Origin of the sequence: Methanoculleus receptaculi, from assembly GCF_033472595.1 — an archaeon.
GTDB classification, from domain to species: Archaea; Halobacteriota; Methanomicrobia; order Methanomicrobiales; family Methanoculleaceae; genus Methanoculleus; species Methanoculleus receptaculi.
Genome location: NZ_CP137642.1, coordinates 334,013 through 390,871, shown reverse-complemented (window position 1 = coordinate 390,871; position 56,859 = coordinate 334,013). Strand labels below are relative to the sequence as shown.

55 protein-coding genes, 2 tRNA genes and 1 pseudogene (1 of these 58 running past the window's edge) are annotated in these 56,859 nt (G+C 58.8%); 28 read left to right on the top strand and 30 right to left on the bottom strand.

The genetic code is table 11. The annotated features are described in order from the left end of the window. Positions 1-74, top strand: the end of a protein-coding gene (locus R6Y96_RS02075) for a phosphoglycerate kinase (protein ID WP_404810322.1). Its footprint begins 1,141 nt before the window's first position; only the last 74 of its 1,215 coding nucleotides appear in the window; its start codon lies off the left edge, out of view; it ends in the stop codon at positions 72-74. A gap of 152 nt (positions 75-226) precedes the next feature. On the opposite strand, the gene R6Y96_RS02070 is transcribed toward R6Y96_RS02075, so the two are convergent. From R6Y96_RS02070 to minD, 4 genes are all read right to left on the bottom strand, one after another. Then, positions 227-1,084, bottom strand: coding sequence for a damage-control phosphatase ARMT1 family protein (locus tag R6Y96_RS02070; protein WP_318621841.1), 858 nt, complete (start codon positions 1,082-1,084; stop codon positions 227-229). A gap of 43 nt (positions 1,085-1,127) precedes the next feature. Beyond that, positions 1,128-1,201 (bottom strand) — tRNA-Pro (locus tag R6Y96_RS02065). A 101-nt stretch (positions 1,202-1,302) separates the two neighbouring features. Beyond that, on the bottom strand, positions 1,303-1,506 hold the full coding sequence (locus R6Y96_RS02060; RefSeq protein WP_318621840.1) for a hypothetical protein: 204 nt from the start codon (positions 1,504-1,506) through the stop codon (positions 1,303-1,305). After that, positions 1,507-2,292, bottom strand: coding sequence for a cell division ATPase MinD (gene minD, locus R6Y96_RS02055; RefSeq protein ID WP_318621838.1), 786 nt, complete (start codon positions 2,290-2,292; stop codon positions 1,507-1,509). 129 nt (positions 2,293-2,421) lie between these two features. Here minD and R6Y96_RS02050 point away from each other — a divergent pair, with 129 nt between their 5' ends. The 3 genes from R6Y96_RS02050 (at position 2,422) to R6Y96_RS02040 (ending at position 4,137) form a co-directional block, all read left to right on the top strand. Beyond that, positions 2,422-2,790, top strand: a complete 369-nt coding sequence (locus R6Y96_RS02050) for a hypothetical protein (RefSeq protein ID WP_318621837.1) — start codon at positions 2,422-2,424, stop codon at positions 2,788-2,790. A gap of 325 nt (positions 2,791-3,115) precedes the next feature. Continuing rightward, positions 3,116-3,496: a roadblock/LC7 domain-containing protein gene (locus R6Y96_RS02045; protein WP_318621836.1), complete on the top strand. Its 381-nt coding sequence runs from the start codon at positions 3,116-3,118 to the stop codon at positions 3,494-3,496. Continuing rightward, positions 3,496-4,137 (top strand): response regulator, encoded by a 642-nt coding sequence (locus R6Y96_RS02040; RefSeq protein WP_318622457.1) that lies wholly within the window; start codon positions 3,496-3,498, stop codon positions 4,135-4,137. The genes R6Y96_RS02045 and R6Y96_RS02040 overlap by 1 nt, the downstream gene beginning before the upstream one ends. 45 nt (positions 4,138-4,182) lie before the next feature. Here R6Y96_RS02040 and R6Y96_RS02035 read toward each other — a convergent pair whose 3' ends face one another. After that, positions 4,183-4,626: a phosphate-starvation-inducible PsiE family protein gene (locus tag R6Y96_RS02035; protein ID WP_318621835.1), complete on the bottom strand. Its 444-nt coding sequence runs from the start codon at positions 4,624-4,626 to the stop codon at positions 4,183-4,185. Positions 4,627-4,819: 193 nt separating this feature from the next. Between R6Y96_RS02035 and R6Y96_RS02030 the strand changes: the two genes are divergently transcribed. The 8 genes from R6Y96_RS02030 to R6Y96_RS01995 all read left to right on the top strand — a co-directional run bounded on the left by R6Y96_RS02030 (position 4,820) and on the right by R6Y96_RS01995 (position 13,211). Then, a tRNA-Lys gene (locus tag R6Y96_RS02030) sits at positions 4,820-4,893 on the top strand. A gap of 79 nt (positions 4,894-4,972) precedes the next feature. Further along, a complete protein-coding gene (locus R6Y96_RS02025) occupies positions 4,973-5,224 on the top strand; it encodes a DNA-directed RNA polymerase subunit H (RefSeq protein WP_318621834.1) in 252 nt (83 codons plus the stop codon). Between the two features lie 43 nt (positions 5,225-5,267). After that, entirely contained in the window at positions 5,268-6,809 is a 1,542-nt protein-coding gene (locus tag R6Y96_RS02020; protein ID WP_318621832.1) for a DNA-directed RNA polymerase subunit B'', read from the top strand. Beyond that, a complete protein-coding gene (gene rpoB / locus R6Y96_RS02015) occupies positions 6,806-8,620 on the top strand; it encodes a DNA-directed RNA polymerase subunit B (protein WP_318621831.1) in 1,815 nt (604 codons plus the stop codon). The genes R6Y96_RS02020 and rpoB overlap by 4 nt, the downstream gene beginning before the upstream one ends. 21 nt (positions 8,621-8,641) lie before the next feature. Then, a complete protein-coding gene (locus R6Y96_RS02010) occupies positions 8,642-11,290 on the top strand; it encodes a DNA-directed RNA polymerase subunit A' (protein ID WP_318621830.1) in 2,649 nt (882 codons plus the stop codon). Then, positions 11,287-12,459 carry a DNA-directed RNA polymerase subunit A'' gene (gene rpoA2 / locus R6Y96_RS02005; protein WP_318621829.1) on the top strand — a complete coding sequence of 391 codons (1,173 nt, stop codon included), beginning with the start codon at positions 11,287-11,289 and terminating at the stop codon, positions 12,457-12,459. The genes R6Y96_RS02010 and rpoA2 overlap by 4 nt, the downstream gene beginning before the upstream one ends. 11 nt (positions 12,460-12,470) lie before the next feature. Beyond that, positions 12,471-12,758: a 50S ribosomal protein L30e gene (locus R6Y96_RS02000; RefSeq protein ID WP_318621828.1), complete on the top strand. Its 288-nt coding sequence runs from the start codon at positions 12,471-12,473 to the stop codon at positions 12,756-12,758. 3 nt (positions 12,759-12,761) lie between these two features. Then, positions 12,762-13,211, top strand: a complete 450-nt coding sequence (locus R6Y96_RS01995; protein ID WP_214021926.1) for a NusA-like transcription termination signal-binding factor — start codon at positions 12,762-12,764, stop codon at positions 13,209-13,211. Positions 13,212-13,228: 17 nt separating this feature from the next. Here R6Y96_RS01995 and R6Y96_RS01990 read toward each other — a convergent pair whose 3' ends face one another. From R6Y96_RS01990 to R6Y96_RS01980, 3 genes are read right to left on the bottom strand one after another with little or no spacing between them, the layout of a single operon-like run. Next, positions 13,229-14,290: a DUF1786 domain-containing protein gene (locus R6Y96_RS01990; protein ID WP_318621827.1), complete on the bottom strand. Its 1,062-nt coding sequence runs from the start codon at positions 14,288-14,290 to the stop codon at positions 13,229-13,231. 58 nt (positions 14,291-14,348) lie between these two features. After that, the gene (nrdD, locus tag R6Y96_RS01985; RefSeq protein WP_318621826.1) at positions 14,349-19,385 is read right to left on the bottom strand and encodes an anaerobic ribonucleoside-triphosphate reductase; all 5,037 of its coding nucleotides are present in this window, start codon (positions 19,383-19,385) and stop codon (positions 14,349-14,351) included. After that, a complete protein-coding gene (locus tag R6Y96_RS01980; RefSeq protein ID WP_404810329.1) occupies positions 19,382-19,618 on the bottom strand; it encodes a thioredoxin domain-containing protein in 237 nt (78 codons plus the stop codon). The genes nrdD and R6Y96_RS01980 overlap by 4 nt, the downstream gene beginning before the upstream one ends. Positions 19,619-19,858: 240 nt before the next feature. Here R6Y96_RS01980 and thpR point away from each other — a divergent pair, with 240 nt between their 5' ends. Both thpR and cca read left to right on the top strand, forming a co-directional pair. Then, complete coding sequence (gene thpR, locus R6Y96_RS01975; protein WP_318621823.1) at positions 19,859-20,401, top strand: RNA 2',3'-cyclic phosphodiesterase; 543 nt, start codon at positions 19,859-19,861, stop codon at positions 20,399-20,401. Next, positions 20,398-21,774: a CCA tRNA nucleotidyltransferase gene (cca, locus tag R6Y96_RS01970; protein WP_318621821.1), complete on the top strand. Its 1,377-nt coding sequence runs from the start codon at positions 20,398-20,400 to the stop codon at positions 21,772-21,774. Before thpR ends, cca begins: the two co-directional genes overlap by 4 nt. Positions 21,775-21,880: 106 nt before the next feature. On the opposite strand, the gene R6Y96_RS01965 is transcribed toward cca, so the two are convergent. Further along, positions 21,881-22,156, bottom strand: coding sequence for a hypothetical protein (locus R6Y96_RS01965; RefSeq protein WP_318621820.1), 276 nt, complete (start codon positions 22,154-22,156; stop codon positions 21,881-21,883). A gap of 508 nt (positions 22,157-22,664) precedes the next feature. On the opposite strand from R6Y96_RS01965, the gene glnA reads away from it, so the two are divergent. Further along, a complete protein-coding gene (gene glnA / locus R6Y96_RS01960; protein WP_318621819.1) occupies positions 22,665-23,993 on the top strand; it encodes a type I glutamate--ammonia ligase in 1,329 nt (442 codons plus the stop codon). Between the two features lie 597 nt (positions 23,994-24,590). Here the strand turns inward: glnA and R6Y96_RS01955 are convergent. From R6Y96_RS01955 to R6Y96_RS01945, 3 genes are all read right to left on the bottom strand, one after another. Further along, a complete protein-coding gene (locus tag R6Y96_RS01955) occupies positions 24,591-24,902 on the bottom strand; it encodes a hypothetical protein (protein ID WP_318621818.1) in 312 nt (103 codons plus the stop codon). Position 24,903: 1 nt separating this feature from the next. After that, complete coding sequence (locus tag R6Y96_RS01950; RefSeq protein WP_318621817.1) at positions 24,904-25,806, bottom strand: Mrp/NBP35 family ATP-binding protein; 903 nt, start codon at positions 25,804-25,806, stop codon at positions 24,904-24,906. A 128-nt stretch (positions 25,807-25,934) separates the two neighbouring features. Then, a complete protein-coding gene (locus tag R6Y96_RS01945) occupies positions 25,935-26,240 on the bottom strand; it encodes a ubiquitin-like small modifier protein 1 (RefSeq protein WP_318621816.1) in 306 nt (101 codons plus the stop codon). A gap of 173 nt (positions 26,241-26,413) precedes the next feature. Between R6Y96_RS01945 and R6Y96_RS01940 the strand changes: the two genes are divergently transcribed. Beyond that, positions 26,414-28,213: an aldehyde ferredoxin oxidoreductase family protein gene (locus R6Y96_RS01940; RefSeq protein WP_318621815.1), complete on the top strand. Its 1,800-nt coding sequence runs from the start codon at positions 26,414-26,416 to the stop codon at positions 28,211-28,213. A 6-nt stretch (positions 28,214-28,219) separates the two neighbouring features. Here the strand turns inward: R6Y96_RS01940 and tsaA are convergent, their stop codons facing one another. Both tsaA and R6Y96_RS01930 read right to left on the bottom strand, forming a co-directional pair. Further along, positions 28,220-28,657: a tRNA (N6-threonylcarbamoyladenosine(37)-N6)-methyltransferase TrmO gene (tsaA, locus tag R6Y96_RS01935; protein ID WP_318621813.1), complete on the bottom strand. Its 438-nt coding sequence runs from the start codon at positions 28,655-28,657 to the stop codon at positions 28,220-28,222. A 7-nt stretch (positions 28,658-28,664) separates the two neighbouring features. Further along, positions 28,665-29,147: a ribonuclease HI family protein gene (locus R6Y96_RS01930; RefSeq protein ID WP_318621811.1), complete on the bottom strand. Its 483-nt coding sequence runs from the start codon at positions 29,145-29,147 to the stop codon at positions 28,665-28,667. A gap of 318 nt (positions 29,148-29,465) precedes the next feature. On the opposite strand from R6Y96_RS01930, the gene R6Y96_RS01925 reads away from it, so the two are divergent. The 3 genes and pseudogenes from R6Y96_RS01925 to R6Y96_RS01915 all read left to right on the top strand — a co-directional run bounded on the left by R6Y96_RS01925 (position 29,466) and on the right by R6Y96_RS01915 (position 31,546). Further along, positions 29,466-29,921 carry a YbhB/YbcL family Raf kinase inhibitor-like protein gene (locus R6Y96_RS01925; protein ID WP_318621810.1) on the top strand — a complete coding sequence of 152 codons (456 nt, stop codon included), beginning with the start codon at positions 29,466-29,468 and terminating at the stop codon, positions 29,919-29,921. Positions 29,922-30,062: 141 nt separating this feature from the next. Continuing rightward, positions 30,063-30,891, top strand: a pseudogene (locus R6Y96_RS01920) (DUF475 domain-containing protein). Between the two features lie 79 nt (positions 30,892-30,970). Further along, complete coding sequence (locus tag R6Y96_RS01915; protein ID WP_318621808.1) at positions 30,971-31,546, top strand: flavin reductase family protein; 576 nt, start codon at positions 30,971-30,973, stop codon at positions 31,544-31,546. 534 nt (positions 31,547-32,080) lie between these two features. On the opposite strand, the gene R6Y96_RS01910 is transcribed toward R6Y96_RS01915, so the two are convergent. The 3 genes from R6Y96_RS01910 to R6Y96_RS01900 are packed head-to-tail and all read right to left on the bottom strand — an operon-like array spanning position 32,081 to position 35,032. Beyond that, complete coding sequence (locus R6Y96_RS01910) at positions 32,081-33,241, bottom strand: aminotransferase class I/II-fold pyridoxal phosphate-dependent enzyme (RefSeq protein ID WP_318621806.1); 1,161 nt, start codon at positions 33,239-33,241, stop codon at positions 32,081-32,083. A 10-nt stretch (positions 33,242-33,251) separates the two neighbouring features. After that, positions 33,252-33,743, bottom strand: coding sequence for an Lrp/AsnC family transcriptional regulator (locus R6Y96_RS01905; RefSeq protein ID WP_318621804.1), 492 nt, complete (start codon positions 33,741-33,743; stop codon positions 33,252-33,254). Positions 33,744-33,748: 5 nt separating this feature from the next. Then, positions 33,749-35,032 (bottom strand): ORC1-type DNA replication protein, encoded by a 1,284-nt coding sequence (locus R6Y96_RS01900; RefSeq protein WP_318622456.1) that lies wholly within the window; start codon positions 35,030-35,032, stop codon positions 33,749-33,751. Positions 35,033-35,616: 584 nt separating this feature from the next. On the opposite strand from R6Y96_RS01900, the gene R6Y96_RS01895 reads away from it, so the two are divergent. Next, entirely contained in the window at positions 35,617-36,117 is a 501-nt protein-coding gene (locus R6Y96_RS01895; RefSeq protein ID WP_318621803.1) for a MogA/MoaB family molybdenum cofactor biosynthesis protein, read from the top strand. On the opposite strand, the gene cgi121 is transcribed toward R6Y96_RS01895, so the two are convergent. The 8 genes from cgi121 to R6Y96_RS01855 all read right to left on the bottom strand — a co-directional run bounded on the left by cgi121 (position 36,108) and on the right by R6Y96_RS01855 (position 43,358). Further along, positions 36,108-36,626, bottom strand: coding sequence for a KEOPS complex subunit Cgi121 (gene cgi121, locus R6Y96_RS01890; protein ID WP_318621801.1), 519 nt, complete (start codon positions 36,624-36,626; stop codon positions 36,108-36,110). The genes R6Y96_RS01895 and cgi121 overlap by 10 nt on opposite strands. Before the next feature lie 6 nt (positions 36,627-36,632). Continuing rightward, positions 36,633-38,771, bottom strand: coding sequence for an ATP-dependent DNA helicase (locus tag R6Y96_RS01885; RefSeq protein WP_318621799.1), 2,139 nt, complete (start codon positions 38,769-38,771; stop codon positions 36,633-36,635). Positions 38,772-38,855: 84 nt separating this feature from the next. After that, positions 38,856-39,398, bottom strand: a complete 543-nt coding sequence (locus R6Y96_RS01880; protein WP_318621798.1) for a KH domain-containing protein — start codon at positions 39,396-39,398, stop codon at positions 38,856-38,858. A 23-nt stretch (positions 39,399-39,421) separates the two neighbouring features. Continuing rightward, entirely contained in the window at positions 39,422-40,192 is a 771-nt protein-coding gene (locus R6Y96_RS01875) for a serine protein kinase RIO (protein WP_318621796.1), read from the bottom strand. 7 nt (positions 40,193-40,199) lie between these two features. Further along, complete coding sequence (locus tag R6Y96_RS01870; RefSeq protein WP_318621795.1) at positions 40,200-41,147, bottom strand: tyrosine--tRNA ligase; 948 nt, start codon at positions 41,145-41,147, stop codon at positions 40,200-40,202. A gap of 137 nt (positions 41,148-41,284) precedes the next feature. Next, positions 41,285-42,310: a type II glyceraldehyde-3-phosphate dehydrogenase gene (locus R6Y96_RS01865; protein WP_318621794.1), complete on the bottom strand. Its 1,026-nt coding sequence runs from the start codon at positions 42,308-42,310 to the stop codon at positions 41,285-41,287. A gap of 486 nt (positions 42,311-42,796) precedes the next feature. Next, on the bottom strand, positions 42,797-43,015 hold the full coding sequence (locus R6Y96_RS01860) for a hypothetical protein (RefSeq protein WP_318621793.1): 219 nt from the start codon (positions 43,013-43,015) through the stop codon (positions 42,797-42,799). 61 nt (positions 43,016-43,076) lie between these two features. Then, positions 43,077-43,358 carry a DUF5661 family protein gene (locus R6Y96_RS01855; protein ID WP_318621792.1) on the bottom strand — a complete coding sequence of 94 codons (282 nt, stop codon included), beginning with the start codon at positions 43,356-43,358 and terminating at the stop codon, positions 43,077-43,079. Positions 43,359-43,554: 196 nt separating this feature from the next. Between R6Y96_RS01855 and R6Y96_RS01850 the strand changes: the two genes are divergently transcribed. Continuing rightward, on the top strand, positions 43,555-44,481 hold the full coding sequence (locus tag R6Y96_RS01850; protein ID WP_318621791.1) for an ROK family protein: 927 nt from the start codon (positions 43,555-43,557) through the stop codon (positions 44,479-44,481). Next, positions 44,482-44,655, top strand: a complete 174-nt coding sequence (locus tag R6Y96_RS01845; protein WP_318621790.1) for a hypothetical protein — start codon at positions 44,482-44,484, stop codon at positions 44,653-44,655. It begins immediately after the preceding gene. A gap of 32 nt (positions 44,656-44,687) precedes the next feature. Here the strand turns inward: R6Y96_RS01845 and R6Y96_RS01840 are convergent, their stop codons facing one another. Then, positions 44,688-46,085, bottom strand: a complete 1,398-nt coding sequence (locus R6Y96_RS01840) for a hypothetical protein (protein WP_318621789.1) — start codon at positions 46,083-46,085, stop codon at positions 44,688-44,690. Continuing rightward, positions 46,078-46,806, bottom strand: coding sequence for an ABC transporter ATP-binding protein (locus R6Y96_RS01835; protein WP_318621788.1), 729 nt, complete (start codon positions 46,804-46,806; stop codon positions 46,078-46,080). The genes R6Y96_RS01840 and R6Y96_RS01835 overlap by 8 nt, the downstream gene beginning before the upstream one ends. Before the next feature lie 203 nt (positions 46,807-47,009). On the opposite strand from R6Y96_RS01835, the gene glgP reads away from it, so the two are divergent. The 3 genes from glgP (at position 47,010) to R6Y96_RS01820 (ending at position 50,945) form a co-directional block, all read left to right on the top strand. Next, positions 47,010-49,211 (top strand): alpha-glucan family phosphorylase, encoded by a 2,202-nt coding sequence (glgP, locus tag R6Y96_RS01830; RefSeq protein WP_318621787.1) that lies wholly within the window; start codon positions 47,010-47,012, stop codon positions 49,209-49,211. A 171-nt stretch (positions 49,212-49,382) separates the two neighbouring features. Further along, positions 49,383-50,345: a hypothetical protein gene (locus R6Y96_RS01825; RefSeq protein WP_318621786.1), complete on the top strand. Its 963-nt coding sequence runs from the start codon at positions 49,383-49,385 to the stop codon at positions 50,343-50,345. 36 nt (positions 50,346-50,381) lie between these two features. Continuing rightward, complete coding sequence (locus tag R6Y96_RS01820; protein WP_318621785.1) at positions 50,382-50,945, top strand: hypothetical protein; 564 nt, start codon at positions 50,382-50,384, stop codon at positions 50,943-50,945. Here the strand turns inward: R6Y96_RS01820 and R6Y96_RS01815 are convergent. After that, complete coding sequence (locus R6Y96_RS01815) at positions 50,942-51,616, bottom strand: hypothetical protein (protein ID WP_318621784.1); 675 nt, start codon at positions 51,614-51,616, stop codon at positions 50,942-50,944. The two genes, R6Y96_RS01820 and R6Y96_RS01815, sit on opposite strands and share 4 nt — an antisense overlap. Positions 51,617-51,969: 353 nt before the next feature. Between R6Y96_RS01815 and kamA the strand changes: the two genes are divergently transcribed. Both kamA and ablB read left to right on the top strand, forming a co-directional pair. Further along, complete coding sequence (gene kamA, locus R6Y96_RS01810) at positions 51,970-53,283, top strand: lysine 2,3-aminomutase (protein ID WP_318621783.1); 1,314 nt, start codon at positions 51,970-51,972, stop codon at positions 53,281-53,283. Further along, positions 53,273-54,112, top strand: a complete 840-nt coding sequence (ablB, locus tag R6Y96_RS01805) for a putative beta-lysine N-acetyltransferase (RefSeq protein WP_318621782.1) — start codon at positions 53,273-53,275, stop codon at positions 54,110-54,112. Before kamA ends, ablB begins: the two co-directional genes overlap by 11 nt. A 337-nt stretch (positions 54,113-54,449) precedes the next feature. On the opposite strand, the gene R6Y96_RS01800 is transcribed toward ablB, so the two are convergent. Next, on the bottom strand, positions 54,450-54,773 hold the full coding sequence (locus tag R6Y96_RS01800) for a hypothetical protein (protein WP_318621781.1): 324 nt from the start codon (positions 54,771-54,773) through the stop codon (positions 54,450-54,452). A gap of 31 nt (positions 54,774-54,804) precedes the next feature. Then, the gene (locus R6Y96_RS01795; RefSeq protein ID WP_318622455.1) at positions 54,805-55,473 is read right to left on the bottom strand and encodes a phosphomethylpyrimidine synthase ThiC; all 669 of its coding nucleotides are present in this window, start codon (positions 55,471-55,473) and stop codon (positions 54,805-54,807) included. 46 nt (positions 55,474-55,519) lie between these two features. On the opposite strand from R6Y96_RS01795, the gene R6Y96_RS01790 reads away from it, so the two are divergent. Next, a complete protein-coding gene (locus R6Y96_RS01790) occupies positions 55,520-56,545 on the top strand; it encodes an AI-2E family transporter (RefSeq protein ID WP_318621780.1) in 1,026 nt (341 codons plus the stop codon). Positions 56,546-56,859 lie beyond the last annotated feature (314 nt).

Below are 56,859 nucleotides of genomic sequence, written 5' to 3'. Positions count from 1 at the left end.
CGATCGAGTTCCTGACAGGGAAGAAACTGCCCGCCATTGAGGCGTTGGAGATGTCCCGGAACCTCTTCTGGTGATGGAGCTGATCGGTCCGCCGTCCCGGATCTATTTTCCAGGGCACGTTGGATGTATGGCTCACAGGTAATATGTCAGCCACCCTGGCAGGGGGACTCATCCCTCCTCATTCGTGGTTGCAGTCCCCACCGTTCCATCGGCCAGTCAGTTTGGTTCAATCACGGAGGAGAGCAACCCGGGAACCGACCGGGATGCCTATATCTGCCCCGATTGGACCGCACTTGACCGACATCAGGTAAGCCACCGGAGGGAGGTCGCGATCGTCGGAGAGAGACTCGTAGTTGGCCATACCCTTGGCGATAACGAGCGTTGCACGATCGAGAGCATCGGCAAGCGCCGGCGGGACAAGGTCGCGATTGAGACCGAGTTCGGCGATCCCGTCTGTTGTCGGGGTGAGCAGGTCGACCCGGCGATCGAGCCCGAGGGCAAGGGCATCCTCAAGGGTCGCGTCGTTTAAGATCGGTGCACCGCGGACGGCAAATGTGACATGCGACCCCGTCTTCTTGAGGCGATCGGCAAAGAGCGCATCGAAGACGATCTCGCCGCAGTTGTCGGCAAGGTAAACCACACGAGATCTGAGCGCCTCCATCGCCTCGGTATTATCGACGGTCAAGCCGGCTGCAAACTCATCACAAAAGAACTTGACAAAGTTCTCGGTGACGGTGTGCTCCACCGAACCGTAGTCCAGGGTGTTGGCGATGACCGACGCAAGCGCCAGATCGCGGAAGGTCACAAGGTCGTCGCGCACCCCTCTGCAGACCGCCATCGCCTCCATATTGTTCTCCCTCTTCAGCAACCGATATGGGTCATCGTTGCCGATCAAACGGTATGCGAGCCTGTGCACCCGGCTCGCGATGACAGGGGCGGGTAGCGGCTCCGCGGCTATGCGCTGAAGGAGATCACGGCAGGCACCGACAATCTCAGCGACACGCGCCGGATCGTCGATGCAGAGCCGGCTCTCATACTCGACCCGACTGATCAGACACTCCGTGCAGCCCGGATAGAACCTCATGCTTAAGACTATCTGGTTGTACAGACTGAAAATAGTAGTGGAATGGGGCCACTGCGATTTGAACGCAGGTCAGAAGACCCCCAGTCTCCTAGGATGGCCAGGCTACCCTATGGCCCCGTCTCAAGAGTATAGGGTTGAATTACAGATATATTTTCGCTTTCAGACCACTCCTCGCCCTGAGACTTCAGTCTCATACTTCCTAAATAAAGGGGAGATCCCTACCTCTGGGTTTTCGTGTACTCCTCCACGCTTCGTGTCAGTTGCTCCAGTTCGCTCCCGGTTATCTCCATCCTGCCGGCCAGTTCCTCCACCTCTTTGAGGAGCTGCTGGATACGCACGTACATCACGTACATGATAAACAACAGGCATACTATGATCGCCGAGAGCAGGACTATCATGAACGCATTAATATCTACAGTCATTCAAGGTTCTCTCCTGAATAATGCGCGGGCAAGCCGCTCAACGAATCTTTCCTGCACCTTCCGGGGGCTCTCCTCAACAGGGATAGCCGCCAGCGATGCCGCAACCCTTCTGAACGCTTTTGATGATTTTGACGCTGGTGATCTGACAACGACCGGCATCCTGGCCGCCGAGGCCTCTCGCACAGAGGGATCTTCAGGGATGCTGCCTATGATCGAGACGCCGAGCGCTCTCTCGATCCTTCGCTGGTTCGTGTTGCTCTTCTCCAGTGCCGCCCGGTTGAGGATGGCCCCACCGGGCGTGCCTCCAACGGTCTCCGTCAGAACCCTGACCTTGATGGCATCCACGATCGAGGCAATCTCGGGATTCACGACCAGGATGACCTCGTCCGCCGCGGTGAGCGCTAAAACCGCATCAGGGCCGATTCCGGCTGGAGCATCAAGTAGCAGGAAATCACAGATGTCGGTGAGATCACGGACCACGTCTTTGAGACGTTCTGGATCTACATCCTGGAAGCGCTGGAGTGAGAGCCCACCTGGCACGACCATGAGACCGTAGGGCCCCTCGTAGATCGCATCCTGGATCGGTGCCTCACCTGTCAAGACCTCATTCAGCGTGACCGGGGTCTCGGAGAGACCCAGCACCAGCCCGAGGTTTGCCAGGCCTATGTCTGTATCGACTACACAGGTCTCCCTCCCATACTGGGCCAGCGCCACGCCCAGGTTTGCGGTGACGGTCGTCTTTCCAGTCCCACCTTTTCCAGAGGTGATTGTATAGGCCCTGATCATCCAAAACCGTCTCAGGGATAAAGTAGTAATTGGCAGACTTAAACTTATTTGTTTGAGTCTTCTCGCTGAAGGACTTAAATCTAAATTGCACGCCAGCATATAGCAGTTTTCTTCAAGTTCCCTCAGACTGTGCCCGGATTTGGTGAAACCCTGCAAGAACAGATCTCCCACGGGATCCGCATCGCCGCAGACCACCTCCCTGCCCTGGAACGGCATATTATCCTTCAGGACACACACCCGCCCGGCGCTACCGCGGCCTCCTCCCGCCCCCTTCCCGGTGAAGACGGACACGATCGATGCCACCGGACGGTTAACGACGAGGAGCATGAAGAGGAGGGCAAATACAGGACGCAAGAGGTTCGAAGCCCAAAAGCGAAACAACCCGGGTTCCTGACGCTGGACGAGATGCTCCTGATGCTTGCCGAGGTGAATAAATTCCTCAAAAAACAGAACCGCACGGCGGTGGGCAACACAACTCTCGCATTTTTATGTAAATGACTGGAGCATCCTCATACAAACCCTGGCCATCCCGGATCCGGATGGAAGGAGGTGCTCGGCGATGCCACACCCCTGGAATTCGTCCACGGAGGGGTTTATCAAACCAGGGTTGAAGGCTGTGACGCAACTTCATGAACTTCGCAAAAGAACTCCAAATTTCGGGACGCTTTCTTATGGCGATTATAAGCAACCGCCGCATTTCCGGATTCTATCACAGCCTGCGGATATTGGTTTGAGGACCTCTAACCCGGTGGTGTGGTAATTCGATATTCATATATGGTGCAACGCAGATATTTCAATGCGTTAAGAGCAGGGGTAAAATCAGATGAGCAGTCATCCCTTCGCAGAAGAGAACATTCGGAGGTATATTGATGAGATCCGGTCCGTCACCGGCGTTGCCGCGGTCGCTCTTGTATCCTGCGAGGGAACTATTATCGGCAAGCACTTCCCCGAGGGGAGCATTACGTCATCTATTTTTGCAGCAATGAGTGCAACTGTCCTTGCATCGGCCGAAGCGGTCTGCGCGACTGTAGGTATAGATCGGCCATCGCTGGTTACCATCTCCTCAAACGGCGCTGCAATCCTTATCGTGGGTATCGACGAGGTCACTCTGATAACAGCGGTGATCGATAAGCCTGCAGATCTTCCCGGATTAGAGAGAGAACTGCTTGATATAGCAGCCAGGATCAGAGAGGAGGCGGCATGATGTATACAATACTGATAGTCGACGACAGTCCAATGATCGTCGATGTTTTCGCGACCATGCTGGAACGTGGGGGTTATAAGCCAATAACCGCTTTAAGCGGAGAAGAGTGCCTTGAAGTTCTTAAGACGACACCTCCGGATCTGATACTTCTGGATATCATGATGGAACCTATGGACGGATGGGAGACGCTCGAAAAGATCAAAGCCAACCCCGAAACACGTAACATCCCGGTTCTCATGCTGACCGCAAAACCTCTCACCCCAGAGGAGGCAAACGAATACGGTCCATACATCGAGGACTACATACTCAAGCCAACCACCCACCATCAGCTCTACGAGGCCATCGGGCGCGTGCTGACACGCCGGCACTCCATCGCCGCCGATATCGAACGAGCACGCGAAGACGGTGTTGATTCCAGGCTTATTGATGAGTACGAACGCCTCTCAAAGAGCGTCGATATCAACCGCCGCCTCTTAAAGATCCTTGAGACAACCTACAACATCAGGGATGCCCGCGCCGGCGTGGGTGAGGAGATAACAAGAGCCATAAAGAGTATGGCTACAAGCATCAAGATCCAGGAAGAGCGACTGAATCAGATACGCGCCCAGATCAAGTCACTATCGGGGGAACAGGAAGCCTGAACCAGGGGCACGCCTTATAGAGCCCTCATCTCCCCGCGTCCAGAATTAACCTACATCCAGGTAGGTTTCCTGGCGTTCCTGCTTCCCGATATAAACGATTGCGATCGTCAGCACCAAAATCGCCGCGAGAGTCATGCCAATCTCGGCAGGTTCGTGGACTTCTACCCCGAAGATCAACACCCGCCGCACCATCGCAGTGACCCCCGCAATCAGGATCGGCGTTACCAGCACTTTTTTTGTCCTGAAATATGCTGTCACCGTCTCCAGGATCTCCACCAGGATAAGGGTCAAAAGTAGCGCATGAAGCACCTCGAGGGCACCCTGCATCGTGTCTTCGGCGTGAATGAGAGCCACCATCTGGAGAAGAACGTCATATAACGATACGAGCGCAAGCACGGATAGCGCGACGGCGATGAGGAGGTAGATGCACTGCGTAACCCACGATATAACGGGTACGGCATTTTCGGCATAGTATCGTGAGGGAATCATGGATGCACCCGGATCGGCAAAGTATGTACAAAACAGGAATGCCCGGAAGCATTAAAATATTCCGGTATGACTCGTAAAATTGAAGGATAATTGAAAGGTTTATACCATCAGACTGCAAACACTATTCCACGTCTTCAGGTAAGTTATTTATACTCTTCTCGCATTGTAATAATGCTGGATGGCAGTACGCGCGGGGCCTATAGCTCAGTTAGGTAGAGCGCCTGGCTTTTAACCAGGTGGTCGGGGGTTCAAATCCCCTTGGGCCCGTTGCCATGGGCGATGTCTATGGGTTTTAGCAAGGTGATGCATCTGATATGCAACTTTTTCGTTGATGAGGTGTAATGCGATGGGCACTTCATTGGACGTACTCAAACACGAGATGGTACCTGACCATCAGATCATGAGCGAGGATGAGGTTGCGGAACTTCTTACGACCTACCGTATATCTTTAGAGCAATTACCGAAGATCTACCACGACGATCCCGCTGTGAAGGCCATCCGGGGCGAAGTAGGAAACGTCATCCGCATCATTCGTGACAGTCGAACCGCTGGTAGGGCCGAAGCCTACCGAATAGTCGTGAAGAGACCCAAGAAATAAATTCTGAGGCCGGGAGCTGATCCATCTGTTAGACAGAAGTGTTTTGTCCAGGGCATATTTTGCGCGGGAACATGTTGCGCGCCACCAGTTAGACTCTTATAACAATTTCCTCCTGCACAACCTTCAGGAAGTCGTCGATGAACAGAGAGTCATCGAGACCGACATTGAGTCCCGTGGTAAGGGAAAAGAGGCTGTATGGGTTGAACTGGGAAGGATAGAGGTGAAGAAACCCGTCGTTCGTGAAGCGGACGGATCGCAGTCCGAGCTCTTCCCGAGTGAGGCACGCCTGCGGAACCTCACCTACGCCGCGCCCATACAACTTGAGATGACGCTCGTCCAGGGCGGAGAACCGCAGGACCCGATCGTCACCACCATCGGGCAGCTGCCGGTGATGGTGGGTTCGGCAGCCTGCAACCTCTACAGCCTGAGCGATAAAGATAGGATCGAGCATGGTGAAGACCCTCTCGATCCTGGCGGCTACTTTATCGTCAACGGCACAGAGCGGGTGCTGATGACGCTTGAGGATCTTGCCTCAAACAAGATCATGACCGAGTTCACCGAACGCTACAACGAACGGATATACGTTGCGAAGGTCTTCTCACAGTACCGTGGCTACCGCGCGCTTGTGATCGTGGAGCGGAACCGCAAGAACCTGCTAGAGGTCTCGTTTCCCTCGGTCGCCGGGCACCTCCGTTTCGTTGACCTGATGCGAGCGCTGGGGCTCCAGGGTGACCATGACATCGTCGAGGCGGTCTCAACCGATGAGGATATCCTGACCTTTATGATGCAGAACCTGGAGGAGAGCGAGTGCGACACTGTCGACGAAGGGATCATGTACGTTGGCAAGAAGCTCGCGCCCAACCAGACCCGTGACTACCAGCGCAAACGGGCCGAGTTTGTTCTTGACAACTACCTGCTCCCCCACTTAAACCACCTGATGCCGGCGGGCTTGAAAGAGGACGACCCCGGTTACAGAGCGGCGGTTGAGAGTGTCCGTCTGGCAAAAGCGCACTTCCTGGGGCGAATGGCCGAGGCCTGTTTCGACCTGGTCCTTGAGCGGCGCAGAATAGACGATAAGGACCACTACGCCAACAAACGGCTGAAACTTGCAGGAGATCTTATGGAAGACCTATTCCGGATCTCGCTCAACCGCCTGACGCGGGACGTTAAGTACCAGCTCGAGCGGGCCAGCATGCGCCATCGCGACCTCTCGATCGGCACCGCGGTGCGTGCGGACGTCCTGACAGAGAGGCTGCTTCACCCGCTTGCCACCGGCAACTGGGTAGGAGGGCGCACGGGTGTATCGCAGCTCCTGGACCGGGTCGACCACATGGCTGTCCTATCGCACCTCCGCCGCGTGATCTCCCCCCTCTCACGATCTCAACCCCATTTCGAGGCCCGTGACCTGCATCCAACCCAGTGGGGACGGATCTGTCCAAGCGAGACGCCAGAAGGGCCAAACTGTGGGCTGGTTAAGAACTTCGCCCAGATGGTCGAGATCAGCAATGGTGTCAGCAACGAAGAGGAAGTGAAGAACACTCTGTATGAGATGGGCGTTATCGCCCTGCGGAGAGAGACAGCATGAGACAGTCGCGTGTCTTTGTTGACGGAGCCCTGATTGGACTTGTAGACAACCCCCGGGACCTTGTCAGCCGGTTGCGCGAGATGCGCCGGTGCGGCAGGATCTCTTCTGAAATAAACATCTCCTACAAGGAATTCAACAACGACGTCATAGTCCACACCGACCGGGGCAGAGCACGCCGGCCGCTGATCGTGGTTCGAAAGGGTTTACCCGGGGTAACCGAAGAGGATATCGAACGCCTTCGGAACGGTGAGATCACCTTTGACGACCTTGTGCAGAAGGGTGCGATCGAGTTTGTCGATGCCGAAGAGGAGGAGGATCTCCTCATTGCCATAAACGAAAAGGATCTCACCCCCGAGCACACGCACCTGGAGATCGACCCCTCTCTCATCCTGGGTATAGGTGCAGCTCACGTTCCGTTCCCGGAGCACAATGCCAGCCCCCGTGTCACAATGGGAGCCGGGATGGTCAAACAGGCGCTCGGGTTCGGCGCAGCAAACATGAAACTCCGCCCCGATACCAGGGGGCACATGCTCCACTACGCCCAAAAACCGCTCATCTACACCCAGACCTCCGATGTCATCGGATCAGACGATCGGCCGGCAGGCCAGAACTTCGTTGTCGCCATCCTCTCCTATGAAGGGTTCAACATTGAGGACGCACTGATCATCAACCAGGCTTCCATCGACCGTGGTCTGGGGCGTTCGCACTTCTTCCGCACCTACGAGGGCGAAGAACGGCGTTACCCCGGGGGTCAGGTGGACCGGATCGAGATCCCGGACGAAGAGGTCTCTGGAGCACACGGTTCCGAATACTACGCGAACCTGGACATCGACGGTATCATCAACCCCGAGACGGTTGTCCGTGAGAAGGATGTCCTGATCGGCAAGACATCCCCACCGAGGTTCCTGGAGGAGCCTACAAGCGAGCTGATCGCCGTCGAAAAACGGCGCGATACATCGGTCACGATGCGGAGCAACGAGCACGGGATCGTGGATACGGTCATCATCACGGAGGGGGAGAACTCCTCCAGGCTGGTAAAGGTCAGGACTCGCGACCTCAGGATACCGGAGGTCGGCGACAAGTTTGCGTCCCGGCACGGCCAGAAGGGCGTCATCGGACTCATCCAGCCCGCAGCAGATATGCCCTTCACCGAGTCTGGCATGACACCTGACCTTATCATCAACCCCCACGCCGTCCCGAGCCGTATGACCATCGGGCACATGCTCGAGATGCTGAGCGGGAAGGTGGGTTCGCTCGAGGGACGCAGGATCGACGCAACGGCGTTCCGGGGTGAACGTGAGGCAGATCTACGAAAATCGCTCAAAGAACTCGGGTTTGCGCACAACGGCCGTGAAGTCATGTACGACGGTGTCACCGGGCGGCAGTTTGCGGCAGATATCTACATCGGCGTCATCTACTACCAGAAACTCTACCACATGGTCTCAAGCAAGATGCATGCACGCTCGCGCGGTCCGGTGCAGGTTCTCACCCGCCAGCCTACCGAAGGCCGTGCTCGTGAGGGAGGGCTCCGGTTCGGTGAGATGGAGCGTGATGTGATGATTGGCCACGGCGCGGCCATGGCGCTCAAAGAACGACTCCTCGATGAGTCGGATAAGGTGACCCAGTGGGTCTGTGCGAAATGCGGTATGGTGGCGATGGTCGACCGGAAGAGGAAGGTTACCCGCTGTCTTACCTGCGGCAGCGAAACCGATATATACCCCGTCGAGATGAGCTACGCGTTCAAGCTTCTCCTCGACGAGATGAAGAGCATGGGCATCGCTCCCCGCCTGAGGCTCGAAGATATGGTATAATATGGGGGGCAGTTTCAAACCATGACCAGTCCTAAACGTGTTGGAAAGATCGAGTTCGGACTCCTCTCACCGAAGGAGATCCGCAAGATGAGCGTTCGAAAGATCATCTGGGCGGACACCTATGACGATGATGGGTTTCCCTACCCGCAGGGGCTGATGGACCTCAGCCTTGGTGTCATCGACCCGGGTCTCCGCTGCAAGACCTGCGACCAGAAGGCGGCCGACTGTCCAGGCCATTTCGGTCACATCGAACTTGCAAAACCCGTAATCCATGTAGGCTACACCCGGTTGATCCGTAAACTCCTGCGTGTAACCTGCAGGTCGTGTTCAAGGCTGCTGATGACCGCTGAAGAGGTCGAAAAGATCGTCGGCACCGAAGAGAGCGACCTCACGGCAGAGGTTGTCTCTGAGAAGGATATCAAGAAAGAGCGGGTCTGTCCCCACTGCGGCGAACAGCAGCTCAAGATCAACTTTGAGAAACCCACCACCTTCTCCGAGGTCTTTCTGGAAGACGGCAGAAAGATCGAGCACAAACTGACCCCCGCCGACATACGCGCACGCCTAGAGAAGATCCCGGACGAAGACCTGCGTGCTCTCGGGATCAACCCGGACGTCGCGAGACCGGAGTGGACTATCCTCACCGTTCTCCCCGTTCCACCGGTCACGATGCGCCCCTCGATCATCCTTGAGAACGGGCAGCGGTCCGAGGATGACCTGACCCACAAACTCGTGGATATCATAAGGATCAACCAGCGGTTCAAAGAGAACCAGGATGCCGGCGCACCCCAGCTCATCATCGAAGACCTCTGGGAACTCCTGCAGTACCATGTCACAACCTACCTCGATAACGAGGTGGCAGGTTGCCCGCCCGCCCGGCACCGGAGCGGCCGACCCTTAAAGACCCTCTCACAGAGGCTCAAGGGGAAGGAAGGGCGGTTCCGCGGTTCTCTCTCGGGCAAACGTGTCAACTTCTCGGCCCGTACCGTGATCGCACCTGACCCTAACCTCTCGATCACCGAGGTTGGAATCCCGCTCGCCATCGCAAACGAGATGACCATCCCCGTCAGGGTGACGCCGTTCAACATCGAGGAGATGCGGCAGTACGTCCTGAACGGCCCCGAACGCCACACAATCCGGTCGCCATGCGGCGCAAACTACGTCATCCGGCCTGACAACCGGCGGATACGGCTCTCGGAGGTGAACCTGGAGACGGTCACGGAGATGCTCGAGCCTGGCTGGACGGTGGAGAGGCAGATCAAAGACGGAGATATAGTCCTCTTCAACCGACAGCCCTCACTGCACCGGATGAGCATCATGGCGCACCGGGTTGTCGTGATGGATGGGAAGACGTTCCGGCTGAACCCAGCCGTCTGCCCACCCTACAACGCCGATTTCGACGGTGACGAGATGAACCTGCACATCCCGCAGACTGAAGAGGCGCGGGCCGAGGCCGAGATCCTGATCGCGGTACAGGCAAACATTCTCTCACCGCGAACCGGCGGCCCGATCATCGGCGGGATACATGACCACGTGTCGGGAATCTTCCTCCTGACTCACAAAACCCGCCACTTCGACAGGGCAACGGCACTCTACCTCACCCGAAACCTTCCCCTCGACCACCTGCCCGAACCCGCAGCAAAGGACGGGGATGGGAACCCACTCTGGACAAACAAACAGGTCTTCTCGCTCATCCTCCCCGACGATCTGAACATGATCTTTAGGGCTTCGTCATGCCAGAACTGCGAGACGTGCCGGCGGGAACTCTGTGAGAACGACGCATACGTCCGGATCGCCGATGGCAACCTGCTCTCAGGAACCATCGACAAGAAGGCAATCGGTGCGTTTGACGGCCAGATCCTGCACCGGATCATAAGGCAGCACGGAATGAAGAGAGCGGCCAGGTTCATCGACGACGTGACCAAACTCTCGATCCAGGCGATCATGCTGGAAGGGTTCTCGTTCGGCATCGATGATGAAGACCTCTCCAGGACGGAGTACGGGCAGATCGAGGAGGTGCTCAACAACGCCATCACCGATGTCGAGCGCCGGATAAGGATCTACAACGAGGGGCAGCTTGAGCCCATGCCAGGCCGGACGCTTGAGGAGACGCTTGAGATGCAGATCATGCAGGTGCTCGGCAAGGCCCGTGACCGCACCGGTGAGATTGCCGGCCAGCGCCTGGGGACGGCTAACAGCGCTGTCGTGATGGCAGTCTCGGGAGCACGCGGATCGATGCTGAACCTGACCCAGATGGCCGGATGTCTCGGCCAGCAGTCGGTTCGCGGCGAGCGGATCATGCGTGGTTACGATGAGCGGACGCTGCCCCACTTCCGGCGCGGCGATCGCGGTGCTGAGGCGCATGGGTTCATCATTAACAGCTACAAAAGCGGTCTCTCCCCAACGGAATTCTTCTTCCACGCCATCGGCGGACGTGAGGGTCTTGTGGACACAGCCGTCAGGACGTCTCAGAGCGGTTATCTCCAGCGGAGGATGATCAACGCCCTGCAGGACCTCAAGGTCGCCTACGACGGCACTGTCCGGACTACCGGCGGCCGGATCATCCAGTTCCGTTACGGCGAGGACGGTACCGACCCTGCAAAGAGCAGTTACGGCGCCCCTGTGGACGTTAAGGGTATCGTGGAGAGCGTGTTGAGGGAGGAGGTCAAATGAACAGCGAGATGGAACGGGAGATCGACGCCCTCGATCTGCCTTACCGGACACGGGAGGACCTGAAGGCAAGTCTCGCGGGGAAGGAGATCACAGCGGAGCAGTTCGAGCGGATTGTGGAGATGGTCTCCAACGAGTACCAGAAAAGCCGGATCGAGCCCTGCGAGGCGGTAGGTGTTGTGGCAGCGCAGTCGATAGGTGAGCCTGGCACCCAGATGACGATGCGTACATTCCACTACGCGGGTGTGGCCGAGATCAACGTCACGCTGGGTCTCCCCCGCCTGATCGAGATCATGGACGCCAGGCGCGAACCGAGCACCCCGACGATGGCTGTCTACCTGCTGGATGACTGGGCGTTCGATCGCGACCGCGCCCGCGAGGTGAGCTGGCAGATTGAGGCCGCGCCGCTCCATGAGTTCGGGGACATCACCATCGATATGGAGAATATGCAGGTTCTTGTTCTGTTGAACAGGGCGGTCTGTGACCGGCGAAAGATCGCAGTGGAGGAGATCATCGAAGCGGCGCCGAGAAAGATCCGGGAACGGCGGCATTACCGTGATTTTGAGGTTGAGGCCGACCCGAAAAAGCCTTCGATAACATTCACCCCGAAAAATCAGGAGAGTTACCAGAACCTCTTTCAACTTGCGGAACACGTCAGGAACGTCATCGTTCAGGGCATCGATGATATCGAGCGGGTCGTTGTCAGAAAAGAGGGGGGAGAGTATATCCTTTATACTGAGGGCTCCAACCTAAAGGATGTCTTCGAAGTCGAAGGAGTCGACACTTCCCGCACCCGGAGCAACAACATCAGCGAGATCGCCGATGTGCTCGGCATCGAGGCCGGCCGGAATGCAATCATCCAGGAGGCCCTGAACACCCTGAACGAGCAGGGTATCGGCGTCGATGTCCGTCATATCATGCTCGTTGCGGATATGATGTGCATGGACGGCGAGGTCAAGCAGATCGGCCGCCATGGTATCGCCGGGGAGAAGGAGAGTGTCCTTTCCCGGGCTGCATTCGAAGTGACGGTCAACCATCTGCTGGATGCGGCAATCACGAACGAGGTGGACGAACTGAACGGCGTTACCGAGAACGTTATCGTGGGCCAGCCCATTCAGCTTGGCACCGGTGATGTGAAACTCATCGCAAAACCATTAAACCTGAAAAACTAGGAGAAATCGTAATGGACTTTAATGCTTCACTCCGTAAAGCCGTGAAGACTGGTACAGTGTTTCTGGGCCGGAACAGGACCCGGGAATGCATTGAAGAGGGCAAGGCCAGACTGGTTGTTGTGGCCGAGAACAGCCCTGAATCCGTCAAAAATATGGTGAGTGGGATCGATATCCCTGTCTACGTCTACGAAGGATCGAGTGTCCAGCTCGGAAAGGCCTGCGGCAGGCCCTATGTCGTCAGCGCCCTTGCCGTGGTCGAGCCGGGCGAGTCCGATATCCTGAACGCCGTGAGAGTGTAGATGATGCCGCAGGTCACGCTGACTGAGGAGTGTATGCGCCTGATCTCCCAGTTCGAAAGCCTCACCGGCGCAGGCAGCCGCGATTGCGTGGTTGATAACCGCAACGAGCGACTCATCTTCGTGATAAATCCAGGGGATATGGGACTTGCCATCGGCAAGGGTGGATCCAGCATCAAGAAGGCTTCCGAGGTTATGGGGAAGCGCATCGAGGTTGTGGAGTATTCCACCGACCCAGCACAGTTCATCCGGAACTGTTTCCTTCCTGCCAGGGTCACCGATATCGAGTTCGATACGGACGAAGAGAGCCGGCGGATCGCCCGCATCGAGGTCCGGGACGAGGATCGGGGGCTTGCCATCGGCAAGGCGGGGAAGAACATCTTCAAGGCAAAGGTACTCGCGCAGCGCCAGCATGACATCGACGATGTTGTGCTGATGCAGAGTGAGACCGCCTGAACACCCCTTTTTCTGCGTTACCCCTCTCTTCTCTCCCGGAACACTTTCCAGAGATAGACGAGCCCGAAGCAGCCAGATAGCATCATATCCCCGAACGGCGCCGCCTGGTAAGCCTTCGGCAGCAGTCGGAGACGGTTCGGCCCGGTGACCACAACGGCATCGGTTGTAAGGGGTTTCCTGACCGCCGCCCCGTGACCGCCATCATCAAAGACCTCCTCTGTGGTCAGGGTGCCATCGGCAAGCCGCCGGATGTAGTGGTGGAGTTTCTCGGGGTTGAGTGCGCCGGTGTGGTGCTCGAAGAGCCCATGGATCTCGCTCCCCTTCAGGGTAAAGCAGAGTGTGTGGCCGTTACCGGCGTTGACCAGGGTCACCCCAGTGCGGGCCAGACGCCTGACCACTGGGTCGCAGAGCGCCCCGATGAGGGCGACAGGGCCGGTATCTGTGACGAGTGCCTCCGGTGCCTGGCGCCGGACTGCCTGCATCCGGGTCATATCTGGGAGCGGGGGATCTGAGACCAGCGAGAGGATCTCCCAGCCCCCCGCGTTAAGCCGTTCCCGCATAAGTTCGAACCGCTGTATGCGGTTGCTCCGGTGCGGTGAGTAACCGTGGTCCTGGACGGCTACCGCGACGTTCTCCGGGTAACCCACACCGAAGAGGGCGAGAGCCTGCCTGAGCTCCTGCTCCATGTAATCGGTGGTGTGGACGGTCACCGCATCCGGGGGAGGAACGGTGCGGATCTCAACACCCAGCGCCCGCACACGCTCCATGTTGTCGTGGATGGTCGCTGCCGCATCCGGTGCGGCATAGACGGGGAGGCCTCGGGAGAGGTGCTCCCGCAGGGCGCCGGTGTTTGCGCCGCCGCCCATCAGGAACCCCTCCAGGAAGACCGGGCGGCCGGCTGCGGTCGCCTCGCGGATCCTCTCCGCCACGATCACGGTCGGAGAGGGGAGAACCAGTTTGATGCTGTTCTCAATCACCCGGCCGGGTTCGTAGACCAGGATATCCTGAGTGCCCCGACCGACGTCGATCGCGACGAGCGGGGTGTTCAGTTCGATCACGTATGGCCTCGCATTAGACACACTCTATTCTCCAGGACGGTGAACCATCTCTGCCAGAACCGAAAAATATGACCTCTCTTCAGGCATCCGCCCGGTCGACCTCCAGCGTCCCCACCGGCTGCCCGGCCGCGTGCCCGGATCTCACCGGCCTGTATTCGCGGAACTCTTTGAGGGAGACCGTCAGATCGCGGGTGAATGCAAAGTAACCGATCTGGGTCGTCCGGCAGAGGTTCATCGCCATCTCCATCAACCCCCGCGGGTCAGGGCGTGCCTCCCCGAGCCATATGTGGAAGATGTTACCGCCATCCACTATGGGGAAGAAGACGTGCTCGATCTCGATCCGTTTCGTGAGCGGGACTGCCGCTCCAGGGTTGACGTGCGTCCCGTTGGTGTAGTAGATGGGAAGGTCAAGTGTGGTGCCAAGCACATCGAGCGCCCGTTCGACGTCGCCCTTGACCACCCTGATCGCATCGTCGCGGAACCGCTCATCCAGGAGATCGGCAACCGCAAACCGCTGGCCGGTCGTCTCCGCCGGCGTGCGGGCGAGGGCGATCGTCATGTTGTTCTTCTTCGAGAGTTCACGGGCGTAGATCTCGAGTTCGGTCATCGCACGAACGGCCAGACGGAAAGCTTCCTTCGACTCGTGTAGCTGGTAGCCGGTGAAGTGCTGCACCATCTCGTTGACACCGACGACACCTATGGTGTAGACAAGACCATCCACGTCCACAGCAACCGCGCCGCGTTCGCCGGTGTTTGGATCCTTCGGGCGCTGCATCGCAAACGGCATCCGGCCGTTCGCCCGGATCAGGGACATCCATCGGCGCTTGATCCGAAAGAGGTCGACAGCGGTGTCCATGAGGGACTTGAGCTCGGCAAAGAGTCGTTCCTGGTCGCCCTCGGCCTTGTAAGCCGCCCGCGGACAGTTGATCGACATCACCTGCCATGAACCCATCGAGAAGTGTTTCCCATCACGGAAGTAGAGTTTGTCCTCAAATTCGGCGTCTTCGCCAGCAAGCGAGGAGAACTGGTAGGCGCAACAGTTTCCGGTCACGATCCCGAGCGCGTTTGAGAAGGTGTGGGTGCCTGCGACGTCGACAAGGTCGTAGACGTAACCTTCGTGGTCCACCGGTTCGATCGATCGAATCCGGAGCGGGTGCACATCCCCATACTCGAGGAGGCCGACAGCCTCTTCTTCCTCTCCGGAAAGTGGTGGGATGACAATGGTCACCTGGACCTTCTCCACCCCATCACCGGTGTACATGCTCGCACAGGCAAGACCGGTGCATCCGGCTGTGGCCGGAGTCTCAGGGATCTGCGCGAACGGAGAGCCTTTCTCCCGTCCCCGGGCAATCATTGGAGGGTAACCGGTCTCCGCCTGGAACCGCTCCATCTGGTCATTGTCCGTTATCCTGCAGGTGTAAACCCGGTGTGGGGCGCTGTCTGGCGGCAGCCCGAAGAGCCTATCCCGTTCGGCGTAACCCATCTGGACGCCGATCCTGCCGCTCAGCCAGACCAGTTTCTGGGCGACCTCCCTCGAGTCCACACTCAGCCTGATGCTCCTCGCCTCGCGGCCGGCGTCCTTCTTTCCGGTTGTGCTGAAGACTGCACCGAGGTAATCCGCCACGAGGGAGCGATCCAGGTTGAAGACGATATCCGGCACAGACTTATCGGCATCGGCCGAACCGCAACCGAGGGCTGCAAAGAGGAGGTAGATGAGCCTGCTGCTGATGACAACCACCCTTCCCGATGCCGTCTCCAGGACGCGTGGCTCGACCCCCAGGACCGCACGGATGCAGGCGGCGGTATCCGTCGCGAACTCCGCGTCGCCTTTTTCAAACGTGAATCTAACCGTATAACGCCGCGCTGAACGCTCGCTACGCCCTGCTGCAAGATAGTAGCCAAGGAGTCTGGCAAGTTCGCTGCTGGCCGGCAGAACGCGGGGCAGACTGATGCGCCCGGAGGTCCTGAGGGTTATCCCATCACCGGCGGCCCGGATCAAGTTGCCGTACCCGGCCTTCGCCAGGGTCGCTGCAACCTCGATCTCCTCAACCGGCCGCTCGCAGAACCCGGCCGCTTTCAGCACCGGGAGAGAGTCACCCACGTTGAGCTCGCCTGCCACATCCCGGACAAAGACACCTCCATTGAGGACGTAGACAGGATGGTCGGGGGTGACCGTGATCTCACGGCCCGACTCCAGGGTGATCCTGAGGAGGGGGCCGCTATACCGTCTGCGCATAACACCGTGGAACGGTCGGAGTGACGCTTCCTGGGTTTCGAAATCGACGCTCGGAGTTCTTCCATCATAGTAGGCGAGTTCTGCGCCGAAAGTATCTATCCGTCTCCCGTTCCTTGCGGCGGTATCGAAGATGTCCTGAATGCGCTTTACACTGATCCGGCCCTCTCTATCGGCCACCGGAACCAGTTCGTCCCCCGCCAAGCACTGGTAACACGATATCCCCTCACCGGCGCCCCGGTAAGCCGGTACCTGGTTGTCGTAGTAAGGGGTGCCATACTTGGACGCGAGTTCGAACGTCATCAGGTAGAGGTCGCGGTAGGTCGGGAGGTCGGGGTGGCTGCGGTTGAACTCCTCGTCCTCCGTGAGGAAATCGGGCTCGATGCTGATCTCGGGTTTCGGGAAGGAGAACGGTTTGCCCCAGTAGTCACCCTCGAGCATCACCTCCATCAGCGCCTTGAAGAGGAGCCTGACCTCACGCTCGAACTCGCCGTATGTCCGGAGCGGCGCCTGGTTTCCGTCCCAGACCTTGCCGCGGAAGACGCAGGGCTTGTCCTTCCAGAGGGTGGGAACGCCGGGGGAGAGCTGGACCGACGAGAAGACCACCTGACCGCCCCGGGCAACCATCATCTGGGTCATCTCGTAGACGAACATCTGCATCAGCTGCTTGATCCCGTCGTAGTCCATCCCCTCAAAGTATGGCGCCAGGAACGTCAGGAAGTTGTAGTAGCCCTGGCCGCCGGCGAAGTTTGTCTGGGCGGAGCCGAGCGCCTTGACCGCGTGGAGAACCGCCACCTCCGCCCTCTTTGCCGGGCCGGCAACAGAGGCTTTTGTACCGTTGCCATCAGGCATCAGACCGTAGTAGAAGAAGTAGCGCAGGTCCCAGTCCTGGCAGTTGTGGATTAAGAGGCCGTCGGATGCGAAAAACGTGTGGCTCTCCTCAGCCCCGTCGCCGTCGATGAAGAGATCGTAGACGTACGCACCGGTGGGGTCCGCCGGAGCGATCTCGACGGCGGTCTCCTCCCGCTCGGCAGTCCGCCCTCCCTTCACTGCGGAGAGGAACCCGTCGATGTGGTCCTGCCGCGAGTCAAGGAACGTGGCGTACCGGGCGAACGCCTCGACGTTCTTGCGCCCGTTGATCTGGAGGCGGTAGAGCGTCCCCCTGTCCTCGTTATCGGCGTAGAGTTCGACGATGTGGGGTTTCATCCCGAGTGCGGTGAGGAGGAGCGAGAGTTCCTGTCGGAGTGTCGGCGATGCGGTGGTGTAGTTGACGATGCAGTCTGACTTTTCAGGACGGTAGTATACCGAGCCGCCGGCGGTGAAGAGGGCGGAGAGGAACTCGTGGAGGAGCACATCGTTTAAGTGGTAGACGATCCAGGGAAGGCGTTTTTCGACTGCCCTCTCCGGGATGCCGAATACGTAGCGGAAGAGCAGGTAACCTGCTTTTCCGCCGAAGTAGACCTGCAGGGCCCGGTTGCGCTCCGCCTCGACCCCGTAGATGGTCGTGGTGTCGGGGGTGCCGCCGGTGATCGTTGCATAGGTGTTCAGGACAGCGCATGCCGCGGCCTGGATCGCAGGCGCCTGATTGTTCTCGGTTATCGCGAGGTTGTACTGTCCGACCTCCGGGGCGACGTTGTAGTTGCCTTCCGAGACGAAGAACCCCAGGAGACGGATGAGTTCAGGCGTAAGCGCGAGAAGGGCGGGCAGCTCGTGCTCGCTCCCGGTGACTCCGATTGTGACCCCGGCATAGTCCTCGACGCCGTAACGGCTGCAGAACGTGCTGAAGAGTGCGATGGGCATGATTCCGCGTGTGTACCACTGTTTCCGGTGCTCGACGCCGAGCACCCGCGAGATAGCGGCGTAGGAAGCTGCCTGCCCGCTCCGGATCGTATCGGCAAAGATCTCCTGAGCGCCGCGGACGTAGACGTTCTCGAGGAGGTGGGCCGGCACCGAGACGGGCAGTTCCCGCACGAGATCGATCGCCTCGATCGTCTCCCCGCGGAGGGCGTCGGTCGCGGAGATCCTGTAGAGGGTGTCCCCGGTGCGTACTTCGTCGGCACGGCGGATGGTCATCCCTTCGGCGGTCTGCACCGGGATCCGGTGCTCGCCGGTGACCATCAGCGACCGCCCGCCCGACGTCCGGATCCTGAGCATCTCGCCCGGGTTCACCCGGCGACGGGTCACCTTCGTAACGCGTCTCCAGCCCTTTGGGGTGAGCACGGAGAGGTCATCCGGGCGCCATTCATCACCGTCGATCGGGAGTTCGTCGGGACGGATGCTTCGGGTGCGGCCCGCCATCCGCGCGGGTATGACCGTGCTCCCGTCTATACAGAACGGGCGGGTCCCAAAGTATTCCAGGTCGTGGATGTGGAGATCTCCCCGGAGGTGGTGGTCCGCAAGGTCGGGGGGGAGTTGCAGGAGGTACTGCTCCTTGCTGATCTTGTCAGCCTTCTTCTTGTGTGAGGTCTCTGCATTCTCCTGGAGGTTGGCGTTGTCGTGCGCCTCAAACCCCCGCCCTACATCGATGAGGTGAGCATCGAAAACAGGGGTTCCCACCCTTGTGCAGACGTTGCGGTAGGGGATCAGGCCGCGCTCAAGGAGCGTCATGTTGACGATCTCGCGGATCAGCGGCCCTGAGAGCGACTGGAGTCCCAGCATCTGGATCTTCTTCTCGACCAGTCGGGCAATCTCCTTTGCCGTCTCCTCATCGGCCCCCTTGTAGCCGTAGAAGACCTCGACAAGCCGGGTCTCCTCCACGATCTGTCTGATGATCCGGTTCCTGTCCCAGTCAAGAAGGTAGCCCCGCGACGTCCTGACCTTCGGGAATGTGGGGACAAACTCCCCGAACAGCGTCGTCTGTGTTGACTTACGGCTCAACCTCATACCTCCGCGATCAGACCGGCAACCAGGTCTTCCTGGAAGACACCCCCGGGAAATAGGTCGGCTGACGTATAGAAAGCGTCACCTTTCTGCAGCACCGGCGCCTCCTGAACGAATACCCCGTTCATGCGAAGCTCGGTCAGCGCTTCAGCGGATGCCATGTCGCACTCGATGAAGGGCACGCCTCTCGAGGCCAGAAACTCTTTCAGGATCTCGCAATTCGGGCAGGATTCCAGTGTATATACGATGAATTGCGTTGTATTGGAAATGATGATACCCCCGGATCATTCGGTCATTATAGGTTCGTTCTGGAGTGTTATAACAGGTATCATTCATTTCGGAGCAGTGCTGGTGGGACGGCAAAACCCGGTATCCTGAACGCCGGTGGACTTGCAGCCTCCCATCCTCCTTCAAGCTGGTTTTGCAGGGATAGGCAATCACCTTTTGTATGGTGAGGCAAGATAATACGGTATAGTATGGTCAGGACGTTCGTTGCAATCGATCTGACGGAGGAGATCCGCGAAAGCGCACGCCAGTCGCTGGAGATCCTGAGAGAGGCCCCCGGCCGACTCGCCATAGTCGAGCCCGAAAATCTCCATATTACGCTCAAGTTCCTTGGAGAGGTCGATCAGGCGCAGATCGAGCCGATCATCGGGGCGCTCCGGGCGACGAACGCCGAACCCTTTGAGATAACTCTCGGTTATGCTGTCTGCAACCACCCGCGGAGACCGCGGGTGATCTGGTGCGACGTCACCGACTCAGGGGAGAGCGCTGCCCTCGCACGGCAGGTGGACGACCTCCTCGAGCCGCTCGGGTTCCCCAGGGAGAAGCGTCCATTCCGTCCCCATGTAACACTTGCACGTGTAAAAGATCTCCACCCCGCGCTCCCAAAGGAGGTGGAGCGTCGTATACCCCGCGAACCGCTCGGCAGGTGTCTGGTGAGCGCCATAAAACTCAAGAAGAGCACGCTGACATCCGGTGGTCCGATCTACGATGACCTTGCGGAGGTCACGCTTTGACGCGGTTCCCCTGTGAAGAGGAGGTGCTCAGGAGGATCCGTCCAACACCTGAGGAGCGGACCTACATCCGGGCGATGGGAGAGCGCCTGATCGAGGCGGTTGAACGGTCGGGGAAGGCGAAAGCGATGATGGTGGGTTCGGTCGCCAGGGATACCTTCGTCCGGGGTGACCGTGACCTGGACATCTTCATTCTCTTTGACACCTCCCTCTCCCGCCAGGAACTGCAGGATGAGGGGCTATCGCTCGCGCGCCGGATCGCGGAAGAGTTCGGCGCAACGTGGCGCGAGAAGTACGCAGAACACCCGTATCTCAACGCAACGATAGACTCTCTGGATATCGATCTCGTCCCCTGCTACGCAGTGGCGAGCGCCACCGAGATCAAGAGCGCCGTTGACCGGACGCCGTTCCATACACGCTATGTCCTTGCTCATATCGATGGTTACGTCGACGACGTCCTCCTATTAAAGCAGTTTGCAAAGGCCAGCGGGGTCTACGGTTCGGACCATATGACAGGCGGGTTCTCCGGTTATCTCTGCGAGATCCTGACGATCTACTACGGCGGGTTCCACCCTCTCCTCGAAGCCGCAGCCAGCTGGAAACCGGGGGAGGTGATAGATATCGAGGGGCACGGGACGAAGGAGTTTGACGATCCGCTTGTGGTGATCGATCCGGTCGACCCGGAGAGGAACGTCGCGGCGGCGCTATCGCTCTCGCGGATGTTTGAATTTGTGGAGGTTGCACGCGGTTACCTCGAGGAGCCCTCGGAGGCGTTCTTCTGCCGCCCGCCCGCACCGGCGCTAACCCCGGTGGTCTTCTCCCGCCTCCTCTCTGCCAGGGGGACCTACCTATATTCTATCACCTTCAAAACACCCGATCTCACCCCTGATACGGTGGTGCCTCAACTACGGAAATCTGCCGAGTCCATACGCGACCTCCTGGAGAGGAGCGGGTTTCCGGTGAACCGTACCGACGTCTGCATGAGGGAGAAGCGGTGCATGCTGCTCTTTGAACTGATGGCAGAAACCGTGCCGGTTATGCGCAGGCATATCGGCCCGCCGCTCTGGTCGAGGGAGAACTCCCGGAAGTTCCTGGAGAAGTATGTAAGGAGAGAGGTCTTTGCCGGGCCATACATCGAGGAGGGGCGATACGTGGTTGAGGTGGGCCGCAGGTTTACCCGGGCCATCGATCTGCTGCGGTCAAACGTCATCCTTGACATCGCGCTTGGAAAGCACGTCCGGCGCTCTATGGAAGAGGGGTGGAGTGTGGGGACCGACGCTGAGTGCTGGGACGAGGAGTTTGCCGTCTTCCTCTCACGGTTCCTGGACCGCGCATCGCCTCTTGCCAGGATAAAGAGGATGGCAACACGGAGGTGAGGGACTCTCCCCACCGTCCCGAACCTGCGGGTTCTCCAGAGCGGTCACACCCCGAAGACGCCATGATCCTCGAGGGTGCGCCGCCTATGCCGCGCAGGAGATTGCTTTACAGGCCCGTTCCGCCGATCTGCTTCTTCTCGTAGTCAAGAGTCATGACCACAAACTCGTCCACCGAGGGGAGGGGGCCGACCGTAACGGTGGACGGAGTACCCTTCCGCGTGTCAAGCCTCTTTATCGCGCCTTCCCCTTCCGGCCGGTAGGTGTACCTGACCTCATAGACGGGTTCGGGACCCCGAATGCCGGGGTGGTGCGCTCTGCCATAAGCGATTGCAACAGCCCACTCTTCGTCGCTTATGTCCACGTAGACCGTCCCTAACAGCATCCCGCCGGGGCCAGGAATCTGCGTTCTCGATTCAAATGAGTCCACGGCACTATTCACGGTGCCTTTCGGAGAGTATCCATAATAACGTGCCATTCTTAACCTTACCTCCGGTTGTGTCTTTGCCGGTGACGTTACAGATCCCACGGCCGCCCATCACCCACATGCCGGAGCATTATCCTGCGGAGCCGCAGGAGGGGAGCGGTGGCCGGTGTGTAACACAAGTATATTGTTATTAGATCTATTTAATTTGATCACACCCTGAACCGCTGCGCTCCAGCAGGAGGCTATCGAACAATATCATCTGGCTGCTGTAACCAGGTCTGGTAAACCTCTCAGAGGGCGGCACGGATTTTTGCGGGAGATGATGACGCTGGGGACTTGGTTGAGACCTGAAAGGGTCAAAGGGGGGCGATCCTGACGATCTCCCTGCCACCGGCTGATACCATTCTCTTCGTTGTGCTGTGGAGTCAACAGGTATTTACTCCATCGGGTAGAAGTTGATTTCCACATGTCCCGTGATGCCACTTCAGCGATGCTCGAGCGCATCGAGCAGGATAACGTCCGATTCCTCCGCCTGCAGTTTACCGACCTCCTGGGCATGCCCAAGAACGTGGCGATCCCGATAAAACAGGCCGAGAAGGCGCTGACCGGCGGTATAGGGTTTGACGGGTCGTCGATTGAGGGGTTCGTCAGGATAGAGGAGTCCGACATGATCCTCAAACCAGACCTCTCAACCTACACCCTGCTGCCCTGGCAGCCAGAGGATTACGCGGAGGCGCGTTTCATCTGCGATGTCTACAAGGCCAGCGGCAGACCGTTTGAGGGTGACCCGCGCTACGTGCTCCGGCGGGCGATGGAGGACGCCGCAAAGGACGGTTTCGTCTTCAACACCGGCCCGGAACTGGAGTTCTTCCTCTTCAAGATGATCGATGGCCGGCCGACCACGCGGTTCCAGGATGTCGGGGGCTACTTCGACCTCGCGCCGACCGACCTTGCCGAGGATGTCAGGCGCGAGATAATCCTCGCACTCACCGAGATGGGGTTCGAGATCGAGGCCTCGCACCACGAGGTCGCCGAGAGCCAGCACGAGATCGACTTCAAGTACAGCGACGCGCTCCACACGGCGGACAACGTCATCACATTCAAGTTCGCCGCAAAGACGATTGCGCTGATGCGCGGCCTGCACGCCTCTTTCATGGCAAAGCCCATACACGGCATCTGCGGGAGCGGGATGCACACCAACTGCTCGCTTGCCAAAGATGGGGTAAACGCGTTCTTTGACCCGGACGCTCCAATCCAGATCTCAGAGACCTGTCTCCACTTCATCGGCGGGCTGCTAAAACATGCCCGTGCCATCACCCGGCTCGCGAACCCGACGATCAACTCATACAAGAGGCTCGTCCCGGGCTACGAGGCGCCATGCTATGTCAGCTGGAGCGCAAGCAACCGGTCGGCCCTGGTCCGGGTTCCGGCGCCGCGCGGCAACAGCACCAGGGTCGAGTTCCGCAGCCCCGATCCTACCTGCAACCCCTACCTCGCCTTCGCCGCGATGCTCGCGGCCGGGATGGATGGTGTGCGCAACAAGATCGAACCCCCTAACGGTGTTGATAAGAACATCTACCAGATGACATCCGCTGAGCGGGGTTATGCCGGGATCGATACTCTGCCATGCGATCTCTATGAAGCGCACCAGGCGCTGCTCGCCGACGACCTGATCTGTGAGGCTCTTGGCCCTCACGTTCTGGAAGCCTTAACGAGCGTCACCAACGCCGAGTGGGACGCATACAGGACAGCGGTCCACCCCTGGGAACTTGACCGGTACCTGGCGACATACTGAAAACTCTTTTTTTCGTATGAAAATGGCCCTCTAGATATCTTCATCTGGTATGCATGTGGCCTTGTGGGCATCATGTGGTTTTTTATGCGTTCTGATGAAAACCGCTATGAGGCCGAGAGGCGGCTACTGTCTCAACTGATGAGAAACACCGGGGTGCGATCGCCGCTGGTATGTCGCGTCTGGAACGCAACAGCCTGCGGACACCGTTTCCGATCTCGATTGTATTTTCATGCGAAAACCCGCGCCATAATAGTGTATCGAGGGAGGAATCGCCATCCGGGGGGTGTGCCGGGAAATGGAACGGAAACGTCCACTCCCTGTCTCTACACACCCTCTACTAAACATCTTTCGTCGACCACCCCCCGCCGTCCGGCCGCTACCGCGGCCTCCTCCCGCCCCCTCAAACCAAACCTTTGCCGGGGGCGCAGATGAGATCTATGTGTATCCAGCCGGGAACCCAAGATGAAAATCCTTTCTCGCCCCCGAAACCACCCGCGGTGGCCATCAAACCAGGGCACAGCCAGAAGTTACTGGTTTGATTGCCCCGACTGATAAAGGATGTCTGGGGTTACTTCAAGTGCCGGGAGTCTCGGGTCGTCAGCACTGCTGCATCTCAACCTCTCCCTCCAGGAGAAGCCTGCCAAAGAGAAGCCCCTCAAGAGTTGTGCCCACATACTTCATCCGCTGCGCCACCTCCACATCTTCGTAACGGTGGATATCAGCGTATACCTGGAGGCGGAGAAGACCGAACCGGAGACGGTCGAGATCTTCCTCCTCGAGTTTTGAGGCCTCGCGGTAGATTGGTTCGAGCAGGAAGGGGAACTCCTCAAACTCCTCGAGCGCCTCAACAATCTGCGCAAAGATCGGGAGAGGAGCCTCCCGTCCAGCGAGAACCCTCGAGTAATCCATCTTAATCGCCGATCTGGTCGACCAGAGACTGCATGATGGCATCAAAACTCTTCCAGGTCGGGCTCTCTGCCGCGCCGGTCCTGCGGATGATAAACGGTCTTCCCTCGTCTGCCGCCTGTCGCATTTCCAGATCCAGTGGGATGGACCCGAGGAAAGGCACACCCAGGTTCTCCGCCTCTCTCTTCCCGCCACCCCTGCCAAAGATATCTATCTCCGCCTTGCAGTGGGGGCAGACAAATCCGCTCATGTTCTCGACTATCCCGAGCACCGGAAGTTCGAGTTTCTTAACAAACTCGACCGCCTTGCTCGAGTCAAGGATCGCAACGTCCTGCGGCGTGGTGACGATGACCGCGCCGGCTATGTTCGGGGCGAGCTGGGCGATGGTGAGCGCCTCATCACCGGTTCCCGGTGGGAGGTCGACGATCAGGTAGTCAAGGTCGCCCCAGTTGACGTCCTCGAGGAACTGCCGGATGACCGTCATCTTCATCGGGCCGCGCCAGATCACGGGAGTGTTGCGCTCAGGAAGCAGGAATGCCATCGAAACAACTGCCAGGTTTCCGGTGACCCTGACTGGCTCGATGACCTTACCATCGTAAGACTGAAGTCTGGCATCTTCGATCCCGAGCATCTTCGGGATGTCCGGACCGTGAATATCAAGGTCGATAAGCCCTGTGGCATAGCCGCGGTTGGCAAGTGCGTAGGCGAGGTTTGCCGAGACCGTGCTCTTCCCGACACCGCCCTTCCCGGAGAGGACCAGGACGACGTGCTTGACGCTGATCTCGGCTTTCGGAGGGAGACCCTTTGGTTCGGCAGTGTTCCTCGGGTCGTCGCACTTCGTCGCGGACGGGCAGGCGGTGCAGTTTCCCGCGCAGGTCTCGTTAGTGGGTTCGTTTGTCTGAGTCATGCCAGGTATCCTCTCTTCGTGAAAAGGGTCTAAAAGTACCTTATATTGTTAGCGTCAAATGCAACAAAAAGGTATAGGTGCTGGCAATTTTTCCAGTTCTGCCGCCAGGGTGGTGCTTCGAATATAGTCTACCCGCCACCGGCGGGCGGGAATATGGCAACTGTATCGCCGTCCTCAAGCGGTGTCTCGAGACCCCCACTGAAATGGATGTTCCTGCCGTTCTTCAGGATGTTGATGTACCGCCTGAGCCCGCCTTCGGGGGCGAATATAAGATCCGCGGCCCCGGGACACCTGGCGGTGAGTTGATCGAGCAGATCGCCGAGATTCGATCCTGCTGGCAGGACGAGATCCTCCTCCGCCGGGAGGGCCTTCCTGAGCATTGCAAACGTCCTGACCCTCACGGTTATGGTGCCTCCCTCTCCCGTAGTCTGCAAACCAGATCCACTCCCCTGCTTTACAATGGTGGTAGAAGATCCATTGGTCTTATCGGTATCGCTCCCGCTAGCCAGGTGTGAAAGATCTCATTTCTTTCATGCAAGAGTTAACCCTTTTCCGCGTCCAGCAGCCTTATATCCCTGTAAAGAGTCATCTGGGTTTGTGAAAACCCATGAACGGATACGCAGAGAAGATCCTCCACGCCAACCTGGAGACCGGGGAGATGAGAGAGGAACCGTTTCCAGAGGGATGGAGACGGGCATACATCGGAGGGAGAGGGCTCGGCGTCCGGATCCTCCAGGATCTGGTCGACCCTGGCATCGACCCGCTCAGCCCGGAGAACGTCCTGGTGATCGCCACCGGGCCGCTTGCCGGCAGCGGTCTTCCGGTGGGGTCGCGCTACGGTGTCATAGCAAAATCTCCACTGACCGGGACGCTGAGCAGCTCGAACTCCGGCGGAAAGTTTGGCACCAGCCTGAAACACGCCGGCTACGATGCAATCGTGATCCATGGTCGGGCAGATAAGCCGGTCTACATCCACATCGATGATGGAGAAGCCTGGATCCGGGACGCATCTGACCTCTGGGGGATGACGACTGGCGAGGCCACCGCAGCTCTCCAGAAAGAGATGGGCGATCCCGCTCTCAGCGTGGCCTGTATAGGCCCCGCCGGTGAACGCCTCGTCCGGTTCGCCGCCATCATCAACGAGACCTCGCGGGCCGCTGGGCGCGGAGGTCTCGGTGCGGTGATGGGGTCGAAGAACCTGAAAGCCGTCACCGCAAGCGGAAACAGCCGGATCACCGTCGCCGACCACGACCGTTTCACCGCCCTGAAGAGAGAGATAGCGGATAGGATCCGCGAGAACCCCATCTCGGGCGAGGGGCTGCCGGGTTTCGGGACCGCCGTCCTTGTCAACATCATCAACGAGAACTACATCCTGCCGACCAGGAACTTCCAGACAGCGCATTTCCCTGCCGCGGAGAAGGTCTCTGGCGAGCGGATGGCCGAAAGCATCCTTGTCGGGAAGATGGGGTGCCATGGCTGTATCATCCGGTGCGGCCGCGACGTCGAGGTTGAGGGGAAGCGGACGGCCGGGCCCGAGTACGAGACTATCTGGGCGTTCGGCCCGGACTGCGGGATCGACGACCTGGCTGCCGTTGTGGAGGCAAACAACCTCTGCAACGATCTCGGGCTTGACACGATCTCTACCGGATCGACGATCGCATGCGCCATGGAACTCTCGGAAAGGGGCTACATCCAGGATGAGATCCGGTTCGGCGACGCGGAACTGATGCTCGACCTTGTCCAGAGGATAGGTTGCCGCGAGGGTATCGGCGACGAACTTGCCGAAGGCTCGTTCCGGTTCGCGAGAAAACACGGGCACCCGGAACTCTCAATGAGTGTCAAGCGGCAGGAACTCCCGGCCTACGACCCCCGGGGGCTGCAGGGGCACGGCCTTGCCTACGCGACCTCAGTCAGGGGCGGTGACCACGTCTATGCCTACCTGATCGCCCCGGAGGTGCTGGGATCTCCGGAGAAACTCGATCCTTACTCAAGTGAGGGGAAGGCGGTCTGGACAAAGACGTTCCAGGACCTCACGGCTTTCATCGACTCTTCGGGTAGCTGCCTCTTTACCTCTTTCCCGCTCGGTGCGGCAGATTATGGGGCGATGGTCTCGGCGGTCACCGGTTACGATATCGATGCCGCGGAGGTGCTCCGGATAGGTGAACGGATCTGGAACATCCAGAAGATCTTCAACCTGAAAGCAGGGTGCAGCCGGGAGGACGATACGCTGCCGCCAAGGCTTCTCAGGGAGCCGCTCACCGAAGGCGCTCCGAGCGGCCGGGTCTGGGAACGCGAGCCACTCCTGGATGAGTATTACCAGGTCAGGGGATGGGACCGGGAGGGGCGTCCCACGCCCGAGAAACTCCGCGAACTCGGCATAGGGGAGGACGGGGTGGCCATCCCCTGACCGGGCCTATTTTTTGATGCGCCACCCGCCCGTTGCCTCCGGGACACAGTCGATCTCGGGGGAGTAGGGTTTGATGTCGAGCACCGGTGTCCCATCCAGGGCGTCGAGCCCCCTGACCAGGAGGACGTTGCCCTCCCGGCGGACGAGGTCGACGATCCCGAGGCCGATAGGGTTCGGCCGGGCAGGCGAGCGGGTGGAAAAGACCCCCCTCTCCCGGGACTCTCCCGGGGGCCTTGCGTAGAGTTGCCCACGCTCCGCCCGGTCGAGCCAGTAGAGGATTATGAGGTGGCTGCTCCGCTCCACGCCTTCGAGCCCCGGGACGTAGGCGTCATGGACGTGGATCTCCGCGACGACATCCACCAGCCGTCCCTGCCGGGGGGCGTCACCTGGCTCTGTGTAGGGAGAGCGGACTATCCCTATCGGGATGCACTCCATCCTTTCCATGCCGCGCTCACTCCTTTACCTGCGGCCTTGCATCGAGAGTCTCGTTGCAGAGACGGTCCACCACCTGGATACAGGGGTGTTCACGCGGGACGTTCTCGAACTGGACCTCGGTGAAATCCCGCATCAGCCGCCACACCTCCTCGGCAAGACCGGCAAGGTGCTCCTTTCTGATGCGGTAGCGGCCGGTGACCTGGCGAACGACAAGTTCCGAGTCCGACCTTACCACGACGCTGCCGGTGGTGAACTCCCGGGCGGCGCGAAGAGCGTTGATGATGGCATGGTACTCGGCAACGTTGTTGGTCGTCTTACCCAGGTAGCCCGAACGCCAGGCCACGACGGAACCGTCACGCACGACCACGTAAGCCCACGCGGCATCTCCAGGGTTCCCCCTGGAAGCGCCGTCGGTGTAGACTATCAGCGCATCCGCACCGGGGGTCATGGCCGTATCCCCCGGTACCTCACCATTTTTCGTCATCTTCCGGTTGATCATCGATCTCCCGGAAGTTATTGGTATCGCCCCCACCGCTCCAGAAGACATGAGGTTCTCAAACGATTATGAGGCCATCGGCCTGCGCGTGGCCCCTGCCTGCTGCGTGGCGAGATTCATCGCTACCTCTTCAAGGTCCACGATAACGGGCTTGACGGGATTGCTCGAATCTGCCTGCAGGCGCTCTGAAGCAGGACACCATCAACGCTATGCGCGGGCACGTCCTAGGATTCAGCGAGACCACTGCCACTGCTCAAGATGAAGTGTTACGAACCTTTTTATCTCCTGCTTCCAGAAAGAGTATCAACGGAGCCGAGCATTATGGAGAAACTAATTGTGAAACTGGATTTTGAGGTTTTTCCCGAGGAATACACCAGCAGAGGGGCAAACCGTTCACCGCCGATCCGGGTTGAGGGGCTTCTCCCGGAGATCAGGTCGCTTGCGATCATGGTGATGGCATGCCCGGAGGAGGGGGCCTCACGGGTGGCATGGGTCATCTGGAACCTCCCTGCGGTCCCCCAGATCCCGGAAGGGTTCCCTCCCGGCGGTGAGGTGGACTCACCGCTTCATGCCGTTCAGGGCGAGAACGATTTCGGCACCCTCGGTTACCGGGGGCCCGCGCCAGACGCCGGTAAACCTGAGGCCTACCTATTCCGGGTGTATGCGCTTGACCGTGAGGTTGAGATCGAAGCAGGCTCGACCTGGGATGAGATGGTCATGGCTATTCGCAGGTCGATAAAACAGGTCGGTGAGGCCATAGCCTTTGCTGAAGAGTAGGTGGCTTGCTGCGGGGATACAGGAAAATGATCTTCAAGCGAGATGGCGGCCAGCCTCTCGCGGCTCCATCTTTTGAGTCGCCGCACCGCCCATCAACTGAAAGGCACCGGGGATCCACTGAACGCCGACGTCCTCGCAACGATGAGCCAAAGAGCCCGCAGGTGGTTTCTTGTCTGGGGTCTGATCATTGCTGTCTTTGTTGTCCGCGGGTTGTTGCCGTGGTTGATCGTCTGGATGACGACACCCTCGCTTGGGCCCATTGAAGCGCTGCTCGCAACCTTCTCAAGCGATCCTGCCGTAGTGTCCGCGGTCGAAGAGTCCGCCCCGATCCTCCCTATATTTGGTGGGATGTTCCTTATTCTCCTCTTCTTTCACTGGCTTTTTGCGGAGGAGAAGAACTGCTACCTCGGGAGCGAGCGTTTCTTCTCCAGGCAGGCCGTCTGGTTCTATGCCATCGCCTCGATCCTGCTTTCTGTTATAGTCTGGTTTGCCCTCCAGATCAACACCATGATGGGTTTCGCAGCCGTGCTCGGTTCCACCGTCTTTCTTCACCGTCCACGGTTTCCGAAAGAACGCCGAGGTGCAGGAGGCCCGTATGATGGGGTCAGGTATGTCTGATGTTTCTAAACTTGCCTACCTCGAGGTACTTGATGCAACGTTCTCAATCGATGGAGTCATCAGGGCGTTTGCTTTCACCCTTTCTATCCCTCTTATCCTGATAGGAAACGGTGTCGGGGCATTCGTAGTAAGGGAACCTACCGTCTGGGGCGTCGACCAGATCAGGAAATTCTGTTACCTCAAAAACGGGGCGATGTATTCCATCCTGGTGCTGGGGACGATCATGCTCGCGGACAGTTTCGGGTTCCGTATCCCCGCCTGGCTCTCGCCTATAGCAACGTTTATAATCGTAGGGTTTTTCCTCTTCCGCTCGGTGCAGCAACAGAATAAAGGAGCGGTGGGTAGTGCGTGAGATGAGACAGTTCACCAGCAGGACACGCCTCGCCGGGTTCGAAAAGGTTTATCCAGGTCGGGAGACGAACCGTATTCCCATGAAGAAACAATCACTCGGCCCACGTACTGTCCTCTATCCTCATCCGGTACTGGTGATCGGAACCTACGATGCCAGCGGCCGACCAAACGCCATGGTCGCGGCGTGGGGCGGGATCTGCTCATCGCGTCCGCCAGCGGTGGCGGTCTCGGTGCAGAAGGCCAGGCAGACCTACGAAAACCTGGTCAAGCAGCGCGAGTTCACGATCAGTATCCCATCCGTCAACTACATCAGGGAGACCGACTATTTCGGTATCGTCTCCGGCCGGGACGAGGACAAGTTTGCCGCTACAGGCCTCACACCGGTTAAAGGCGACCTGGTGAACGCCCCCTACGTGGGGGAGTTCCCCGTCGTCCTCGAATGCCGCCTTCTCCAGACGGTCGAGATCGGCGTGCACACCCAGTTCATCGGCGAGATCCTGGACGTGAAAATGGAGGAGGGTGTCGTTGGGGAGGATGGCAGACCCGATCTCGAGAAGATCCGACCCATTGCCTATGACTCCCTGCGGCAGGAGTACTATGGGCATGGGAAAACGCTTGGAAAAGCCTTCTCTGTCGGAAAGGGGATCAAACGATAACTTTTTTCCTCCCACCGCAGGAGGCCTGCGCCGCCATGACGCTTCCGTTTCCACTGGAGATCTCCTCCCTGCGCCTGGCGCCGAGCGCATACAGGGATCTCCAGCTCCGAAGAGGAGACTGAATTACAGCAAGATCACCCGCCTGGTAGACAGATAAAAGATCGGAGTTCTACCCGCCGTCCTCCAACCTGAAGGCATACTTCGGGTAAGACAACAGCGCGAACCACACCCACCGTGATCCAGGAATAAATTCACATCTCCAGTGGAAACAAAGGGGTTCCGCAGGCGTCATTCCCACGTCGGACAGCATATTGTGAGTTGCAGATTCAGGGATCTCTCCTAAAAAAGTTTCGATTTTAACTTGCGGGGGGTGAAGGGGGCGGAGCGGGAAGTCCCGGCCGAGAGGAGCAGCGGGGATGAAAGCGGAGCCGCCCTTTGAGCCTGTGGAGCCAAGACCTCTACATCACATCTCTGTGGTGCAAGTGTCGGCCATGATAGCCGGGAAGCCCCCCCGCCCGAGAGGCGCGGGGTAGTTCACTTATGTGATTCAATGAAGGCCCCCATCCGGGAAAGGGCCTCCTTGAGGTCGTCGCGGGAGACCGCATAGGCGCACCGCACATGCCCGGCACCGGAGGCGCCGAGAACGCTTCCGGGGACGACCGCCACATGCTGCTCACGCAGAAGCGCCTCTGCAAACTCCGTATCGCTCATACCAGTGCTCTCCACCGAGGGGAAAGCATAGAATGCACCCTTAGGGAGGTGGCAGGGGAGACCGAGTTTGTTCAGCCCGTCAACAAAGAGGTTGCGCCTGAGACGATACTCCCGGACCATTGCGTCCTTCTCTTCATTCCCGATCCGGAGCGCCTCGTAGGCCGCGACCTGCCCCATGACAGGAGCACAGAGCGCGACGTACTGGTGGATCTTCAACGCCGCCGCTGTGATCTCCTGCGGGGCGCAGAGGTAGCCGATCCTCCACCCGGTCATGGCAAAAGCCTTTGAGAACCCATTTAGGGTGATCGTCCGGTCGCGGATCTCCGGGATCCTCGCAGGTGAGAAGTGGTCGCCTTCATAGGTTAACTCGGCGTAGACCTCGTCGCTGATCAGGAGCAGGTCATGGTCAACCAGGAGATCGGCGATGGCCCGCCAGTCCGATTCCCCCATCACCCCACCGGTCGGGTTGTTAGGGAAGTTTGCGATCAGGATCTTCGTCCGTGGCGTGATCTTCTCTGCAAGCGCATCGGCCGCCATCCGGAACTCATCCTCTGCCCGGCACGGAACAGGCACCGGCGTCCCGCCGGCAAGTGTGACACAGGGGATATAGGAGACGTAACAGGGTTCGGCGACAAGCACCTCGTCGCCGGGATCAACGACAGCCCGAATTGCAACATCGGCCGCCTCCGAGACGCCGCAGGTCACGATGATCTCTTCCTCCGGATCGTAGGTGGTACCGAATCTGGCATCAAGGTAATGGCTTATGGCACCCCTGAGCTGGGGCGTCCCCTTGTTCGAGGTATAGGCGGTCGACCCCTGCTCGATAGAGTATATGGCAGCCTCGCAGACACACCAGGGTGTCACAAAGTCCGGTTCGCCGACGCCAAGTGATATGACGTCCTCCATCGTCTGGGCTATATCAAAGAACTTCCGTATGCCCGACGGCGGTATGGCGCTGGCCCGTTCCGAGACAAAACTCCGCAACGGCCTCACCTCAGAAGGAGTATGGGAGGCGTTCGACCCCTTCGCGCTCGGCGAAGGTGGTGCCGTTCTCCTTGTAGGTCTTCATCGTGATGTGTGTCGCCGTCTCCCGGATCCGATCCATGGGGGCGATCTCCTCGGCCACGAACCTGGCGATCTCATGCATGCTCGATCCTGTTACCAGGAGCTGGAGGTCGTATACACCGGTCATCAGTCGAAGCGAACGGACCTGAGGGAACCGCGCGATCCGCTCGGCAATCCTGTCATAACCGAAGTCGCGCTCGGGTGAGACCTTCAGATCGATCACCGAGGTTACGTTGCCGTCGCCTGCCCGTTCCCAGTCGATGACCGCCCCATAACGACGTATGACACCTGTAGATTCCAGCCAGGTGATCCTGTCCTTTACATCCTGCTCGCTCATCTCAGCCAGCACCGCAAGTTCGGTTATCGGAGTGCGGCAGTTCTCCTCCAGCAGATGGAGGAGGATACGATCCTTCTCGTCCATGAGTTTCACCTTAACATTACTCTGAGTCGATTGATATCGAGTTGTTTGAGCCTCTCATCATCAAGCCGGGGGTCGCGCGTAACGACCTCCTCGATCTTGCTCGTTGCCGCATCAAACCACATCTCCTTCGTCCTGCCGTAACGCCCCCGCGAGACGACCCGGGTGTTTATCACGCCGAGCATATTGAGCTCGGATATGAGATCCGTGATCCGGCGGTGCGTCAGGACATCGAGATCGATGATCCGGGCGATCTCACGGTAGACCACGGTGACCTCCCCGCTCGTGAAGATCCGTTTCCCCATCCTCTCGAGGATCAGCATAGCGTAAAGGACCACCTTGCTCTGTGTGGGTAGGGTTGAGATGCACTCGACCATGCTATCGGTCTCGATCTTCTCCTGGGCCATCCGGACATGCTTCTCGGTCACGCGGTCTCCATTCTCGCGGTCCGCAAGCTCGCCTGAGACCCGGAGGAGGTCAAGCGCTCGCCGGGCATCACCGTGCTCCTGTGCAGCAAGCGCCGCGCAGAGAGGGATGACCGCACCGTCAAGCACCCCGTCGATGAAAGCCAAATCCGCCCTCTGCTGGAGGATGTCGCAGAGTTGAGGGGCGTTATATGGGGGAAAGACGATCTCCTCCTCAGAGAGGGAGGATAGGACACGCGGATCGAGAAAATCGGTGAAACGGAGGTCGTTTGAGATCCCGATGATGCTGACCTTTGCAAGTCGGAGGTCAGAGTTGATCCGGGTGAGGTTATAGAGGGTGTCATCCCCGCTCTTCTTGACAAGTTTGTCGATCTCGTCCAGGACGATTACCACGACCCCCCCACTGTTCTCCAGTTGCTTCTTGAGTTCGGCGTAGACCTGGTCGGTCGGCCAACCGGTCATAGGGATGAGATTCCTGGCGCTGTCGCTCGGGTGGGCATCAAGATCATCCAGGCTGTTTGCGATCTGGGCAAGAACGCGGTACTGGGTATCGATCACCTCACAGTTCAGGTGAACGACCCTGCACTTTGTCGCGGAGAGGGAACTGGCATTCTCGAGTTCTGCTCCCACATAGTGTACAGACGCCGTCTTCCCTGTTCCCGTCTTCCCGTAGATAAGAATGTTTGAAGGGGTCTCGTTTGTTAGTGCCGGCGCAAGTATTGAGGCCAGTTCATCGATCTGGGGCTTCCGGTGAGGAAGGATCTGGGGGCGATAATTATGCCTGAGAACTTCTCTATTCTTGAAAATCCGTTTATTGGCCAGGTATTTCTTGAATAATCCCATAGGGCTGGATTTATCGTCAGGCATCATTTCACCGGGAGGTTGGCAGGGATGAGAATTTTCGTGCTGAGAACTCTTAATACGATCGTCCTGTTAGAAGATAACCCCTTTGTTTCCAGTGGAAACCCAAACCCCGGGATCTCAGGCTGACTGTCCGCTTCTGGGAGCGAAACTTGATCTCGTGAACGAGCATTTAAAAGGAGGTTTTCCCCGGACCCCACCCTTTCATTTCCAGTGGAGAGCGATGACGATACAACCCGCTGTATCGTCTGTAGAACTGATGACAATATTCATCTGTAACTCTCTTATTGATAATATAAAAATGTATCTTTTTTGTTCACTTGTCTCACTCTTCAGATCGTTGAACTCTGTCCGGTGTCGGGCTACAGGATCTTGACCACCTAGCCACCATCACCACCTAGCCACCATCACCACCTAGCCACCACTCTCTCCAGGTTCCACTCGAAATAAAGGGGTAGGGGTTCACGGTGCCCCTGGCGGAGCTCTTTTTTACCAGGACTCTTTTTTTTTCGATAAGTATTCTCAACCATCAACCCAATAATCGATTAAAAGAAGAAGTCAAATCAATGCCCCGCGAAAAAGGTACTCACATGGACAAGAGTCACTATAAACCAATCACAGTGACCGCCGCGGTTATAACAGTCTCCTCGACCCGGAACTCCGAGACCGATACCAGCGGGAAGGTTCTCATCGACCTCCTTACCGGCGCAGGCATTGAGGTGACCCACTATGCCCTGATCCCGGACGACCGGGAAAGGATCCGCGCGGAGGTCAGCGGAGCGCTATCACGTGCAAACTGTGTTCTCGTTACCGGGGGTACCGGTCTCACGCCGGACGATGTCACGATAGAAGCCATCGCGCCGCTGCTAGAGAAGACGATCGACGGTTTTGGGGAACTTTTCAGACTGAAGAGTTACGAAGAGGTGGGGACGGCCGCTATACTCTCACGTGCGATCGCCGGGGTTATCGAGGGCCGCGCGGTCTTCTGCATCCCGGGGTCGACCGGAGCCGTGACCCTTGCCGCGCGGGAGATCATCATCCCGGAGATCAGGCATATCCTCAGCCACGCCTCGAGCAAACCTCAGCGGTAGACCTCAAGGAGGGCCACCCGTTCGAGCACCAGTTCGCGGAACCGCTCCTCGCCGACCACACCTATCTCCTCGGGGGTGATACCGAAAAGTTCCGCAAGACGCTCGCGTTTCGCGGGATCGATCCCCTCCTCCGGGTCCGTATCAACAAACTCCACGAGATCGGCAAGCCTCTCCCTGGCACCGGGTGCCGGGGGGCAGATGGCAACATAGGCGTGGTTCTCACCGGTGTGGACACCATATGACCCGGCCAGGTGGCACTGTCGTGTCCCCGCGGCGTAGAGGAGGGTTTCCATCTCAAACGAGTTTGATACCGCATCACCGCTCTCCCAGGCCCGCCAGGCGTGCAGGAGCGCCGCCTCCACATGCTCGCGCCCCGCCAGACGCCCAGCGTCAAAGAGGATGATGTTTGTTCCACAATCATCGGCGACCTTCCGAACGTTGTTTAAGAACTCTCTGGTATCCTCAACGGTGAAGACCGCGGTGTAGATCTCACATCGCACCCCTCTCATCATATCTCACCCAAACCTGGAGAGCGTCGACTGCGTTTCAGCCGGCTCCCCGATCTCCCCGCCGCCACCATCTAGTTGCTCGAAGATCCGGGCGGCGATCCCGCTCCCAAGGATGTTCCCAACCCTCTCGGGTCCCGCCGCACGGAGCGCCTCGATCGAGTCGATCCCGTTGTTGAAAAGCCGGCGGGCGCGGACCCTCCCGATCCCGCGGAGCCTGATGAGTGGGAGGACCTCCCTCCTGACACCGTGCTGGACACGGAGTTCCATCTCCTCGATGGGGTGCAGAAGGTGCGGGGCAAAGAGGCCCGCCAGGCGTTGGGCTGCATGGACCAGCCATGTCACGCTCTCCACCATCCCGTGGATGTCCCCCGGGCCGACGTTGTAGCGTTCGCAGATCGTATCCTCCCCCGTCTCGTTGACCCAGTCGGCGAGGAGGAGCGCGGTCTTGAGGCTCCGGTCGAACCCCTCGCCGCCGTCCCACGGGATCTCCAGCCAGAGTTCGTCCTGGTGGTCGGCCAGGAACCGGTCGAGGAGGTAGATATCTTTCTGCCTAACATAGAGCGTCGACATATCCGGTGTCGAGCAGAGTAGATGCAGGAGCCCGATCTCGGTGTACTCCTTCCGGCCGGTCATCGCTGTCACGATCAACTCGGCGCTCCTGGGGTCGATGTAGAGGCGGGAGACGAGAGAACCATACTCCGTGGCCTCGAGCCATCCTCCAACATCGGTGATCATCTCGGCTTCCAGCAGGAAGTCGAGCACCCGATCGACGACCCTCTTTAATGCGAGTGGGTTCTCGCCCTGGTTTGCATAGAACGTACCGTCCATGAAACCCAGAACCTCGTTACGTTCGCGGGCAAAACCCGTCGCGATGAGCGAGAGTACGTGAGTGCATAGGATAGCCTCATCGGCACAGCGACTCCGGACATCCTCCGGTGGTGCCTCGATGTAACAATCAAAGAGTTCGTCGACCATATCGTCGGACTTCGCGATCAGGATGGCCTCGCCGTAAGGGTCGAGGTGCGGCCGCCCGGCACGTCCGGCCATCTGCCGGTACTCCCGGACGGGGATGGGGACCATACCCTCGCCGGCGTTGAACCGGAGGTAGTCGCGGATGATAACCCTTCTTGCAGGGAGATTCAGCCCGGCGGCGAGGGTAGGGGTGGAGGCAATCACCTTGATCTGCCCCTCCCTGAACCCCTGCTCGACGATCTGGCGCTCTTCCCGTGGAAGCCCAGCGTGATGGAACGCCGCACCCATACCCACACAGGCGGCCAGCGTCCTCCCCATATCGGTTGTGGCGTTCGAGCGGATCCAGTCTGCGTATCCGGCAAGGATGGGGTTTGAAAGTTTAAGTCCCGATGCTGCGCGTTTTGCAAACGCCTCCGCGTTCTTGCGGGAACTGACAAAGACCAGACACTGCCCCCCCTCAGCAACCGTGTCGAGGACAAGGTCCAGGTCCTCGTGTTTGCTCCTGCGCTCGATCCGGCGGATGCTGTCGGTGAAGTGGATAGTGTCGAGAAGGAAGGCCCCCTCCCGGAGTTCGACCGGCCGCCAGTCGCTCTCTACGAGTTCGGCGTCCAGCCATCCGGCGAGATCCCCCGGGTTTCCGATGGTCGCCGAGAGGGCGATGATCTGCAGCCCCTCGTTTTTATGCCGGAGTTTTGTAATAACCATCTCAAGCGTCGCTCCCCGGGATGGGTCGTCGATCAGGTGAACCTCATCGATAACCAGGAGGCTGATCTCCGAGAGCCAGGGTGTTTGGTTACGCAGGAGTGAGTCGACCTTCTCGCTTGTTGCAACTATGATATCGTTTCGCCCCAGGTACTCGTCCCGCCGGTCGAAGTCCCCTGTGGCGATCCCGACACGGAGCCCTTTCCCCGAGAACTCTTCGAACTTCTCGCTTGCCAGAGCCCGGAGTGGAACTATGTAGAGGCATTTACCGCCATTTGCCACCTGGTGGTGCATCGCCATCTCGGCTACCAGGGTCTTTCCGCTCGCGGTGGGGATGGCGATGAGGAGGTTTTTGCCCGAGAAAAGCCCTGCCTCGACGCAGGCCGCCTGCGGCGGGTATAACTCTCTGATCCCGTGGTCGGTGTAACTGGCTGCAAGTTGCGCCGGGAGAGGGAGGTCGGCTATCTCCATATACACCCCTTCATTTCCACTGCAAACTGTATAACTCCCTGTATCGTTACAACCCCGGATGGAGAGGGGTTCGCCGCTCCAGTATCACGAGTAATATTCCAGCATCTCCTGCCTGGCTTCCTTCTTTTTCCGGTCGAGGAAAGCGTAGACATTCTCGTGAGGTACGCCCTGGATCAGCATTTCCACTGCTTTCCTCGCGGTCTCAACCTGTTCTGGAAGCCCGATGATCGCCACCGTCTTGCCGTGGACCGAGATCTCTGTCCCGGTCATATCCTCGATCTGGGTCCTGGAGGTGCCGGACCTCCCTATGATCCGGCCCCGCAGTCGTTCGAGGTGTTGGGTTGTCCCCGCCAGGTCGGTGAGATCGATGAGAACGAGGATCATGTCCTCCTCATCGAGGAGTCTGAATGCACGCTCAGGCGAGAAGCCCCGACCTATCGCAGAGACAACGCTCGTCGCTGTCATGACCGCGACCGGGTCATCCCCCTCGATCTTCACCAGACCTTCTTCGCTGTCGATCTGGAGGGCTATTCCTGTCCTATCCTCGATCTCGCGTTTCGTGGATCCCCCTTTCCCGATGAGCGCGCCGATCCTTGATGTTGAAACTTTTATCTCCTGTGTTACCATGGTATTGATCCGTCCTCCGGCCTTCAAGGCTGCTCTCTGCTGACTATTTCCGCAATTATCTCTTCTTCATCCCCCACATCACAGTAGCGGGAGAAGTAGCGATTCAGGTTTCTGATGTCCCTGACCAGAAACGCGTGCGCCTGCGAGTGATCCAGGGTTACCGCCTGCCCCATGTCGATCAGATATGGTTTCTCGTGGTAGAGGATATTGTATTCGGATAGGTCGGCGTGAACCAGACGGGCCTCCCTGTATAGTAGATCCACATAAGCGAGTATCTCGTTGTAGACCGCCCCGTAGTCCTCAACTTCGGCGTTCCGGAGTTGCGGGTATGGGATCTCGTCTTCACCCAGGAACTCCATCAGGAGTATGTTTCGGTCGAACGCCAGCGGTTCAGGGGTTGGAACCCCGGCCTCGTGTGCCCTGGCCAGGTTGCTGAACTCCTTCTTCGTCCAGGCGAAGATTATACCCTTGCGCGTCCCCCGGACGCTTGAGAACCGCCGGTCTCCTGCCAGGTAGTTGGTCATCGCCTTGAAGTTCCCGGTCTGGATCCGGTAGATCTTGATCGCTATCCCCTGCGCGCCACGTTCACCGTAGAAGACGTTTGCCTCTTTCCCGGTGCTGATAGGCCCGCCGATGCTTGAGATCAGTTTCCTGTGGACGAGTTTGTAGAGCGCGATAAGGGTGACCTCGTCGAAGACGTCGTCGCGTACCTTCAGGGAGTCTGCGTCTTTTATTTTGACTCCCATCTCCGCGATCTCGCGGTCGAATCGTTCATACTCTTCGTTGCGGCTCACGGCCGAATCACCTGCTGAAGACGTAATCGTGCACTGGGGCGAGGATCTCTATGAGATGGCTGGCGGTGGCCGTCTTAAGGTCCATTGGATGGATCTCCCCGGCGGCGTAGGCGCGTTCGAGGTCTTCGTAGGCGTCAAACTCCCGATCACCGCCGAACTTCGCGGGCCGGCGGATGGTGACCTTTCCGCTCCGCGGTAAGACGTGGTAGCGCAGGATCTCAAGCACCGGATTGTTCTCGATCTCTGGCGGGCAGAACGCTTTCTTAATCTTTCGCTGGATCTCCTCCTCAGAATCGGCGACCGATATCACGTTCCCGGCTGACGATGACATCTTCTTGCCATCAAGGCCGTTTATGATCGGTGTATGGATACATACTGGTGCCGGATACCCGATCGAGGGGAGGTGCTCCCGCGCGAGCATGTGGATCTTCCGCTGGTCGATCCCGCCCACAGCGGCATCCACCGCCAGCGTCGCTATATCGACCATCTGCATGATCGGGTATACCATCTGGGAGACCATCGGGTTCTCCATCTGCCGCCCGACCTCGTCCATACTTCTCTTTGCGCGGTTGAGGGTGACTCTCTGGGAGAGTTCGAGGACGGCAAGTTCGTAGTCCGATGTTAACTGCACCTCCGAGCCCAGGACGTATCTTGCGCCCGAAAGCCCGAGCCCCTCAAAACATCGGCGGTTGTACTCGGCTATCTCCCGGATCTTCTCCATCGTCCCCTTGCGGTTCAGGAACGCATGGAGGTCGGCGATAAGCACGGTCACCTCAAACCCCGCCTGCTGCAGGTCCATCAGTTTGTTCACCGTCACCATGTGGCCGAGGTGGATCTCCCCGCTCGGCTCGTAGCCGGTGTAGACCCGCCTAACAGGGCGGTCGAGGAGCGCCCGAAGTTCCTCCTCGGTTACGACCTCAACAGTATTACGGGTCGCCAGTTCGTATGGATCCATTAGGAAAACTTGGTCTGCCAGGGAGTTAATCCTTCTTCCCAATAGCCTCACTGGTTTGATGGGCTCTGCACATATTACCGGGAAAATATGGAGAGTTTATATCACAGAACCGTTACCGTTGATTTGATGGCCTCCGTTCAGCCTATGGGAACGAGACCGAGCGCTTCGTTGGTCATCCGGATGGATTCTTCCGGATCCTTCACCGTCCCGAGCATCGCACGGATGCAGTCGATGTTCTCGGGAACGACATCCGCCTCCTGGTGGATCGCCTGGAAGCAGTAGAACTCCTTCCCGTTCAGAACGGCAACCGACTCTTCAAAGACACCGTTCTCCCAGAGGTCGGTTCTTGGCCGGCCGAGGTCCTGGGTATACTCACGGAGCTGGGCGTTGCTTACGATCCCGGTCGCCTTGCGGATGAGCCCGATCCTGTTGTGCCTCTCAAAGACCTTCAGCACCTCTTCGCGCGTTGTCCCGGACTTGAGGTCCATCTGTACCACGTGCATGTGCATGAACGTCGTAGGGACGATCATCGCCAGTGTGACTATATCGATCTGCGGGAGGACGGTCCGGACATCGGGCCCGTGATGGCTCGGGATGGTCGCCGGGTTGAGGACAATGGCATCAACCGGTCCCCTTTTAATGTCGTCTGGGTCTGCGGCCCGCCTAACCATCACCGCCCGGACGCGCTCGACCCCGAAGGCCTGATCCAGGGCGTGGATGAGCCGGACGAGTCCGGTGGAGTTGCACGAGACGACCCGGGCGAACTGTTTTCCTTCGGCCTCACGGTAGTTTGCGTGGGCGTTGAAGGAGAAGCCGGCAACCTCGTGTTCCTCGCCGCCCTGAAAGATTGCTTTTTTACCGAGACGTTCATAGATCGGCCGGTTCTTCGCCCCGACCCCTCCGGGAGTGGCATCCACGACGATATCGGCGGCCCTGATCATGGCCTCGACATCGCCGACAACCTCAAGACCGGCCTTCTCGAATGCCGGCTTCCTGCTGAGGTCTGCGATGTAGAGTGGGTAGCCGCGCTCTTTTGCGATGTATGCCTCGGCAGATACACTGGTCTTGGATACCCCGATAACCTCCATGTCGGGCTGTGCGGCGACTGCATCGGCGACCCGTTTGCCGATGGTGCCGTAACCGTTGACAGCAACTTTGATCATGCAAGAGGGAATACAGAACAAGAATTAATAAAGGTTGCTGGTCCGCAAGGAAGGAAGACGGGGTGAACCCTCGAATCAATGATCCGGGCTATAGACCATTCACCATTTCCCGTCAGTCTGCCCGGTGACCACCGCCCCCACCGCCCGTCCGCTCAACAGAGGCCGCCTCACCATCGAGAGGTGGGCAGGCAGTGTGTGGCGATTGTTCAGCGGGAGCCAGCGGGACGGTCACCCTCCCAGACACTCGACCGCGGTGAATCACCGCGGGTCGCCAGTCTTGCTGGTGTATACATAATGGATGGCTGGAACCTTTATCCACCCGGTTCAACCAATGCACCTCTGCCATCCTGAAGATGTATTACACTGCCGTTTGAGAAAGTATGGGGGAATGTGGACAGAGGGTTCACCCCTCACTCTTTTACCCGTGACTCAAAAGGCATCCACCCCTCTTAAATCCGATCTTTTGCCGGATGGACCGCGGGTTATTTATCGCTCCTGTCTGACGAACGCGGCATAACCGTGGTAACCGCCCTCGGTGGCGGTTCTAAAGACGCGGACGTCGGCAGCACCCCGCATCTTCAGTTGTCTGGCGTATGCCCACGCGGCCTGCTGCGTCTCGTAGAGCCTGTCGGCGTAGTAGTCCTGCCCCTCGATTACCCGCCGCTGCCGTATCCTGATCCAATCAGTCCTCGAGCCCCGATCCATGGTTTAGTTCTTACAGGTGAAATGATGATAGATGTTGCGCATCCGGGGTATCTCCCAGGATCTATTGTTTTGGCTTTCTCTCAGCCCAGTAGGCCTCCGCCTCTTCCTCCATCTCCTCAAGTCTCTCATAGTAGTCCGGGAACTCGTTCAAGTGCGCAAGCGCGATCTTTGCTGTGGTGAGGAGATCGTCGTCAGTGACGTTTGTCACCGGGTCCCGAAGCCCATGCTCGAGTTCGACTACCATTCCCCGCCGGAACTCCTCGATATCGAACTCATCCCATGTGATGCCGAGCTTCTCACCCATTGTCTTTGCCTCATCCAGTGTTACGTCTCTTCGTGCCATTGGGTATCTCCATCTCGAATGGTCTCTTCGCAGGGTTAAGAGCCTGACGGAAAGGGTATCCATCCCACCCCCCGCCGCTGTTGGGCCGTCTCGAACGCCTCAAATCATATCCAGCGGCCCAGAAGTAAGGTTTATGCCGGTTGTTCGCATATTCCGAGAAGAGTAGCACACTCACCGAGAGGAGTTGAATGCCCCTGTGACGACCGTGATTGCCGTTGACCTCGGCGGAACCAACCTGCGCGCTGCCCTGGTGGATTCCGATGCGAATATTCTCGCCCACGAAATAGTTCCGACGCCGACCACGGGGCCTTCCGGAGAGGTGATCACCGCCGCGATCGTCGCCCGGGTTGAGACTCTCCTCACGTTGCCGGAGGGGAAGGATGCTCTGGCCATAGGTGTTGCATCGGCGGGCCCGCTGGACCTGGGTCGCGGGTGTGTCATCAACTCGCCGAACATCGCCTTCCCTCTCGTCGAGATCGTCGAGCCGCTCCGGGAGCGGTTCGGGCTGCCTGTCTTCCTCATCAACGACGCCCGGGCCGGCGTCCTCGGCGAGCGGTGGGCTGGCGCCGCCCGCGGATCCGATAACGTCGTCTACGTCACCCTCTCTACCGGCATAGGTGGCGGTGCTGTGGTGAACGGCTCTCTCCTCCTCGGGAAGGACGGGAACGCCGGGGAGATCGGGCATATACCCGTTGATACCCGCTACAGCCTCGTCTGCGGGTGCGGGTTTGCCGGCCACTGGGAGGCCTACGCCTCCGCAAAGAACATCCCCGGGTTCTTTGCGGCCTGGCGGGAGGCGGCGGATCTCCGGCGGGTGGGTTTCGACGCCTCATCCACGCGGGCGATCTTCGAGGCGGCCAAGGAGGAGGACGTGGTTGCCCTTGCCTTTATGGAGGCTCTCGGAGAGGTGAACGCCCGTGGGGTCTCTGCAGTCATTGTAGCCTATAACCCTGAGATAATCGTGTTTGACGGCCCACTCGCGCGCTATCACGGCGATATCGTGATCAGGTACATGGAGCCGTTCATCGACCGCTACCTGACCCTTCCCCGGCTGGCAGTCTCCTCACTCGATGGTAAAGCACCGCTCTTTGGTGCGGCGGTATACGCGCTTGAGGCGCTTTGAGTGTCCGGGTTAGACGAACGATCGAGAATCTACCCGAATCTATACATCGGGTCGCAGGAGGACTACGAGGTCGTCGTGGAGGCTCACGAGACCTGGTGCGCGGTTGCATGCCTGGCGGTCACCCATTCCTCGCTCGACACGGTGCCGCCCTCACGGAGGATCACCCGCTCCTGAGATCGGCCGCGTCCACCGTGCCCGGCTAAAAATTATCCGGTTGCCGGCATATCCCAGGTCTGCCACTTCTTCCGCGCTCTGGATAGGAGGAGCGCCGCCGGCGCGACGAGAAAAAGACTTAAGAACGCGTATCCCGGGTCGACGATCGACGCGAAGATGAGGAGCAGGAGCGCCGGGCTTATAGCGAGTATGTATCGAAGGAAGACCCGGGCGTGATAGAGCATCACGTTCGGGTGGAGCCCACATAGGCAGACCGTCACCGCCAGGGTGTATGCCGAGACCGAGACGAAGGCGGCAAGGGCCGGGAAGAACGCCACCGTCCACCCCGTTGTCGCCGCGGCGATCACGAGCACCGCGAGCGGGAGCAGGTTTGCAAGGGCGTAGGCCTTCAGTTTCGCGTCGATCACCTCGCTGACTTCCACCGGCAGGAATGCGTAGGACGTGAAAGAGTCGAACTCGGTCAGCCAGTTGTAGATCGTGGCCGATAACACACCGAGCAGAACGGCAAAGACCACCAGCGGATCGATCCCCGGGATGAACCGAATCATGACCTGGAGGCAGACCCAGACCAGAGCGAGCGGGAGGAGAAACGAGAAGATCACCTTCCCGACGCCCCCCTCGCTCCTGACGAGGTCGAGGACGTCCTTTGCGATGAAGTGCGCGTTTCCGAGGCCTTTCAGGTCTTCGGCCAGGGGTTCGAGCCGGTTTCTGAAACGTTTTGTCCGGTCAGGGTATTCCACAGTGACAAACAGCACCGATACGGCTGCCGGAGCCAGGATGAGGACCAGAGAGAGGATAAGCGGTTCCGCTGCCGGGTCGAGGAAGAAGGCGTACGGCGGGAGGAGGGGCATCCCGAGCCGCGAGGCCGCCACCCCGGCGACGCCGAGCACCGCCATCGTTCCGGCCAGGAGCGCAGCAGAGCGCGCGTAGAGCGTCGAGAGGAAACAGACAATAGCAAGACCGAGGAGGAAGGCGAGCGTGAGCGATATAAATGCCAGGAGAGGGTAGCCCGGGTCGAGCGAGATGAACGGTGCCGCTGCGGCAAACCCGATCGAGAACGGAAGGACGTAGAGCAGGATGTAGTATAACGTGTCTTTTGCCAGGAACGCGGCGAATATCCGTCTCTCCGAGACCGGCAGGCTCCGTGATGCGTAGGCTACCAGACTGGCCTGCCCGAACCTGCGGTTCATGACCTCCCGGCCCATGAGGCCAAACGAACCCACCATCACGCCCATGAGCAGGAAGATGATGTGCGCAAGCAGCGCGACGACGTCATAGGGGAGAACGTCTGCAAAGATGGGGAGGGTGAGCGACCCCAGGAATGCAAAGACCGCGATCACCACCGGAAATAGCGCGAATCCCAGGTTTCCGAAGATCGTCGAGTGGATCCGCCACTCTTCCTTCATCATCGCGACGAAGAGTTCAGGCACCGGCACCACCCCGAACCAGTTCGAGGAAGAAGTCCTCCAGGCTCCTGCCGCCAGACGCGGTGATCTCGTCAAGACGACCGGTGTGGAGGAGCCTGCCGTTGTGGATGATCCCGACCCGGTCGCAGATCTCTTCGGCGATCTCGAGGATATGGGTGGAGAAGAAGATTGTCCCACCCTCCCGGACGTAACGGCGCAGGAAGTCCTTTACCGTCCTCTGCATGATGGGGTCAAGGTTGATCAGAGGTTCGTCGATGAGAGCAAGCGGAGGTTCGTGCAGGAAGGCCTGCGCAAACATCAGTTTCTGCCGGGTTCCCCGCGAGAGGTCCTTGCACAGTACGTCCCGCTTATCCCTGAACTCCAGCAGGTCAAACCAGCGATCACACCGCTCCTCGATCGAATCCAGGTTGCGGATGCGGGCCACGAAATGGAGGTACTCTTCTGCGGTGAGGAAGCTTGGCGGTGTCTCCTGCTCGGGGATGATCCCGACCAGTCTCCTGACTTCTACAGGATCTTTTGTCACATCTACCCCCATCACCCTGGCCGAACCGGATGTCGGCCGCACCTGCCCGGTGAGCATCCTGATCATCGTTGTCTTTCCCGAGCCGTTCGGCCCGAGAAGCCCGAAGAGTTCTCCCTCCACAACGGAGAGCGAGACGCTGTTCACAGCGACGACGTTGCCGTAATCCCTGGAGAGGTTCTCTGCCTCGATCATATGCCGCATGCCCAATTCTCCACCACCTGTTCTTTCAGTGAAAAGAATGTCGGCTGGAGATATCTATAATAACTTCCAGTAACCCTCTGGTGGGGCTACCCCCCCTGGCCGGGCGCGTCATGAGCCAGACGGCTCTTACAGCATCTTTATCCGTGCGCGCCGGCCCCACCGACAGAAGACCTTATGTGGTGCAACACTCAATGCCTCACGAGATGAAGACGGAGATACCCTATGACCGGTTCGCCCATGTCCCGGAGCGGATCTTCGGTCTTGTCGACCTCGCCTACAACCTATGGTGGAGCTGGCACTCCTCGGCCAGCGTGCTATTCAAGATGCTGAACCGGGCGGAATGGAAGATGAGCCGTCACAACCCTGTCAGGATGCTCCTGGATACCCCGCCGAGTTTCCTTGAGCGGGCGGCGGCGACACCTGAATTCCTCCGCCGCTACGATATCATAATGAACCGGTTTCAGGAGTACATGGTGCCGGGAACGAGCTGGTTTACACAGCACTACCCTGTGCGGGAGCCCCTCACGATCGCCTACTTCTCAAGCGAGTTCGGGCTGCATCAGTCGCTCCCGTTCTATGCAGGGGGGCTCGGGATCCTGGCGGGCGACCACATAAAGGCGTCGAGTGACCTCGGTGTCCCGACGGTATCTGCAGGGTTTATGTATGCCGAGGGGTATCTCCATCAGCACATCGAGGCGGACGGCTGGCAGAGGAACGTCGCCGAGATCCTGGACCGTGATGCCGCCCCCGTTCTCCGGGTGCTGGACGATGATGGCAAACAGGTTGTGGTGCGGGTTCCACAGGTTGATCCGCCGATCTACGTTGCCGTCTGGAAAGTGCAGGTGGGGCGTGTCCCCCTCTACCTCCTTGACACCCATATCGATGAGAACCTGCCTGAGAACCGGAGCATCTCTCACCGCCTCTACTTAACGGAGATCGAGTACCGTCTCCGGCAGGAACTTGTGTTGGGCATCGGTGGACGGAAGGTTCTTCACATGCTTGGCGCTGAGTACTCGGCGATGCACTTAAACGAGGGGCACTCCGCATTTGCCCTCCTCGAGCGGCTCCGGGAGCGGATCGAGGAGGGGATGTCTTTCGAGGAGGCACGTGAGCAGGTCCGGAACACCTCCCTCTTCACGACCCATACCCCTGTCGCCGCCGCCCACGACGTCTTTCCAGAAGACCTGATGGCGAAGTATTTCCACGGGTATTCTGAGTCGCTTGGACTGTCCTGGAACGATTTCATGGCGCTCGGCAAGGACCCGCTAAGCTCCGGCGCAGGTTTCAACATGACCGCGTTTGCTCTCCGGATGAGCCGATTCCACAACGCCGTCTCACGGCGTCACGGCCAGGTTGCAAGGGAGATGTGGCAGCCACTCTGGCCCGATCTGCCGGTAGATGAAGTGCCGATCGACTATATCACGAACGGCGTTCACCTCCTGACCTGGCTGAACCACCGGATCGAGTCTATCTTTGACCGTTACGTGGATCCCGTCTACCCGGACTGGCGGGAGAATTATGACAACCCGATCATCTGGGAGGTGGTGGACGAGATCCCCGATGAAGACCTCTGGCGTGAGCACCAGTGGCTGAAGATGAAACTCTTTGCCCGTATAAGAGAGCGAAAACGTCTCAAGTGGGCGGGACACCGGGACGAACCTGAGAACCTCGCGGCGGAGGGGCTCATGCTCGACACCGCTGCGTTAACGATCGGGTTTGCCCGCCGGTTTGCTGAGTACAAGCGCGCCGATCTGATCTTTGATGACCCTGACCGGCTTGAGCGGATCGTGAACAACCGCTGGAGACCGGTGCAGTTCATCTTTGCCGGGAAGGCCCACCCCGCCGACGAACAGGGCAAACGGATCCTCCAGAAGATCTACCAGTATTCCCAGGATCCACGGTTTGGCGGCAGGATAGCGTTCGTCGAGGATTACGACGAGCAGGTTGCACGTTACCTGGTTCAGGGTGTAGACGTCTGGTTGAACACACCCATCCCCCCTATGGAGGCGTGCGGCACGAGCGGTATGAAGGCGGGGATGAACGGCGTGCTGAACCTCTCGGTTCTGGATGGCTGGTGGGTTGAGGGCTACAACGGCTGGAACGGCTGGGCTTTTGAGAGTCGGGGGAATAACCATGAGGACGCAGCGACGATCTATGACCTGATCGAGAACGAGATCGCCCCGCTCTACTACTCGCGGATGATGGACGACGTCCCGCACAGGTGGGTCCAGATGATGAAAGAGTCTATGAAGAGCATCGCCCCGCATTACTGCGCCCTCCGGATGCTCAAGGAGTACGTCACCAACTACTACCCCACCGTCTGCAGGTTTGCGGTCGGGTCGCGGGAGCAGATGGCAGGGCTTGAAGGGGTATGTCCGCCGGGTCCGGCACCTGAAAAGAAGTGATCTGGAGTCGGCGGCGCACCAACGCCGGGGGGTAGCGTCTCCGCCACCGGATCTACCACAGCATCGAACCTTTCTGAACGGCCAGTTCTCCAGACCCGCCGGGGTTAACGTTTTCTACACCCCGGTGATAAACAATCACTACCGGAAGACCACCTCTCCGGGGTCTGGGATATGGAGTGGAAGGATGTCGTCCCGGTTCTTGCGGGTGCGATCATAATCCTGGTCGTCGCGTTTGTAGTGAAACCCGCGCTACTCGGCGAGCCGATCACCTCCGGCTCAGAACCGGTGGTGGTTCGAAACCCGCCGGTCTATGCTTCTCCTGAACCGGTGGCGACACCGACACCGTATCCGGATGACGGTCCGGCTTACACACGGAGTTTCCGGTGGACGGCGATCGATGGTGGGGTCCATACGACGGTGGTCAGGATTCCGGAGGCGCTGTTCCAGGAACAGCGGGAGACGCCGCGGCTAAGCGACTATCACATCTGGGGGCGGTATGCCCTGGCCGACGCTGACAGACCAATCCTGGAGGACCTTGCCTGGCGTATCGCGCCACCGAGCGGAAATCCGGAGGAAGACTACCTACGGCTGATGAACCTTGTCTTCTTTGTCCAGCAGATCCCCTATGACACGGACGACAGCGCGGCTTCCTACATCGAGGGCACCCTTCCGCCGCATGCCATGTACATAGAGGGCGGTGTTGAGTATCCCAAATATCCCGCCGAGATGCTTGTTGATGGGAGAGGGGACTGCGAGGACGCGGCCATACTGATGGGAGGGCTCCTCGACGCCCTGGGCTACGATACTGTGCTGCTGAGATACTCCGACCATATGGCCCTCGGTATCCGGATGAACGAGTTCAACCCCTACTACGCGGCTTACTCACCGAGGTACTTTGAGTATGAGGGGAAACACTACTACTACGTTGAGGGGACGGATTTTGAGTGGGAGAACGTCTCGGAATACACCACAGCGATCATAGGGAGACCCTATCCGATCGGGAATACCCGTGATATCCCTATCCCGAGCGTGAGGTCGGAGACCCCAGAGATCATCCCGCTCCGCTATCTCCCCCTGCCGGAGGAGTACCGCATCCGCCAGGCCCGGCTACCGGCGGTATCCGGGGGAGCGTGAGGCAGAATGGATCTGGCTATACCTGCGCCCCCCCACATGAAGATCCCGAAGACCGCCCCTGACCGGAAGAAGGCGCTCCTTGCTGTCGGGGTTGTGATTGCCGTGATGCTGTTGCTGTTCTGTTGCTGGACGCTGTTTGTGAGTTACACCGAAGAGAGGCAGGTCGAGGTGTTCCGCGACCACATCGCGGCGTCTGAGGCCGATCTCGGTCAGGTCTCTGCGAAGATCATCAAGCTCATGAGCACCCCGACAGATGACTTCTCGCTTGCCGAATGCGATGCCTACGTGCGGGAGTTTGCGGCCATCGCGGACTACGGGAGGGCGGTGACAGCCTACCACCGCCAGATCATAGCGGCCGATACCGTCCCGGAAGCCTATTTCGAGTCGCAGGCCGCCTACCTGCGGGCGCTCGATAACCTCAACCGTGCGTTCACCTTCTGGCTATCTGCGGCGACCGCCTACGATATGCGCGATTACGCCGCCGCAGAACAGAACCTCGCCCGCGCCGATGAGGCGTGGCGGGAGTACATAGCCGCGATCGGGGACTACGAGGCAGAACTCCGTGCAGCAGAAGAGGGAGGAGAGGTCGCTCCCGCCTAGATAAGGTACTTCTCTGGAACAAGGATCCGGATATCGAGTGTCTCCAGCGACTCCGAGCGGATTATGAAGTAGTAGTCGTCATACCCTTCCCGGATGGTTAGTGTCTCTGCCTTTCCTGCTTCATCATCCTCCGTGGTATCGGTATCAACGTAGATGCTCGAGAGAAGTTCGCCCTTTGAGTAGCGGATCTCCTCAACCACCCTGTTTGGATCGTTTGCATCCCTTATCTCAATCCTGAGCCAGGGGTAATCGTTCATCGGTGTTGTGCTGATCTCGACCGCCCAGTAGGGGAAGGGGATGTGGTAGACCTCGGTGGCGAGAAGTCTGGGTGGGTAATCGCATGATACCACCGCATACTCAACCATCTTCTCGGAGACACGGACATCGTCTGGCGGTCTCATCATCGTTGGCATGGGTGTCGGAGTTGGGATGCGGTACGTCGCGGGGTCAACGAATCCCAGGCTCTGCGGGACCTCCTCCCCCGGGGTGGGCACGGCGGGTGTTGGTGCCGGCAGGCTCCCTCCGGCCGCCTGCCTCTCATCTGCCGGAGGCGCGGTCGCGGGGGGGGTTGGCTGCATCTCCGCGCTCTCCTCGTCCGGCATCATGCACCCGCCGGCGATTGCAGCGACCGCTAAAAGGACGAGGAGGAGGGTGTTGTAGCGCCGGTGCATACTCTTCTCTTATTCTCTCCCTCTATTAAATTGGCGCATCCTGGAAGTTCACATCCCGAGACAGCGCACCTACGCACCTATGATCGCCCGACCGCTCGAACATTCGTTCCGAATATTCCTCTTATCTCACTCCCTCTCTGGCCGCGTCGGGCGGAAGGCGGGCCTTTTTCAGGGGCATAATGCCCTTCAATCACTGTTGCAGGAGAGGATCGGAGATACGTTGTGATATGCACTGCCTCCTTCTCAGGGATCTTGATTTTAGCACCCCTGTTCTGGTTTTAGGGTCGTTTTCATGGAGATCGATCCAGTTATATATGATTGGCGCTACAGTGTGACCGGGAGGAACTATACAAATGACCATTTTATCAAACAACCAACAGGAGATAGCAGAACGGATCGATGCTGGCCACGCTGATGAGGTCTGGCGGGACTGGAAATGGCATGTCCGGCACGCGATCACCGATATCTCGACATTCGAGCGGCTGCTGGGCGTATCCTTCGAGGATGAGGAGCGCCGGCAGCTGGAAGAGACGCTGGAGAGGTTTCCCATGCGGATAACCCCTTATTACCTATCGCTCATCGATACGAATGATCTCTGGAACGATCCGATCTTTATGCAGTCTTTCCCCTCTCCGGCGGAGCTGCAGGTCGAGCCCGACGATATGGAGGATCCGCTTGCCGAGGACGCCGATCACCCCGCCCCGTGTATCACCCACCGTTACCCGGATCGCGTGCTGTTTCTGGTGAGCAACGTCTGTGCCATGTACTGCCGGCACTGCACGCGGAAACGGAAGGTCGGGGACGTCGACTACATACCCTCGGAAGCCGAGGTCATCGAGAGCCTGGACTACATCCGTGAAAACCCGCAGATCCGTGACGTCCTCCTCTCGGGAGGCGACCCGCTGATGCTCCCTGACGATCGTCTCGACTGGGTGCTCACCGAGCTCGATGATATCGAGCACGTCGAGGTAGTCAGGATCGGTACCCGTATTCCGGTCACCCTTCCTTACCGGGTCACAGAGGACCTCACCGATATGCTTGCCCGTCACCATCCGCTCTGGGTGAACACCCATTTCAACCACCCGGCGGAGATCACCGACTCCTCCGAGAAGGCCCTTGCACGGCTCGCGGATGCGGGCATACCGCTAGGCAACCAGACCGTCCTGCTCGCAGGGGTGAACGATTGCCCCAGGATCATGAAGACCCTGGTGCACAAACTCGTTAAGAACCGGGTCCGCCCCTATTACCTCTACCAGTGCGACCTCTCCGAGGGGCTTGCCCATTTCCGCACCCCGGTCTCCAAGGGGATCGAGATCATCGAGAACCTCATCGGCCATACAAGCGGGTTTGCGGTCCCGACCTATGTCATCGATGCTCCAGGCGGCGGCGGAAAGATCCCGGTGATGCCGCAGTACATCATCTCATGGGCAACGAACCGGGTTGTGCTGCGCAACTTTGAGGGTGTGATAACAACGTACCGGGAGCCCGACTCATACGAACCTGTCTGGTGCGACCGAAAATGCGCAAACTGCGACCTCTACCTGAAACTCGATGGTGCGGACGAGTCCAAGGCGGTCGGGATCGCCAAACTCCTCTCCGGGGAGGATCCGACGACCGCGCTCGTCCCGGAGCACACCGAGAGGTTCGAGAGGAGAAATGGTTGCTGATACGGTCACAAGGATCGGCGAGACCCTCATCCAGCACGGGCGGTTGAGCGACCGGATCTACGTGATGCATCTATCGGTGGGCGATCTGCCCGGTATCCTGGACGATCTGGATGCACTCGCCGATTCTGAAGGTTACTCAAAGATCTCTGCAAAGGTGCCCGCTTCTGCTCTCTCCCGGTTTCCTGGCAGGGGTTACGTCATCGAGGCTCATCTCCCCCGGTTCTTCCGGGGCAGGGAGGACGGTTACTTCGTGGCAAAGTTCCTCGACCCAAAACGCCGGCGGGAGCACGGGGATCTCGATTCAATCCTGGCAGCCGTCCGGGAGAAGGCCGGCGATGCCCCAGCGGCCTGCCTCCCTCCCGGCTGGACGTGTGCGCCTGCGAATCAGGACGATGCCGACGATCTTGCCGCGCTCTACAGCGCAGTCTTCTCGACCTATCCCTTCCCCATAACCGATCCGTACTACCTGCGGGAGAAGATGGAGGGCGACTACCGCTACTTCATCATTCGTGCAGATGACGGCCGGGTTGCTGCGGCCTCCTCGGCGGAGATCTACCGGGAGGACGAGAACGTTGAGATGACGGACTTCGCAACCCATCCCGGGTACCGGGGCCGGAACCTTGCGGCCTGCCTCCTCGCCCGGATGGAGGAGGAGATGCGGGCGGCCGGGATGAAGACTGCCTTCACCATCGCCAGAGGTCTCTCCTATCCCATCAACGCCACGTTTGCCAGAGCGGGGTATCTCTATGGAGGGACGCTCACGAACAACACCAACATCTGTGGCGGGTTCGAGAGCATGAACGTCTGGTACAAACCGCTGGATGGGTAAAATCACCCCTCAGGCTGGGACAGACTTCCCCGTTTTGTCATGAGCATGTTACCCCACCACCCCATCCCTGAGCACCAAACCTGATCCTTAAATGTTCAGATCCATCATCTGCCCCACCCCGGTGGCGCCGATACCAACCTCCACACGAATAACCGGGATCGGCACTGATGACAGCAGGCGCACTGGAAGTATTCTTCACGACCTGTTCAACCATTGGAATGAATGAGTTGATGGTAATCGGTTTCTTCGGTCGTGAGATCAACAGCAACGATGAGATTGGCTCTATCACCCACCGCCGTCTGAACATTATACGCAGCAAGACAGGACGTCTTGCATATCATAGGTTGGCATCTTCATCGGTGAGGTTAATGCGTCTTTCACCGAATTTAACAAGACGGTTGTAGGCTGATACAAGTTCCTCGATCTTCTTCATCAGGTCAGGATCATCGGCACATTCCTCTGGAATGGTGAGCGGGGAACCGGTTCCAAATAACTCGTCCTCTTCTTCATCAACCTTTTTCACCGTCTCAAGGAGTTTCTTGATCCTGCGCTTGAGTTCTCCCCTGGTCATAGATTTCTTTGGAGAGGCGTTTGCTTTGACCTTTGAGCCGTCAAATGCGATATGGTTCAGACCAACTAAACCAGGTTCCTGGCAGATCATGACGATCTGTTCAAGTAGAGAGGCCAGTTCGTCAAAGAATCGAGTTCGGAAACGGCTGAAGGTTCGGTAGGTCGGTGTGAAGTTTATTTTCAATCTCTTTGCTGCTGAAAATACCCTCAAATGTGGAATAAAAGAGGACCTTGACCAGCATCTGAGGATCAAATGCATTCTGACAAACGTTTGTGTTATACATGTTGTAAAGGTTGGTGAGATCCAGTTTGTCGACAACAGCACTGATGATCCGTGCACTGTGATTCGGAGGGACGAATTCTTCAAGAGAGAGTAGGAGCAGAAAGGTCTGCCCCTGGTGGTATGGTTTGAAGCCATCTTTCTGAACCATAAATAACACCGCTGAGTTCTCAGATCGGAGATTATTGACCATATGGTTGTCCCCTTTATACGATATAGTACTTTTGTACCGTTTTGCCCCAGCCTGCCTCTCCCTTCTGAGCCGTTTCATCATGGCAACCACACAAAAATCTCCGCACATCGTACATGGCCCGGACGGAGGGACGAGATCCCGTGCAGTCTCCGGATCAATGGCATGGGCGATCTGCCCCTCCCGATCGAGGCGTGACCTGGAACGGGCGAGGGCGAGATCTGCATCGTCCAGGCCGTAGTTGATTGTATCACCTGTGTGAGCGGCAATCCTGAAAGCAATCAGACCATCCCGCACCTGTTCGGGGGTTGGAAGACCCAGGTGCGTCTGAAAAGGTCTTTCTTCCTGGAGCGCTTATACCGTTCCTGTGAAGACTGCTGGAAACCTCCCCCCCCCAGCCCGTATCGCGATGATCGCGGCGGCTGTTGTTATAGTGCTTGCGGGAATCCGTGCGGCAACCCCCATCCTTGCGCCGCTTCTCGTCGCTATCTTCTTTGCCATGATCACCGCGCCCCTGATGAAGTGGCTGACCCGCCGCGGCGCCCCTCCGGTCATCGCCGCCGCCGCGGTGGTCGCCGGTCTGATCGGGCTCTTCGCCGCGGCGGTAGCCTTTCTGGGTGTGGCGTTTGCCGGGTTTATCCGTTCCCTGCCACAGTACAGGGAGAGCCTCCTCGAGCAGATGACCGTCCTGGCCGATTACGGCATCGATATCGGCAGTTTCACGATATGGGACTACATCGACCAGGGTTTCCTGATCCAGCAGGTGGCCGGGATCGCCCGCGGGGTCGGCAACATCGCCATCGATGTTTTCCTGATCTTTGTCGGGATGGGTTTCCTCCTCCTCGAGGCGCCGCGTCTTGCGGGTGCTCTCGAGCGATACATTGGCGCGGATACCTCTCTCTACCGGCACCTGGCACAGTCTGGCAGTTTCCTCATCGACTACGTCCTTGTCAGGACAAAGGTGAACCTCATCACCGGCGTGGGGACCGGGCTATTCCTGGCCGTCCTCGGGGTCGACTTTGCCGTGCTCTGGGGTTTCATCGCCTTCATCCTGAGTTACGTCCCTTATATCGGTCTGGTCATCGCGGCGATCCCTCCCACCCTTCTTGCCCTGATCGAGTTCGGGCCGGCCGGAGCGGCGACGGTCATCGTCGTCATATCCCTCATAGACTCCGCTGCCGAGAACCTGGTTCTTCCCCGGATGGCCGGGCGCGAACTCAACCTCTCACCGTTCGTCGTCCTCTTCTCGGTTGTCTTCTGGGGTTTCATCCTGGGGGCGGTCGGGGTCTTCCTTGCGATACCGCTGACCATCGCGGTGAAACTCTTCCTTGAGAGCTGGGAGGAGACCCGGTGGATGGGGGAGCTGATCGGGAACAGCAGCGCGGAGGAGTGAATGCCGGGTCCTGGTGCGGTCGGCTGGCGGGGTTGGTCGATAGAAGGGGCCCAACCGCCAGGGAGGGGATGAAACGCTCCTTCCCCGTCAGCCCCACCCCGGATGGTGATTCTCCATCGATACAGTCTCGGGGGAGCGGGCGGTCCTGTTGCGGTCTCATCTAACTGTCCCGCGGGACGCTGTTTCCGGCACCGGCAGGGCGTTTGTGGGGGGATCTCCACTCACTGCCACCCGCCCCCTCACGCACTCGAGGCTGCCGCTGAAGAGGTTTGATAGGCGCCGGAGATACTGCCGGGAAAATGCGGCGAGTTTAC

What these genes read in the sequence shown, in the direction of transcription:
- R6Y96_RS02040 (WP_318622457.1), top strand. Translation starts at nt 3,496, where the DNA reads ATGTATACAATACTGATAGTCGACGACAGTCCAATGATCGTCGATGTT.
- R6Y96_RS01895 (WP_318621803.1), top strand. Translation starts at nt 35,617, where the DNA reads ATGGACAAGAGTCACTATAAACCAATCACAGTGACCGCCGCGGTTATA.
- R6Y96_RS01825 (WP_318621786.1), top strand. Translation starts at nt 49,383, where the DNA reads ATGGAGTGGAAGGATGTCGTCCCGGTTCTTGCGGGTGCGATCATAATC.
- R6Y96_RS01995 (WP_214021926.1), top strand. Translation starts at nt 12,762, where the DNA reads ATGCCGCAGGTCACGCTGACTGAGGAGTGTATGCGCCTGATCTCCCAG.
- R6Y96_RS02000 (WP_318621828.1), top strand. Translation starts at nt 12,471, where the DNA reads ATGGACTTTAATGCTTCACTCCGTAAAGCCGTGAAGACTGGTACAGTG.
- R6Y96_RS01860 (WP_318621793.1), bottom strand. Translation starts at nt 43,015, where the DNA reads ATGGATCGGGGCTCGAGGACTGATTGGATCAGGATACGGCAGCGGCGG.
- R6Y96_RS01865 (WP_318621794.1), bottom strand. Translation starts at nt 42,310, where the DNA reads ATGATCAAAGTTGCTGTCAACGGTTACGGCACCATCGGCAAACGGGTC.
- R6Y96_RS01905 (WP_318621804.1), bottom strand. Translation starts at nt 33,743, where the DNA reads ATGGACGAGAAGGATCGTATCCTCCTCCATCTGCTGGAGGAGAACTGC.
- R6Y96_RS01820 (WP_318621785.1), top strand. Translation starts at nt 50,382, where the DNA reads ATGAAGATCCCGAAGACCGCCCCTGACCGGAAGAAGGCGCTCCTTGCT.
- R6Y96_RS01940 (WP_318621815.1), top strand. Translation starts at nt 26,414, where the DNA reads ATGAACGGATACGCAGAGAAGATCCTCCACGCCAACCTGGAGACCGGG.
- R6Y96_RS01955 (WP_318621818.1), bottom strand. Translation starts at nt 24,902, where the DNA reads ATGGATTACTCGAGGGTTCTCGCTGGACGGGAGGCTCCTCTCCCGATC.
- R6Y96_RS02045 (WP_318621836.1), top strand. Translation starts at nt 3,116, where the DNA reads ATGAGCAGTCATCCCTTCGCAGAAGAGAACATTCGGAGGTATATTGAT.
- R6Y96_RS02035 (WP_318621835.1), bottom strand. Translation starts at nt 4,626, where the DNA reads ATGATTCCCTCACGATACTATGCCGAAAATGCCGTACCCGTTATATCG.
- R6Y96_RS01835 (WP_318621788.1), bottom strand. Translation starts at nt 46,806, where the DNA reads ATGCGGCATATGATCGAGGCAGAGAACCTCTCCAGGGATTACGGCAAC.
- R6Y96_RS01815 (WP_318621784.1), bottom strand. Translation starts at nt 51,616, where the DNA reads ATGCACCGGCGCTACAACACCCTCCTCCTCGTCCTTTTAGCGGTCGCT.
- nrdD (WP_318621826.1), bottom strand. Translation starts at nt 19,385, where the DNA reads ATGAGGTTGAGCCGTAAGTCAACACAGACGACGCTGTTCGGGGAGTTT.
- R6Y96_RS01950 (WP_318621817.1), bottom strand. Translation starts at nt 25,806, where the DNA reads ATGACTCAGACAAACGAACCCACTAACGAGACCTGCGCGGGAAACTGC.
- glnA (WP_318621819.1), top strand. Translation starts at nt 22,665, where the DNA reads ATGTCCCGTGATGCCACTTCAGCGATGCTCGAGCGCATCGAGCAGGAT.
- R6Y96_RS01855 (WP_318621792.1), bottom strand. Translation starts at nt 43,358, where the DNA reads ATGGCACGAAGAGACGTAACACTGGATGAGGCAAAGACAATGGGTGAG.
- thpR (WP_318621823.1), top strand. Translation starts at nt 19,859, where the DNA reads ATGGTCAGGACGTTCGTTGCAATCGATCTGACGGAGGAGATCCGCGAA.
- R6Y96_RS02070 (WP_318621841.1), bottom strand. Translation starts at nt 1,084, where the DNA reads ATGAGGTTCTATCCGGGCTGCACGGAGTGTCTGATCAGTCGGGTCGAG.
- R6Y96_RS01915 (WP_318621808.1), top strand. Translation starts at nt 30,971, where the DNA reads ATGAAGAAACAATCACTCGGCCCACGTACTGTCCTCTATCCTCATCCG.
- R6Y96_RS01965 (WP_318621820.1), bottom strand. Translation starts at nt 22,156, where the DNA reads ATGCTGTTAGGGACGGTCTACGTGGACATAAGCGACGAAGAGTGGGCT.
- R6Y96_RS01870 (WP_318621795.1), bottom strand. Translation starts at nt 41,147, where the DNA reads ATGGATCCATACGAACTGGCGACCCGTAATACTGTTGAGGTCGTAACC.
- tsaA (WP_318621813.1), bottom strand. Translation starts at nt 28,657, where the DNA reads ATGGAAAGGATGGAGTGCATCCCGATAGGGATAGTCCGCTCTCCCTAC.
- ablB (WP_318621782.1), top strand. Translation starts at nt 53,273, where the DNA reads ATGGTTGCTGATACGGTCACAAGGATCGGCGAGACCCTCATCCAGCAC.
- R6Y96_RS01900 (WP_318622456.1), bottom strand. Translation starts at nt 35,032, where the DNA reads ATGCCTGACGATAAATCCAGCCCTATGGGATTATTCAAGAAATACCTG.
- rpoB (WP_318621831.1), top strand. Translation starts at nt 6,806, where the DNA reads ATGAGACAGTCGCGTGTCTTTGTTGACGGAGCCCTGATTGGACTTGTA.
- R6Y96_RS01925 (WP_318621810.1), top strand. Translation starts at nt 29,466, where the DNA reads ATGGAGAAACTAATTGTGAAACTGGATTTTGAGGTTTTTCCCGAGGAA.
- R6Y96_RS01930 (WP_318621811.1), bottom strand. Translation starts at nt 29,147, where the DNA reads ATGATCAACCGGAAGATGACGAAAAATGGTGAGGTACCGGGGGATACG.
- rpoA2 (WP_318621829.1), top strand. Translation starts at nt 11,287, where the DNA reads ATGAACAGCGAGATGGAACGGGAGATCGACGCCCTCGATCTGCCTTAC.
- cgi121 (WP_318621801.1), bottom strand. Translation starts at nt 36,626, where the DNA reads ATGAGAGGGGTGCGATGTGAGATCTACACCGCGGTCTTCACCGTTGAG.
- R6Y96_RS02010 (WP_318621830.1), top strand. Translation starts at nt 8,642, where the DNA reads ATGACCAGTCCTAAACGTGTTGGAAAGATCGAGTTCGGACTCCTCTCA.
- glgP (WP_318621787.1), top strand. Translation starts at nt 47,010, where the DNA reads ATGAAGACGGAGATACCCTATGACCGGTTCGCCCATGTCCCGGAGCGG.
- R6Y96_RS02025 (WP_318621834.1), top strand. Translation starts at nt 4,973, where the DNA reads ATGGGCACTTCATTGGACGTACTCAAACACGAGATGGTACCTGACCAT.
- R6Y96_RS01880 (WP_318621798.1), bottom strand. Translation starts at nt 39,398, where the DNA reads ATGGTAACACAGGAGATAAAAGTTTCAACATCAAGGATCGGCGCGCTC.
- kamA (WP_318621783.1), top strand. Translation starts at nt 51,970, where the DNA reads ATGACCATTTTATCAAACAACCAACAGGAGATAGCAGAACGGATCGAT.
- minD (WP_318621838.1), bottom strand. Translation starts at nt 2,292, where the DNA reads ATGATCAGGGCCTATACAATCACCTCTGGAAAAGGTGGGACTGGAAAG.
- R6Y96_RS01800 (WP_318621781.1), bottom strand. Translation starts at nt 54,773, where the DNA reads ATGATCTGCCAGGAACCTGGTTTAGTTGGTCTGAACCATATCGCATTT.
- R6Y96_RS01885 (WP_318621799.1), bottom strand. Translation starts at nt 38,771, where the DNA reads ATGGAGATAGCCGACCTCCCTCTCCCGGCGCAACTTGCAGCCAGTTAC.
- R6Y96_RS02060 (WP_318621840.1), bottom strand. Translation starts at nt 1,506, where the DNA reads ATGACTGTAGATATTAATGCGTTCATGATAGTCCTGCTCTCGGCGATC.